Here is a 57671-nt window from a genome sequence, read left to right on the forward strand (position 1 = left end):
TGCGATGCCCTCCCAGCGCCCGTTCAATGGCGCCTTGCCAAGGTCGATGCGCCTCCAGGACATCGATCAGCTCGCCAACGAAAACAACCTCCGCAGGATCTAGCGACAAGCTCTCTACCAGTTGGTCGCGGAGCTTCTGATAGGAAGGTTCAATGTTGGAGTCCGGTCGCGACTCCATGTCTTCGATTTCACCTACCAGCTCCTTGAGCTGTGTTTGCTCACGGGAGAGGTTCGCTGCCGACGAAGCGAACTGATCCTGGCGCGCTTGACGTAACGCCGGCATATCCGCCAGTTCCGTTTGCGCTCTCACCTGGTTTTCCTTGAATACGTCGAGCGACAGCGTGTCGGGCAGACTAAGGTCTCGTACATCCATCTGATACAGGCGCGCATCGCGCACACTGTCGTGATGCACCTGCGTTGCCGCTTTCAAGTCCTTCCGCAGCCCCTCCAGTCGCTCACCACCTTGCGACTGGTAGGCATGGAACAATGCCTGTACCCGTTCCGTTGCTTGCTCCTCCAAAGCTCCAAGGCGGGTCATTTCCTCTGCCAACTGAAGCAGTTCCGCCTCGTATTGCTTCAGGCGCATTTGCCTCAGTCGAGAGCACTGTTCGCCAAAGTAGACCGGCAGGCCGGCTAGCTCAGCTGAGATCCGCCGCATCTCCTCCCTGGCCTGATTCAGTGCTTGGCTGGTCTCTGGCAACTCAAGCAGGGCATCCCGCTGTCGCCGAGCATCATCGAGTTCGCTATGGACGCTGACCAAGTCATCGAATTCACTGACCGCAAGCCGGGCATGCTCCTTGACCTGACTGGGCTCCAGGACCAGATCTCGAATCAAGCTGGTGAGGTCATCAATCTTCTTCAAACCCAGCGCCCGGGAGAGCAGGGCAGGAGCGTTACGGTTCTCCATGCGTAGGAGCCGCACATACGTCTCTTGATACTCAGTAAACGAATCGAATGCCTCGACCAGCGGGTCCTCTTTGAGGTGCTGTTTCAGCACACGGGCATTGCCCTCACCGAAGAGATGCAACAACTCATCCAAGCCCACATCGCGCTTACCCACCACAAAAAGGCGTTTGAGGTCGTTGAGCGAGTTGCTGGCCTGGGTAATCCAGAACAGGGCCGCCAAGGTGATCTTCGAACCATCGTCCGCTTGGTACAGCGCCCGAAGCCCCGTTGCGGTCGCCCCTGAGCGTTTCAGCAGGGTAGCCGTCTCGCTGCCATCATGGGCCTTGCCATAGTTTCCTCGCACATAGGACATCAAGGTGCGATCCGTACGGTCCCCTTGAGCAGCCGCGATGTTGAACGACGCCTTGCTGGAGGGCAGCAACAGCGCCATCAACCCATCAATGAGTGTCGACTTACCGGCACCGTTGTCACCGGTAATGAGGGTGCCCTCGGGGTCAATCTTCGCGGAATGCAGGCCATGGAAGGAGCCCCAGTTGTATACCGACAGCTCGGCTAGACGGATCTGACCGGTGCTGAACAACTCACTCAGACTTACCTCGCTTGCCTCAAGCATCCTGCACCTCTTCGCCCGTTTTGACGTCCGCATCACCCGCTAGGCGTTCGTACTCTTTCAACAGACGTTCAAGAAAATCGGCATTGACGACATAGCGGATCACCGAGGTGATCTCAAACCGCTCGTCATCCCCACGGAGCGCACTGATGAGACGCTTATCTTTCAACAAGGCAAGCGATCCGTTGAGCGTCCTCCGCTCGGAGCGGGAGCTGTAGGTCAGCGGCAAAAAGGGTGTCATCAATGCCTCGATCCGCTCGATATCAATGATGATCTTCTGTTCGCCCGCTGTTTCTCGCTCCTGGTAGTACTTGCGCAGCACCAGCAACAGCAGCGTGTCATAGAGGCTGAGCGTGCGCTTGTTGATCAGGCGTGACGCTTCGTCGGCCTCCTCGTCCTGCTCTGCCACCTCCTGCTGGAGCAGGATGGCGATACCGGCCTTCATGTCCAGCAACATGCGCATGAACATGTTGCCCAAGTGCTCTGCGATCAGGCCCTCGTGCCGGCACAGCGCTTCGAACGCCAGACGTTTGCTATCGGCCATCACCACCCCTTGGCGGAGTAACAGCACCAAGGCGCGCCTGGCTTCCAGTGGCATGCCGACCTCAGGATCCCCAACGACGGGCGGCTCAACGGGAGCATCCCCAAACGTCTCCACCTCACCGCTGACTGACGGCGTGTCAGGCCGATTCGTTCGATACTGGTCGAACAGGGCAGGGGCCTGTTGGGAATGCTGCTCTTCCTCGTTCATAAGGCGAGTTCCTCCAAATCCGTTGGAAACTGCTCGGCGGACATCAGCAAAGAGGGAATGTTGGCCCGAATCCAATTGCCGGTCCGATCCACTACAACCAGACTTTCAGGGTGTTCCAACACCACAGCGCTGACTGCTTTGGCGATCCGCACGTGCGCCACCAGCTCTTCCAATCCTCCGGTGATGGGGCGGTGACTAACGATGCCCGCCACCGTCATCGGGCCGTGCTCAGTGAGCAACTGCTTCACATCCTGAGCCACTTCTAACACCTTGACCGTGTTGAGGTGTTCCAGCATGCCGAGACTGGCGACGTGACTATTGGTATTTGCGGCCACCTGTCGGGTATCCAGGCGTTCTTCAGGTAGTCGTAGGTGAATACTGGATGGAGAACGCACGCGCAGACTGCCCGTGGGGAGGTTCACAACCACCGGCTCGCGTAGGCTCACCTCCTGGTCTTTGAAATTCACCGCCAGCCGCTCCAGTTGGCGAAGCAGACGTTCGACCGCACGATGCTCTTGCTGAGCGCCGCTTTCCACAAAAGCCCGCAGGCTCTCCTCGGTTCGGCGCCGAACTTGGAATACCCGCTCACTTTCCTTGCCCAGCTCGCGGACCAGATGGGATAGGTAACGCAGCTCGTCTGACTTCAGATACTGGGATGCCGGACGTGCCAAGATCGAGCGGATTTGTTCACGGAACTCAGTGATTCGATTCTGATCACAGAGCAACTGATAGAAGCCATCGAAGGCCTGTCCGGCATCGGTCTGGATCAGTTCCCCTTCATGCTCCATTAGCGCCTTCACCACCTCACCGCGCCCAGACTCCGACTCGATCATGCGGATCCGCATGAGCTGATCGAGTTGACGAATTTCGTCCTCCAACCGACGAAAGTCGCCCGTGAGCACTGACGTCAATTGATACAGCCCCCGGATACGCTCACGTTGCTCCGGCGCGCTCAGTTCCGGCATATCGCCCATCCGCAAGCGCTCAATTTCCCAATCGAGTTCCTGCCGGCGGGCAGTTAGTAGAGTGATTCGCTCTTCCGGGTTTGGGCTCAGGGCGACAGCCAAATTCCGTACAGCATCTTGCACAATACGTAGGTGCGAGGCCGTGGCATTACTGTCTCGCTGATCCAGGCTTTGGGCAAAGCGCAGTGCCAACTCAAAAGCATCGGTTCGGGTGAGCTTGTCATCAAGCTCACGTAACCAGCCCGCCTGGATCCATTGGCGCAGATAGGTGCCTGCGTTGTCGTGAAGGCCATAGGCCTCCTGCCAAATCGGCAGCTCCGCCTCGAGCGCGACACGTGCTTTCCCGAACGGCGCTTCGCTGTCTTGAGTGAAGAGGTTATTAATGAAGGCAAGAATAATGGACGCATTCTCAGCGCGTAGCAGACGCCACGCCGCATGCTCGGAGAGCAATCGCCTAAAACGCGCCTGCTGCTCGTGCAAGCTCATCGACACCTCCTTGTGTATCGAATTACGTCAGGTGCTGGTCTCAGAGGTGCTCCAGCACTCCACGCACACCATATCTGGAAAACATGCTGAGTTTCAGTAGGTCAGATAGCCACACCATGGCTTATCCTGCTGATTAGTTCCAGCACCATCCGTGCATCTGCTTCCGTCAGCAGCCACTCGACGAGGCGGTGAGAAGCATACCGCGACAATTCGGGAGCCTGCGCCGTCATCATGACGAGGCAAGATGCTGCGCAGTGATTGTCAGACTAAGTGGCCGCTGGGGTACAAGAAGAGTCTAGAGGCAGCGGTGAAGGCCCGCGAGTAAGCTTATTTGGGAACGGCTGGTATTGACGGGAAAATAAAAAGCCCCATCGATTGGGGCTATTTTTATTCGGATTCGGTTTCGACTAGCTCCACCCCGAATGATTTGGTGAAGGACTTTCCGTTTATTGTTATGGAGAGATTGTAGTCTCCATCTTTCTCAATCTTAATGTTCTGGAATTTTCCGGCAATGGTCATGGTGCCTTTGTGTTCGTCTGAATTTGGTATTTCTGCGTGAGCAAGCACTTCGCTATCCGGAATGCTTACCTGTATGTTAATACTATAAGGGCCATCGGCTTCATAGAACTCTGCGTAACAGGCAAGGGTTAATAGTCCGTAGCTTTCGCCTGGATTCTTGTGTATAACTATAGTTCCCGGAAATATTCCGGTCATAGTGAACTTTTGATCGACTTCTAATCGAACGTCGCTCGCAAGGATTATTGCAAAGGAAGATGGTAGCTTTTTCATGCTAATAAAGGTCGCCAAAAATTAATGCGCGATTTTTTTCAGAGCGCTGTGGCAGTTGTGCAACCTGAGATATGCCGCAGAACGAAAGTGCAGCCTCCGAAACCTCTGCTACTTTTTCGAAAAATGCAGAGAATGGTGCTCTGGGACGGTGTTCGCCGGTTGCAGAGCATGGTGCTGTATGAGGCGTCACCTGCAGGAATATCTCTGTTGTGATCTTAGTGGCCAGTTCTCGTGTTGACTTGTATTCTTTAAGCGTTGCAAGGAGTTCTGGCTTGTCATCTAGAAGCCTAAGTAGGCTATCTACCGCAACACTCTGGTTGATTCTGCCTGACTCATACTTGGCAAATGCAATTCCACCGCCCCCGATTATTTTGGAAGCGTCTTTTTGATTAAGCTTAAGTTTTTTTCTTATTTTGAGAACTTCGTTGGTAGTTAAGAGCCCATCAACAGTGCGCCTGAAGTCAATTACAAGAGTTTTATTTCGCTTTGATTGCTCGCTGTCTGCAAGGCTGGTATTGCAGGTTGAACAAATCGAGTGTTCAAAGCTATCAATGGTGAACGTCACATTTTTATAGCTGCTGGTAGAGCTATAAAAATTTGGGATAAGGTGCCCGCTCATGCAGACTGGGCAAACTTTGTATTCACTCATTATTTTGACTCATGAAAAGAAACAAACATCACAACATCGCCCGTTCCTGAAAGAAAGAATTTCAGATATAGGCGAATTCCGCCGCTGTAGGAGCGCTTGTTATCGACATGCCTATAGTTGATGACATAGCTGTCGCATGCGATCCAAGGGCTGTGCGGGCTAGTCTGGCACCACTCTGAATCATGGTAGTGAGCAGAGGAGAGCGCGTTGAGCGCGAGACTGACGTCTTCGGTATCCATCGATAGATGTGCAACATCCTGTTGGCAATCCTTCGTAACGAGCATGATTCTTTGCGCTGCTTTGCCCACCTTCTTAATCTCCGAAAGATCATAGCAAGCACCGCCGGCGATCTTGCGCTCAGCATCAGTTGGCTTTGAGCTCGTTGGATGCGGAGGCAGGGTTCTAGTTTTAACCATTATGGTAAAAAAATCCAGTGAAGCTAGCCGGTAAGTGGTCAAAAAATGAGCAAGACGGGCGGGAGGGCTCCTGGTCTCCTGACCCTAGCTCGTAAGGACGCGGCAATCTGCACCGTGACCTCCATGTCGCTTAGGCATTTTGCCATCGTAGGGTGCCATTTTTCAAAGGTCCTTGCTAAGACGCCAATTTCCCCACTCCGCATGAGCAATGGAAGCTCTCAACAGTGCCACTAGTTCGGCTCGATCAGCTGCGCGCCCTGGTTCCGAATGTTCCCGATGCCTGGGGAGGATATGCGGTAGGCCATGAAGTCCTGCTGACTGAGCGCTATGGCCTCGCAGGCCGATTTCAGTGGCGTCTCCAGCGACAACTAGGTCACCCACTGCCCTGGCGCCAGGATGACCGGCATTCAGCGGCGGATCGCCTCCACCGGCCTTGGCCTTCACGGGCTCCCTCTTGTTCCACTCGAACCGCCCTTGCTGGCGACAGGTCGCGCCGGTCCCGGACCACATCCGCCACATGGGCTTCGTCGGCGCCTCTCGCTCCGGCCGTTGACGCTCTTCTGCGGCGGCTTCGCCTGCTTCCACCGGAAAGAATCAACCCCAACTGGCGACACGACTTCCAGTTCTCCTGCCTCATTCAGGACCACCATGGGCACAAGATCGGTCGGCGCGACGTTGCAGGCGCGATTGATCCGGGGGCCGGAGTTCCGCGCCCCGATATGCCGGTACCGCTCCATCGCTGCTTCTAGTGGAGTGCATATCGACCGCACATATAGCGGTTTTCCTCGTGTAGGTTGAGGGGGTTCTGGTTGCCCAGAACGGGCGAGAAGGGGAGGTAGATCGGGTCGCTCCCCAGAGATGAAATAGGCCCCTAAAAAATCAGGGCCTTGAATAGTGGTAAAAAGCGAAGAGATCGAAGTCTGCGGCAGTTACCGTTCGACGGTTTCAAGGCCTTCACCAATTATCGCAAGGGCAACGGCAAAGCCATCCGGGATGCCTGGCAGCCGTTCTTGGTGTTATACCAGCGTCGCCGAAGCACTGGTGGCCAGGACGTTAGCAACGTCCAAGGCGCTCAACAATCACGACTGCAACTTCATAAGCCCCAAGCTGCAACGTCAGACGGAATCGATCGATTCCAGCAACGGCGCTAGCAGCAGGGGAGTGGTGGGCAGTCGATCATTGGGTCCAGTGGAGGAACGTCGTCACGATACCTGAGGCCCGAATAGTGCCATCCACTCCCGTCCAGTTAAGTGGATAAAATGCAATGGAAAGCTAAGCTGGCTTGGGCTACCGCTGTTATCAAAATACAGCGCATGAGGGCACCGCGATGCACCTGATCACGGATAGGTCTGGCCCAATCAGTTACATTCATCCGAACGGGGCGAGGGCCCTGATTGACTTCTCTTGGGGAGATCCAGGTGATCTAGTGCCATACGAGGTGCTAGTGAAGGTTGCTAACAAAATTGTCTGCTCGGCCTCGGGACCGTGGAAATGCTTTGCCGACGCACGTCGATATGGCATCGAAATGGCGACTGCTTGGTGTGGGCGCCACCATTGATGAGGAACCTGAGATGTCATTGGATTACTCGACCCAACGGCTTCGTGTGACATTTGCTGAGTTGGCATTCCGCAGTGAGTCGATTGCGCTGGTGCTCGACCAAGCGCGACAAGAACTACCAACTGGGTACGCTGCGAATATTGCTGACGTCATCGCGCTGTTGAAGGACGATGCTGAGAAGCTCAGAACGCTTGCTGAGCGAACTCAAGATGGTCACATACAGGTGCTGGATTGAATGCAGCAGAGTTGCAGATGCTCCAGGCTCTGCGGACAACGTCGTTCAACAACGCCTCTGTGGCTGATCGACTTAAGTCATTTGCCACCATGGTGCCGGAGCTGGATAAAGAGCTCCGGACCATGGCTTCCCAACTGGAGCAGGATGCCGATACGCTGGAAATCTTCGTGACGGAAATTCACGAAGGCCGGGTGGTTCGCTCGCTCTAATCGGAACCGCTAAATCGGATTCATTCCTCCCGTTTCGCCGAGCGTTTTGACCACGTTGCTGAATCCACAATCCAACGCGGACATTTGCACGCCCTATGCTTCCATCGGAAGCGTTGCGTTGATCAGCTCAGCGATTTGTGGTGTTAGACCGACACCCATTTTTGCTCCAGCTTTTCTCTGAGATGGATCGCCAGCTCTTTCCTTCTTCCACGCCCATCAAGCAGTTCGAGGTATTGGATGTATGGACTAGCGAAGTAGGCGGGATACAAGGCCTGAAACTCTCGAAACTGCAGACTGGTCCCTTCACGCTCGACAATCGTGACGTTGCTGCCTTTTGACGCGGGCCTCATATTCAGGGCTGCTGCCAGAATGGCCGCATACCCAGGTGGAACGATGATTTCAGCTGAATCTATGCTGGTGAGCAAAGGAGCATAGAGGTTCGCTGCCGCAGCTCCGGAAAATGCCCAAGGACAGTCTAATCCAGACTCTCTGATCAAGTAGGCAAGGCGCTCGATCAGCATGCGAGGGTTTTCGACAAAGACGTACCCGCGGCTTCTGCATACACTTTTCTGTTGCCAATGTGCAGCCCAGTCATCCAAGAGCAGTCCAGGCTGAACAAGCCTGCGCCGCTTATTTCTACCTGCGCCTTGCGTCTCACACCACTCGCGACGTTCTAGCTCTTGGAGAACAACAGAGCAGGTGTAGGTGGAGGCCTGTGAGTAACCTGCGAGGTCAGTACCTGCTACCCACTGAAAGGCGTTTTTGAGCAGTCCATGTACTGCGCCTTCACGGGCTTCTGTGAATAAGTCAATTGGGTGTGAGTGGGCTGGCGACTTCGAAGGGCGCTCAATGTTGATGAGTATTTTCTCCGTACGCAGAAAAAGGCTCCCGCTGCGTTCGAAGAAGGCGTAACCCTTACCTTTGAGTGCTGACTTTGCTCCAGGACTGAGATGATCTGCGGCGACCAATTTTACGAGGTTTCCTGCCTTTGCCGTTTCCGGGCACAGGTCTAGCTGATCCAGGTGCCAGCTCATCCGATGGATATCCCGAGGATACGCTGCTCGGATGACCGCAACCGCAACAATTACAGGTTCTCCAACCCCGTCGATTTCGAACAGGTCATCAAGGCGCTCCGAGGTGATTAGCATGGAGCGCGCTTCTAGTTTTACGCCGCTGTCAAAGGCCTCTATCAGCGCCTGCCTCACTAGGCCAAGCATCTCTCGCACGAAGCGCGATTGCTGCTGATTATTCGAGGAGTTCGCCATCACAGATGTGGTCACCCAGATTGATTGGCTAGCCAAACGACAGGGCCAGATTAGCTAAAATCCTATGATTAGCTGTACAGCTAATCAAGGTGAAATAGCTAATTAAGGTGCGGCAGATATCTGTGCTCCAACGGTCCTTCAGGCGCTTAGGCAGCGATCTCTAGGCACCAAGCTCAGGTGGCGGAGGTCGCCGCGAAACCGCAGCGCCAACATGATGCTGCATGGGATCGGTACTACCAAGCTCCACGTGGGGGCGACAACTGGAAGACCGATCAGCAAATGGTCGAGTGCCAGAATCACAGGCTCACGGCCAGGCGTGAGCTTGAAGATAAGTGGGCCGCTGGAGAGATTGCTTTAGGAAACTGAGGGAACGATCGAATCCGAATCTGCTTTTGGTAAGTTTCTCCTGTTAGGTGGCCCGAGACGTGCAAAAGGCCGGATCGATTGGGGCGGTCTTTTTTATTTTCGCCTGTTAGAGCAGGGTGGTTGGTCCGGCGGTACTTGGCCCCTGAGTTTTGAAACCTCGCCCTCTGAATGAGGGGAAAAAAGGGCGGCCCGAAGGCCGCCAAGGCACAGGGTTGCTCTAACGAGCACCGGACTTTCGCCCAGTATCCTGCACTGGCTGCTCACACGGCACAGCGCGGATTCTTTTGAAAACGGCCTCCCAAGTCATCACACCCTAAATATCGATGCTCAGCAGATTGAGCAATCTCTGTAGAGGGGGATGAGGCTACGCCACGTGCACAGCGCATCTGGTATTCATTCGGTCGCGCGATGCCCATCAATTGCATTCCATCGGTTCTATGCCGATAGCCTGATTGTGAGTGTGACTTTGCGAAATCAGCCCCCCATTGAGTGGGGGGCTGGAGAAGCGCTGGTGATCGAAGATGGGCAGCACTTGCTGGTGTTTGGCAAGTGCTCTGGAAAGTTTGCCTGAGGCGAGTCGCTTGAAGGTGACTATGAAGTCGACATTTCAGTTGTGGGGTTTGCTGAGTTCAATCTCTGGGCTCTCCGTAGGAGCCATGCACATGGCGTTTCACATGGTGACCAACGGCATGCACGTTGCTGAGGTCCTCCTGTTCCATCCAAGTGTTTCGTCTCTCTGGCTTTCGGCTGTTTGGTGGTGACCGATCCGTGTGGTTTGGACGGCCTGCAGTTTGATGGCTGCGGCGTCACCACCCACGCCCCAATCAAGTCGCTATGAGCATTGCCGAGTATTCGGATTGCAGTGCGGAAGACCATGCCAGTATGGTCGAGACAGAGTGTTGTCGCTCGATTGTTGTCGAAGTGATCAGTCAATTTTTCCCGGAAGAATGGCATGGAATCTGAAAACGGCCTGGAGCCTGTATTCGAAGCAACTGCGGAGCTCGCAGAACGATACCTGCTGGGATACTTGATGCTCGCCAACGACGCTTGGTGGGATGTCGCCAAGGAGCTTAACCCCGGAGACTTCGCGGGGTACGTCAATTGCAGGATCTATCTTGCCATGGAAGAGCTGATGAGCAACGGCTCCCCAATCGACGTCGTTACATTGACCGAATGCTTGGAAGGTGATGAGAGCTATCAGGAGGCGGGTGGTTTGCAGCTCATCGCAGAAATGGCGAAAAGTACTCCGGTTCGTCGTGGGCAGGTGCTTGGACTAACGCGCGTGCTTCGTGGGCTTGGGATGCTCCGATCAAACGTTGGGCCGAGACAGCAGCGCCGAGCTGTGTGCAGCCTGCTCTCGGCTAAGGCAAATGGCTGGCCCCACGGCAGGGCTTGGGTTGCGACTATTGATGACCTCGTCCGACACAATCAGGCCCTACCTGATGAGCTTCTTGGTCTGCGGGTCTGCTATGTGTACGGGGATGAGGCCGTCTCCTCGTTATCAGAATGACTCCGATTGCATAATCAAGAGACATGGCCCTGTGCAAATGCGGCCGGAGCCTGTGACTGTTTGGTCTTTCGTGTGGGATGTAGTGAGCGGCTGATCGCCAAGTCTGCAGAAGTCCGCCGCCCCAAGATTCATCCCCCGCGTTCCGGCCTCTCCGCCTCTAGCCGAAAGAGATCCTGGGGCGCGCAGGTCAGTGAAATGAGGCCTGTCGTGGCAAAATCAAGAAGCCCTGCCGGGAGGCAGGTCTTCAAGACATCCGTTGCTGGGGATTTCGGCAGTCGAGCCGATCCTTCATCCGCTGGAGTCAGCTCTGCGGTACTACGCGCGCATCACCGCCAGTGTCCTCGATGTAGACCGCCATGCCTTGGCCCAGACTTTGATTGACCGGCTGGGTGACGGACACCAGGACACCGTTCTTCATGCGAACGATGATCTGCTGCGCTTCCTGGGGCTGGTCATACTTCTTCTTCTCCGCATAGTTGCCGGCTAGGGCGCCGCCCAGGACACCGGCCACCATGGCCACGTCGCGGCCGGTACCCTGGCCGATCAGGCTGCCCAGTGCCGCGCCGCCTACGCCGCCGAGCACGGCGCCGATCCCGCTGTCGTGGTTGGTCTGCATCTGCGTCAGGGTGATCTGTTCGATGCGTCCGGTGCGAATTTCCATTTCACCCGGTCCGCCGTTGCCCGGTCCGACGTTTGCGCAAGCGGCCAGGGAAGCGGCGACGACAAGAGCGGCGATCCACGAAGTCATGGGTTTCATCAATAAGTTCCTCACAAAGGGCTGTTGCACTGCCGATCATTTTTTGTGTGATGTTCGAGTGCGGTTTCCATGCCATCCGGAGACTCGGGCAGCGCCGATCCCGGATACCTGTTCCGTGCAAAACGGAGCCGGCGCCTGGAGCGCAGCGATGCCGCGTTGGCGTGGCCAGTCCCCGGAATGACGCAGCGCTGAATTTGCCGCTGCTTTGCGGCGGGGCTCCGGGGCAAGTCCGGCGAATCAGCGTGATGAAGTTGCCGGGGCTCTAGTACGTGAGGCGGGAAGCAGGGTGCGCTAGGGGCTCATATCGGAGTCCACCACCCAGCTAGCCACAACCTCCTCGCCAAACTCAGCAACCCATGCTCGATAGGCTAGTTTTCTGTCCGAGCGCACTCGGATACAGGCTCCGGTAATCGGGTGGCGGAACGTGCGCAGTGGGCGAGGAACCGGCCCGCAGAAGACTGGGCGGGATGACTCATGACCTATCAACTTGAGCAGTTGCAACCGGGTAATACCATATTCCCGCATGAGGCTATGAATGGCGGACAACAAGGCGCGATCTGTTTCCGAGAGTCTAGACATCTGCGGCTCTATCTAACATTCGCCAGCCACTGCAACGCCCGTGCGTTGGGCGTACTGCTGCTTGCGAGATTACTTGTTTGCAGGGCAATCGAACCGGCAGTCTCTCCAGGTGCGATTCGCGTGTCAGCATGGCTAAGCCAGAATCAGAAAGCGCCTCCCCAATCTTAGGAGTTTGCCTACTCCGCCTCGCAATACGCGCTTTGTACCTTTGCCCCTTCATTGGTTCTTGACGCCGACTAGGCTCTGGAGAGGTTTACGTTATGACCCTGGTTGCCAAGGCCGACTCGGCCAGCGGCCGGCATAGACTGGCAACATCAAAGACAACTGGCCCTGCCACTATGTTGCTGGGCTCCAGTCCCGCAACTGAGTCGCAGCGCTCTGAACCAGCTAGCCCACGGATTGACCGTCTCTTGTTCCAGCAGGGCTACTGCGACACCCAAGACTTATTGCGCGTTGGATTCGAAAGCCTGAAGAGCACTAGCCGGCAAGAGATATTCGCAGTACTGCGAAAGAGTGCGCAGGAGAGACCCTTGAGCTACGCCGCCGGTGTTGAAGCATTGCTGGTGAAGGTGGAAACACTCCTTACGCAAAGCCAGGAGGTGGCGCCTTGATCACCCTTCTGCCAGATGCCAATCCACTACCTGCACCTATTACTTCTGCCTAGTGAGCGCAATATCGATGCGCACGAATGGGGACTGCGTTGTTCTGGATTTTGGACAAGAAAATGAAGTGGTAATCCGGATTATACAGGTGGCTGTCGGTAGAAATTCACCCACCCGGTATCTGGTATGAAACCTCCATCAGGTGCCGTGCCATGACCAACCTCTATTTTCGACACCGACGATACGTGTGAATCCATAAAAGCTGGGAAAAAGCATCCTAACGAGGAGGCTTTTTCCCAGCTTTAAGGTGTGGTGCAAGCTGCTTGGCAGATAAGGGCATGACGCGGTTCTTGTTGGGCGATATCAACGCGAGTTTCTGTGAGCCTTTATAATTTGTCGAACCCAGTCTTGATGAGTATCAGGAAAGTAAATCTGGCCCGAGCAGCGAGTCATCGCGGTGTAGAGCAAGGCCAGCTTCTTTGACATCGGCTGTTTTCCTCGCAGATCTGAGAAATAATAGAGATCCTCAGAGATCGCGACCCGTGGGAGTTCAAAGTTTTTAGCGGAGGCGACAGTGACAAGTAGATGTCGACTGGGAATGCCGCGACCTAGCTCATGCGGTTCTGCGCTGTTGTATAGCCCGGAAACCCCGAACTTCGTGCCGACCTTCTCCAGCCATTCCTCAACTCGTAGAAATGCGGGGTTCCATGTCATTCGTGCACGAAGATCGGCCCAACTGCGATAGGCCGCCAGCTCTTGATGTTGTGGTACTCCAAAGCCGGTGTAGAGGCTTAGGCAATCGTTCATGAACGTGACTAGATTGGGTTCGTAGGCGATTGCAGCCCCCTTGTCTTGGTAGCGGTTGCGGATCAGCCAGTCGAATGCCCCCCATTCATCCGCAACGAGGATAGCGCAGGGATCAGGAGGAAACTGAGTCGCTGGATACTCTTTAATGCTGGTCTCTTTATCGGTGTTTCCAACAAAGGGTTCGAACCGAGCGTCAGGGAAGGCATCAATCAGTTCGTTGAGGTAATTGCAGAGTTGTGGGCCGGCACGGAGGGAAAGGTTCATCTCCCGATGACGGATGCTGGCGGCATGGGAAACATGTCGGCCGTGAAGGTTCTGGAGCTGATCGCCCAGGGTGATGACCACTTGCGGTGAGCGGTCGAGGATTTCGATCAAAGGCCGAATCAGATCATGTCCTTCGTCGATGATCACGATCTGATACATCGGAGGAATATTCAGCCCCAGTAACGCTATTTGTTTCAGCCGGTGCCAAGTCATGACCGGAATGGCCAGGTCGACACGGTGCAAATCGATCATCGCTGTCCAAAGGTTCTGTGCAACAGCGGCCAGCAGCGTTTGCTGTGCTAACGGAACAACGGCTCGAACTTTTGCTGGCAGCTGCTCGACACCGATTTCTACATCGCTAGACAGGCAGAAGCGATTGATAGCCTGGCGCGCAACGTGGACTACCCACGGCGCGCTTAAATTACCAATAGCCGAAATATTTAGCCGCTCTGCGATGCTCTCTGCGTTGAATTTCCTGTTGCTAGCCTGGCTGAGCTTGTCCGCTAGTTTGGGATTGCCTCGCGCGAGCATCTGGGTGATGAGATTCGCGAAAGTGCGTGGGTGGATTTTCTCTTCAGAAAACCGGTCCTTGACTGGCCAGAGCTTGCTTTCAACATCTGCCAAAAAAAGGCATTTATGCTCACGTAAGTGCTCTTGCTGAATCGCGAGGATTTCATTGAGCAGGAAAGTTTTGCCAGACCCTGCGTATGCTTGGGTTTCGACTGAGTCGCCAGGGTTGGCCCGCAGAGTATCGATTAGACGTTGCTGCGGCGAACTCAGTCTTAGAATTTTCCCGCTCGGCTGATGGTGCGAGTGCTGCAAGGCGCGTGGGCGCTGGTTGTAGGTCCTAGCGAAATCAAAATTCCAACTGCCGTCAGCACGCAGGTACTGCCGCTGGGCAATGGCCTTCTGATCCATCAGGCCTATCCCTGAGGCGGGAGCAAACAACATGCCTTGAACAATGGCTGCTGCACTATACGAATCAGCCAGTACCGAGCGAAGTAGGGGCGTCGGCTGGGTCAGTAGCCGGGCAAACATCCGTTCAAGCGCTAAGGGTGATTGTGGGCGCTTTGCCAGTTTCGGTAACTGGAGTAGGAACAGGAGCGACCCTAGCTCATAGTGGCAAGGCTGTGCTGAGTTGAAAGATGCGCCGTTGGAGAGGGCTCTCACAAGCCCTTCGCTTACGGGGAGATACCATGCAGATTGCGTCATCATCGACCAAGTCCCATCCTTGAGATGCAGTTCTTCTTACAAGAATAGGCGTGCCCGGGCCAATACAGTCCAGGACAAGCCTTTGCTCAGGAAAAAAGCCTATCGATCACTCCTTGAAGTCTGGCTCGGGTTGGTGCAGATACTTTACTCAATCCGAGCTCTCGGGCCATGGAGTACAGCAAGTCATCGCCAACCAGGCTTTGGTCAGCAAGCGAGCGAGCGAGTGCAAGCAGTTCCAAGCTGCAGATTTCATCGACGGGTCGGATATTGTCGGTGTCTGCAGGTTGTCGATACGTAATAGCTTCGTGATTCGGCAAACGACGGGGCCAGTAGAACTGTCCAGGCTCGTCTGCAACCTTGCTGTGCTCGCGATCCGCAACGATCGCTACTCGATCACGAATTCTCGCCCCGGTTTTTTTCCATCCGTGAACACGTGCGATTCGGCGAGCAAGCGTTGTGTCGAGAATAGGACCTTCTTCTTCGATCACGTGCTTGATCATCATGTCTAGGACAATGTCGTAGCTAGTCTCGAAGAAGGCGTCTGGGTCTACGCCCTCCACGGCACTCAACGGATCGCTCTCTCGGTAGTGGGCAAAGCCAATCGCGGGACGTCCTGTATCGGTCTGGGGGCGCGCATAGCGAACTATCGGCATTTCAGCTTCCACTGCCTTGGTGTCAGTCTCTAAGGAGTCATCAACCACGTTGAAATGAGATCGGTCGACTGGCAGCTCAATGACGTTGTTCTCAGCCGGAGCTTCACTTTCAGCCGCAATGGCCGCCAACTGCTCCTGGATTTCCTGTGCCGCGCGTTGCTGGCGGCTATCAACCAATAAAGCTTCAAGGCGCTCGTGGATCTTCTGAGCGGTACCCTGGGCGTCGATCCACCAGTCTGTCGACCAGATGCGCAGAATTTCCCATCCCAGTCCTCTAAGAACCTGCTCGCGGAGCTTGTCGCGATCACGAGCTGTCGCACTGCGGTGATAGGTCGCCCCATCGCATTCCACGCCAGCGAGATACCGCCCTGGAGCATCAGGATCTACAACTGCCAGGTCGATACGGAATGAAGACACACCGACCTGGGTAACAACTTGCCATCCTTTCAGGCGCAGTGAGTTCGCAACGGCCTCTTCGAAGGGGCTGTCGTACCCGCCCAAGCTACCGGCATCTGCTCCTACTAGAGCGCGAGCGCCTTTATCCGCAAATTCGAGGAAGTGTTTCAGGTCGCGTACGCCGAGTGCTTGGGTGCGTGCCAGATCGATTTTCTCTGGTCGGAGTGTGCTGAAGACACGCAGCTCGTGGCGGGCGCGGGTAACGGCGACGTTGAGCCTGCGTTCACCGCCAGTACGATTGAGCGGGCCGAAGTTCATCGCGACGTTGCCAGCTGCATCCGGGCCGTAGGTGATCGAGAAATACATGATGTCTCGTTCGTCACCTTGCACACTTTCCAAGTTCTTTACGAAGACGGGCTCAAGCTCATTCTCCGAGAAGTAGCTTTCCAGAGCCGGATCTTTCCTGCGTTCAGTGTCGAGCAGATCCTCGATCAGCTTTTGTTGCTCACCGTTGAACGTCACAACACCAATAGTCAGCTTGCTCTCTTTGAACCCGGGGCTGCGCAACCGACCAATCAAGTCGTTGACCAAGGCTTTGGCCTCAGCGGGGTTGGTGCGAGCAGAGCCTTTCTCGTAAACGCCGTTCACGATGTGCAGACTGACCGCGCGATCATTGGTAACGGGAGAAGGGAAGGTCACCAGCTTGGACTCGTAGTACCTCTGGTTCGAGAACGCGATCAGGCTTTCGTGCCGGCTGCGGTAGTGCCAGTTCAAGTTCCGGATTGGCAGATTGGCGCTGATGCACTCATCCAAGATGCTTTCGAGGTCAGCTTCGACATCAACGTCATCCTGAGTGGACTCTGCGCGGTCGAAGAAAGAGGTCGGTGGAAGCTGTTTGGGGTCGCCGACCATCACCACTTGCTTGCCGCGAGCAATCGCACCGATCGCATCCCACACAGGAATCTGCGAAGCCTCGTCGAAGATCACTACGTCGAAGACGCTCGAGTTCGCCGCCAAGTATTGGGCGATGGAGAGGGGGCTCATCAACAAGCACGGTGTCAGTTTGGTAAGCGCGTCGGGGATCTTCGACATCAGCTCGCGCAATGGTAGGTGGCGTGACTTCTTCGTTATCTCGTGTCGAAGCACACCCCATTCCGAGTTCTTGCTCACGGAGTCTTGCGTGGGTAGCTCAGCGCAAAGGCGCGCGCGCAATAGGTCGCGCGTCAGCGCGGTGAAGCGGTCATCCAACGCCCGGAAATCGCGAATGCGCTGCTCGTGCTCGACGCTTACGAATGTGCGTATAACCGGTTCGTGATCAACGGCCGTATTCAGCCACCAGCGTGCGTAGTTCGTTTCGAAGGTCTTGCGTACGCTTCCTTGTGGAACATGGCCAGCCTTCAGGGCATCGACTAATGGAAGCAGGCCAAGCGCTGATGCTTCATCGCATGCTTTCTTCCAAGCACACCAAGCGTGCAGGCCGTTGCCGGCGAGAATCATGTGTTCACATTGGAGGCGCTGCTGGCTGAGTTCTTGCTCGCTAAATCCGGCAGCATCCTCAGCCAGGAAGCGCCCAGCGTCGACGAGTTTGTGCGCATGGACGATGTAGCGATCGAGCGATTCCAGCAGCTCACCACCCGCTTGAGCGAGCTGACCTTCGGGTTCCAGCAGGGCATTCGCGTCACCGAGGAGACGCGCCAGGGCGGCTTTGATGCGTTCCACCTGCTCGGGCGTCTGGGCGAGTGTTGAGATTGCGCCGGTCAAGTGGGAATAGAACTTGAGCACACGGGAGACTGCATCCGCTTTCGTGTTTAATCCCAACCACAGACCTGAGGTCAGTTCACGAAGGTCAGCCAGGTCGCCGAGCTCTCGTTCGATTGCTTCACGCTGCCGGAGAATCTTCAGTTCGCCTTGAAGCCATTCACCGCAAGCGCCGCTACGGACCAGTTCATGCTCGTCCTCTAGACGACCTTCCTGTTGAATGGATCGCCTAGCTCGTTGGAATGCTACAGCAGCATTGAGAGTCTTGGCGTCCGTCTGCAGGCCAGCCCAAAGCGCCCCGGTGGCTTTAGCTAATAGCCCAAGCGCTGATATTTCCCTCTCGACAGTCCGAATTTCTCGCATGCGCTCTAGTACATCCTTGGACGCGATGCCAGCCTCGCCTTGACTGATCGGATCAAATCCCTCGTCCGACCATTGGCGCCCTTCAGCAGATGCAGCGAGAGCAGCCTGCAGGCGCATAGTTACAGCAAGGATCGCAGAGTTCGTTTGGGAGCCTTTCCAGACAGGGCTACCCGATTGCCCCGGATCTATTGCGTCCAAACGAGCGCGGAGTTCGCGAATAGCAATCCAGCGTTGAAGATCTTCCGCTATGGCCGTGAGGGAAGGGGACGTCTGCGTGCTCGCCAGCTGAGCACGAACTCTACGTTGGACGAACCAGGATTTCGGCCAGAATGACCTGCCGGCTAACTCCCACTCTTTTAATAACGCGTGGACATCCAAGACTTCGATTGTGTCGTTGTAAGCCGCGGATAGTGACTGCTTGATCCGATCGACTTCAGAGAGTGCTTCCAGTCCCTGGTTAAGCAGAATCATGCTTGCTACTGGCCAGGGTTGGGGAAGACCGGATCGGAGTTCAGCATGTCGGGCCAGCAGAGCTAACCCGCGTTGGCAGTCCTCCAATGTGCTAGATGTCCAGAATGTAGGAAGCGTTTGATTGAGCGCGCTATGTTGCTCGAGAAGCTTCACACCTGCTTCTAGGCGTTGTCCCATGATTCGTGCATCAGGGCGTAGCACGAAGCTCCAGTTCTGCCCTGCGGCAGCGGGAAGGATCTTCGCTAAAGCCCCTAGCCCTTTGAGTGTCCTACTGTTAACGGGCAGCGCAGGTAGGCCAGACATCTGAGTGTAGCGCTCGCTAGCTTTGTGCACCGCATGTATAGCCGGGATGAGCTCACGTGCTGCTTCGATGACCTGGTGTTGCCAGGTTGGAGACCAGTCATTATTCCCAATGAGATGCAGTGGGTGCTGGTTCAGGGTATTGAAACCAACGGCATGCGCATTGACCTCTAGGCGGTCAGCAATTTCGCGCATTGCGAGCATATCGGAGGACTGGTGCTGTGAATGAGACCCCCACGCCAGGTTTACGGGGGCTAGATCGACGTTAGAACTGACAATTCCGATAGCGTTGTAGATGGTGTACCCGTTGGGGTAGCACTCATGCAGGCGCTCGACATACAGGTTCAGCACATCACGATGCCCCTGGAGGCGCTGGGCTTCCATTTGCCACGTCGTAGCATCAGCGGTACCACGAGCCTCCCAAGCCGAGTGCAGTTGAGAGAGGACTTCAGTCTTCTTCGACTTGTTCGAATGAACCTCGAGGCAAAACTCACCAAGCCCAACTTCGCGGAGCCGGCGATACACCACATCCAGGGCGGCGATCTTTTCCGATACAAAGAGCACTCGTTTCTGCTGTGCAATGAACTGGGCGATCATGTTCACGATCGTCTGGCTCTTGCCGGTACCAGGCGGCCCAATGAGCACGAAATCACGCCCCTGAGCGGCCGACAGTACTGCCGAGAGTTGTGAAGAGTCCGAAGGGAGAGGGCAGAAGACCTGCTGTGGGCTGTACTGTGAATCTAGCTTCCGCTCCTCAGGTAATGCTCCGCCACAGCCCCCGTTGAATGCTTCGCGGGGCGTATCAAGCAGATGCCTGACCACTGGGCTCTGGCGGAGAGCTTCAGAGCGCTCAGAGAGGTCTTTCCACATCAAGTACTTTGCGAACGAGAACATCGACAGTACGACGTCCTCACTGACTTCCCAGCCTTTGATGTCCTTGACAGCCTGAGCGACCGTTCTCCAGATCAGTGCGACATCCAACCCTGAGTCATCTTTCGGAAGCTCGCCTTCCCCGATCCCCAGATTCAGCTCAAAATCTTGGCGAAGCATTTCTTGCAGGGTTGGGTTGAAGCGGGGCTCGTCGTCGTGAATGACCAGGGTGAAGCCTGTCCTGGCGCTCTTTCGCTCCAACGTGACCGGCACAAGGATCAGAGGGGCACGGTAGCGCTGGTTTTCCCTGTCTTCACGCGTCCAGGTCAGGAAGCCCAGTGCCAGGAACAGCGTGTTAGAACCACCCTCTTGTAGATTCGTCCGGGCGCCGCGATAAAGCTCGGTCAGTCTGATGTCGAGTTCTGCATCCGGTAGCCCAACGAACACCTCATTGCGCTTCAGTGCATCCAGGGCGTGCTGACGTCGGAGGTTTTCGCGCTCGCGTTCTTCATGCAAAATCTGATCGCGTGGATCAGCACCATCCATGAGATCTGGGCGTGTCTGCAATTTCAGGTGTTGACCGCTAGCAAGGATGTCTTCAAGTGCGGCAGCATCAGGAGCCTCCAGCCGGAGGGCCTTTTTTCCTGCTTTGAAGTTCAGCAGGTTGTTACGCAGAGACAGGTCGAGCAGTTTTCTTTGCCAGCGAGCCAGGCGGTCTTTCGGATCCAGCGAAGCAATATCGACCTCTACCGGGGCTTCATCAGGAAGCTCCGGCGGCAGGTCGATAAGGAGATCCTGACTATCTTGGCTTAGTTCCTGGCCCGCGCCGCTCGGGGCTGGAGCAGCTTCCGCACTTGCCAGGGGCTTGACCCTCTGCAGACGGGCGCGACGGATGTCCAGCGCAAGCTCGAAATCGTGCTCCTGCCCCTCAGCAAGATGCTGAGCACCGCGCTCAATGGCGTAGGAGAGCGAGGGAATGTTTGGCTGAGTGATCAGCGTGGTCTCGAACAGCTTCAGCTCGTTAAGCTTTATCCGTTTGCGCAGAGCGGTTATGTCGTCGATAGCGCTGTTAGAGAACTCTTCTGCTTTGAGCCAGAAACCCGAGAACGCATGGCCCCGAGTGAAAATCAACAAGGGGTTCAAACCGGCCTGCTCCAAGGCCGCACAGAACAGCAGCGACAGATCAAAACAGGTTGCTAGGCCACTCTCCAGAATATGGCTTGGGCTACGGACTTTCTGGCCGAACTGCTCGAAACTGGCTGGGGGGAGGGCATAGTCCAGCTTGAACGATGCAACTGCTGCCCAGATCGCCGATGCAATCTCCCATGAATGCGCGGAGCCAGCGGAGTATCCGTTTAGTGCAGGGTCTTTTCCCTGTTCTCGAAGTAGCTCGGCTGCCTTCTTCAGCAGACGCTCAACAGCGATGTCGTTGGGCTGGACAAATGCTGCTGTCATTTCGGGCAGGTGAGATAGTCCACCCCAATGATTACGGGGTAGCAGCTCTAAGCTGAGCTCTAAACGAGCGACCTCTAGACGCTCTTCGCCGTCCGAGCCTTGGGCTGTCAGAATGAAGGTAGCAGTGGCCTGCTCGGCTTCTGTCAACTTGGATAGCAGTGCACCGTCGATTTGCAAGTCGAGACCAGGAATCGGGAGGAACGTTCCCGGACCCACAGCGTCGATGTGCCAAGTCTTCGGCTTGAAGACTAGAGGGTCAGACAGGAGCTTGAGCTCCAGATTGCTGAGCTTCTGATCGGAGTCGTTGACCAGGCGTAGCTCTCGAATTACCGGTATCGAGTTCTGGAAATCGGCCAGGTTAAGCTTTGCAATCAGTGTGGCCTGAATGCGGACTGTCTTTATCGGAGCAGGCTCAATAGCCTGAACGATTGCTTGCGTGTCCTGGGGCAGCTCGCTGTCAGGCTGCTCAATAACGTCGTCACTCATGCCGCTCTCCTTATCCAGACCTGGCAACGAGGCCAGACGGCGGAAGACTCCAGGCCGGGGCATACCCCGACACACGCTTCCATGCATCGGCTCATCCTATCGATTAGGTCGCATGATGGCGAGTAGCCAACCATTTGGGTAGACGAACTGTATCGCGGCAGAAAGAGAGCAGTTCATAGATTTTCCCCGAACTAGAGCGGATTCGGAGACGCACTACATCCAATATGGAAGTTATAGATTCTTAATCTTCATCTTTTTCACTGAGTGCGCTCGCTGCTCATCCAGTGAGTTGTAATACGTGTTTTGCGTAGTGCTTAGGCTGTTATGACGTAAGTCCGCCTGCAGATCCTTCATGTCTCGATGTGGTGCATCGAAGGTAGCGGATGTGTGGCGAAGCCAGTGCAATGATGCCGAACGAAGTTGATCAACCTCGTCATCGCTCCAACCTTCGTCTCGCATCCTCTGGAGAGCTTGATCAAAAACCTCCTGGAGCAAAAGTCTGATGTGACGATCAGACAAGCCGCCTCGACCTTTTAGCGTACTGAGCAATGGCCGCTTCTCATGTGCGGAGGGCAGGGGAGGTAACTGTAAGTGTCTACGATACCGAGCCAAATAGGACTCAATGAACTCATCCCGCACGCTAATTTTTGCGGCCTTGTTCCCTTTGCCCACAACGTGAAACCACCAGTTCCCAGCGGTATCTCGGCGGAAATCTCCCATCACGGGGCTCCAGTTATCGCGCCCTACGAGGTCAGAGACGCGCAGGTACATGGAGAAGAGTGTGGCGACAATAAAAAGGGTGCGTTCATGAACTGGATCAGCTGCCGCCATCAGTTCGGCGGTCTCAATGACAAAGCTCCACTGCAGTTGAGTCAATGAGCGAGACGCCACGTCCAGGGTGTTGCGCTGCTTGTATATCGACTTCTGTTTAACTGCCCGGAAAGGATTCACCTCGGTGAATCCTTCGTCGATTGCGTGCTGGAAGAAACTGCCGCATACGGCAAATACCTGGGCCACAGAGCCCTGGGACATTTTGTAGGCGCTCGAGGGGAGGGCGGTCAGCGTCTCCGAAGCGATTTTCCTATCTCGTTTCGGAGCACTGGTAGCGAATGGACGCCAATCCTCGTTTACGGCATATGTGTCACTGTCAGATCGCTTCCTTGCGCCAATGCGCACAAAGCGAGACTTAACGATCGGGCCAATCCATTCAGCAGGCGGATTGAGGCAAAACTCCATGAATGCCTCGGCATCCCGGCGGCGTAGCTCGATGAGAGGCTTCTCGACGATCAGCACAGACCATAGAAGCAGGCGTTCAACGTGAGTCCGGTAGGAGTTGTAGGTTGCCTGGTTACCAGCATAGGACTTGAGGAATCCGCGTACGGCCAGGTATCCATCGATGGCCATGCAGTGCTCAGGCATTGCGCGCAGATAGCCGAGCACGGCTGGAAGCTCGCCGCTTAGGCCCAAGAAATTAATTTCGTGAAAGCGTTCGAAGGTGTCGAACAAGGGCTGGGGTATTTGAGGCATGGCGGCGTCGCGTACTAGTGATGCCTCTAGGATGGAGGTTTTAAGGCCACCCAGCAATATCCGGGTCTGATGATTATCGGATATTACATATGAATTTCCCTCGCCCGATCGAGGTGTGCCCCTCACCAGACAACCAATCTCAATGCCCACATTGCAGGAGGCTCCAGCCTCACATCAGGACCGCCCTTAAAAGGTGGAAGGCACAAGGTAATTTTTAAAATACTCAATAAAAGCAATAACTTAAAATTCAGAATCCGCCTCTAAAAAGTGGAAAAGCGCCTAAAAAGGAGGATTTAGCACTGTTGGCACCAGGCTGGGCGGCTAAAAAGCCTCGCAGCTCTTGGAAAGTCCCATAAAAGGTGCACTTTCACATGGGAAGATAAAAATCTTCTTGTACATCAGTAGGTTGAAATCAATCAGCGGCGCGTAAATAGTGGAAAATCTACCGCCAACGGGGCAAAAAGGCTCCTGCACGTACGTTCTGTGCGCGTCTAACTGTGAAAGAAGGTCAGCTCCAACGAGAAAAACAGCGTAGAGGGGCTTCGGTAGCTGCGCAGCGGATATTTTCTGAAGCGAATCTGACCCATTCGATGTAGCAGAACCCGGCGATTGAGACTGACTGTTGTGAGCGATTACACGTTTTAAAGACGTTTTGTGGACGCCTGGTGCCCCAAAAACGAACAAGGAGCGCCTTGAAGCCTAGTGCCACAGGGCTTCCACATTTAAGGAATGAAATTCCACTTTTTAGGGGCTCCTTACATCAGGGAGCTGATGCGGAGGATCGGATAGGAGCGCGTCCTTCGTAATATTCAATTTAACATAATATACATTATGCGAATCTACGAATGAGACGAACCCGGGCATCCTCCTACAGTTTTCACGCCAGGCATCCACCGATTTCAGTCTGTTCGTCATCCGTGCCTCGACTTTACGTTTGCGACCTTGCAGCTGATCACGGTCTGCGTCTTCGCGCAGTCGCTTCAGGTAATTGCGAACTGACCCGGCAACGACCCCGCCGGATCGACATAACGCAACGCCGACTTGGGATCTCGCCATCCCACATAACTCATCAGCGTCTTCTGATCCCAGCCGCTTCGAGTCGCCCAGGTCGCGAAGCCGCGCCGCAGTGAGTGGCTGCTGTAACGTTCGGCGGGTATGCCGCATTGGCTCAACGCTGCGCGCAGGATTGGAATGACGCTGTTCGGATGAAGCGGCTCGCCCTGGATGTAGCCCCATCGATCGATACGTCGAAAAACCGGCCCTTGCTGTTCGCCAAGCTCGGCGATCCAGTCCTGGTAAGCCTGTACCGGGCACAGACGGGCCAATGCGGGTGCATGAAAGGTCTGGCCGAGGTTTTCCCGATCCGTCTTGCTCCACGGTAGATAGATCGTCATGCCTCGACCGGGGGCAACCTCTATATGGTCGACCTGCAGGCGGCACAGCTCGTCGCTCCGGAAGGCGCGCCAGAAGCCCATGAGGATCAACGCCCGGTCACGCAGCGCGCGCCGGCGACTTGGTACATCACCGGCCTGGTGAGCCGTCAGTGCGACGTGCTCCAGGCGCTGAACGCACAGCTCCAGCTCCTGTAGTTGCAATGGATGGGCCTGTTTCTCCGGTCTTGGGTGCAGGACGCGAATACCTTTCAGCACCTTGCGCACGATCGGCGCCTTGGTGGGATCGGGAAAGCCCTGGCTGAGATGCCATTGCGCGATCGCTGCCAATCGCGTCTTCAGCGTATTGGCGCTGAGCTTGCCCGCATGCTCAGCCAGGTAGCGGGCAACGGTGTCGCTGGTGGTGGGTAGAAATCCGCCCCAGACGACCTCGAAGTGCTCGATGGCCGCCTGGTAGCTGCGCCGGGTATTGCTGCGCGTGGCGGCTTCTATATAGCGCTCCAGTTCCTGGGGCATGGTCGCCCTCCTCCTCTTCTTCCTGTATCGGCCCGCTGCGGGCTCACGCCGAGTTCTGGCTTTCACACGTGATAATTCGTGATTATCCAAGCTCAATATAGAGAGCACAATTCTTGAATTTTGCTGATAAGATACTATGTAATTACATAATACATACCACAGTACGAAATCGTCGGAGACCCCATGGCACGTGGCGGAATCACCAAAGCTCTGGTACAGAAAGCCCGCACCGCCATACTGGCGCGCGGTGAGAACCCGAGCATCGATGCCTTGCGTGTCGAGATGGGCAATACGGGTTCCAAATCCACGATTCATCGCTACCTGAAAGAGATCGAGGCGGAGATTGCGCCGCGCGCCGGACAGCCACGCTCGCTCAGCGACAACCTGACCGAGCTGGTGGCGCAACTGGCCGGCCAACTGCAGCAGGAAGCACGACAAGCCGTCGCGGAAGACAAAGCCGCCCTCTCCCGCGAACGGCTGGATTACCAGCAGCAGGTGCGCAACGCGCAGGCGCAGATCGATCTGTTGAATGGAAGTGTTCAGGCCCTGGAGCGCCAGCTGCAGGAAGCCCGCGCTCAGCTCCAGACGGTCCAGGAGCAAAAGCACCAGTCCGACCTGGCGAATGCCCGGCTTCGTCAGCTGGGAAGTGACCTGGAAACCCGCCTGCGGGAACGGGACGCGCAGATTCTCTCGCTGGAGGAGAAGCACAACCACGCCCGCCTCGCCCTGGACCACTTCCGCCAGGCCGCCAAGGAGCAGCGGGAGCAGGAGCAGCGACAGCACGAAGGTCAGGTGCAGCAACTCGGCGTTGAGCTCCGGCAGTTGCAGCAGTCGATGATCGTGCGCCAGGACCAGCTGACCCAGCTCAACCGCGACAACGAGCGCCTGCTCACCGAAGCGCGCCTGCTGCGTAATGAACAGGACGCGAAGCAACAGCAGCTCATGCGGGAAACGCTCGCGTCCGAAGTGCTCCGGCAGGACAAGGCGCGGCTCGATGGGCAGCGCATCGAGCTGGAAGAGCGGACCCAGGAGCTGACCGACGAGCTTCGCCTCTCGCACCAGCTGACGCGCGATCAGGCCATCAGGATTGCCGCACTTGAAGAACAGGCTCAGCTAGCCGCCCAGCAACCCGAGCCTGAAGCTGATACCGAGTAGCCTCAGAACAGGCTGATCGGATAATCGACGATCACGCGGTATTCATCGGCACTGGAATTGCCCCGCGTATTGCCAGGCGCGGTGTATCCGTCCCCCTCGCGGTGGGCAGCCCAACGCATGGTCAGCGACAAATCCTTCGCCGGCCCGGCGGGCACCACGTATTTGACGGCGAGGTCGCGCTCCCAGTGCTTGGCGTCCTTTCCATCCGGGTTGTAGATGTAGCCGTAGCCCGGGCTGTTGGGGTCCACGCGGGTTAGGTCCGCCTCGCCCTTCGTATAGGCCGCAGTGAACTGCAAAGTGGGCAGGCTCAGGAAGGCCAGCGGTGTTTCGTACTGCACCCGCCAGGACTTTTCCCCCGGACCGTTGAAGTCGGCGAACTGCTGGGAGTTGCTCAGGTAAAGGAAGATCCGGTCATTCTGGGCGAGATAGTCGAATGGCGTCCTGCTATCGACCTTCTGCAGCCCGAGGGTCACCGTTTGTCCGTAGGCGGTCGCGGCGAGCCCGGCGCTGTAGGTGTCGTTATCGATGCTGCCCAGCTGGCTGTTACCCGAATCCCGCGTCTTGAAGTAGTGCAGGTAGGGCTTCAGGGTCAGGGTTTCATTCACCGGGATGGCGTCCGAGATACCCAGGTAGTACTGATTCCAGATGTCCTGGAGTTGGCCGCCATAGCCCATTATCTGCAAGCCCCAGGGGCCGCTGTAGATGGCGCCCGCCCAGCCCTCATGAGGGCTTTCGCGATCCGCCGCGACGCCTGCCTTGTTACGCGCGCCGTAGGCGGTGGTCAGGTCGCTGTATCCGCTCTGGTTGCGCAAGCGCGTCGAGTCCACGAAGCCCGCATCCACCCACAGGTCCTGCAGACCATGATTCTTCAGGGTCACGCCACGATAGGCCTGCGGAAACAGGCGGCTCGTCCCGCTGGCTACCAGCGGGTTCTCCACCAGCTGGTCACCCGCCCTCACCAGGGTTTCGCGGTACCTGAACTTGAGCGCGGCCCCCGCACTGGAGAAATCGTCATCGGGCTTGCGGGATGAGTCCAGCGGCAGCAATCCGGCGCCGCCACTGCCGCCGCCGCCATCCAGTTTCAGCCCCAGAAAGCCGTGGGCGTCGATGCCGACCCCGATCGGCGTATCGGTGAAGCCGGATCGGTACGAGAGCAGGAAACCCTGCGCCCACTCGTTGGGATCATTAGTGGCCGGTCCAGAGTGATTGTCGCGCTGGAAGTAGTAGTTCCTGACCAGGGCATATAGCCGCGAGCCTTCGACGAAGCCGGGCGGAATGGTCAGGTCAGCGGCTTGCCGCTGATTGACCCCGGTGAAGACGGCGTCCTTCTGCCCCTCGGAGTTGTCGGCCCGTACGGGGAAGGCCTGGAGCAGGCCAGCAGCCAAAGCACAGAGCGGAAGATGGCGCATAGCGGCCCGGGTATTCATCGTCGCAGCCCTCAGGCTTGCCAGGGAAGTGGAGGCGCAATCAGGCGTGGCCCGTCGAACTGGGCCACATCGCCGAAACGGGCACCACCCTCCTCCCATTCCCGCTGCGCCTGGGCGATCTCCGCCTTGCTGTGCCCGACGAAGTTCCACCATATGAGGATCTCCTCGGCAAAGGGCACACCGCCGAGCAGGACGGCACGGGCGCCTGTCGAGGCCTCCAGTTCCAGCGACGCCAGCCCGCGGCCCAGGTAGGCGAACTCGTTGGCGGCAAAGAGCTCGCCATTGATGCTCCATTCGCCGGTCAGGGGCAGCACGCCGTACTCATGACTCTGCTCCAGAGCGAGCCGTGTGCCTGTGGAGTGCGTCGCGGCCAGGTCGATCCCTACCAGCGGCGAGAAGGTACGCGCGGGCGCGGTGCAGGGCCCGAAGGTGCCGGCAAGCAATGTGAGCTCGAATCCGTCCGACTGCCATCGAGGCAGCTCGGCGTAGTGATCGAACATCGCTGGGCGACCGCTCTCGGCGGCCGGCAAAGCGATCCATAGCTGAACCGCGTGAAGCTGGTCCTCACCCGGCAGCGACTCTTCGGTATGGGTGATCCCGTGACCGGCAGTCATCAGGTTCACCTGGCCCGGCCGGATCACCTGCACGTTGCCCAGGCTGTCACGGTGCAGGACTTCACCTGCGATCATCCAGGTAAAGGTCTGCAGCCCGATATGCGGATGCGGGCCGACACGCAGCCCATTCCCCGAGGTGGAGACCGCCGGCCCCGCATGGTCCAGGAAGCACCAGGCCCCGACCATTCGTCGCTGCCGCGACGGCAGAACCCGATTGACCGGAATGCCGCCGCCAACCTGGGCGCTGCGCGCAGCGACCCGCTGTATGGCCCGGACTCCGTTCTGCGTCGGGCAATCCGACGAGGATGACAACTCGCATTGGGTTTCGTGTGTACTCATCATCAGCTCTCCCCGGCCACCGGGAAACTCACGACCTCGCCCACCGGTCCTTGCACCTCACTCGACCAGTTGGCTGGTGATGAGGATCTCGCCGCTCAGCAGCTTGTGAATGGGGCAGGCATTGGCAATCTCCAGCAGGCGCGCCCGCTGCTCGTCGGTCAACACCCCGGACAGCTGGATATCGCGCCCTATCTCGGTATGCCCCGGGCGCTCCTGCAGAACGCTCAATTCCACATCGATGGCGTCCAGCGGCAGGCCCTTGCGCTGCGCATACATGGCCACCGTGATCGAGGTGCAGGCGCCCAGCGCGGACAGCAGGAGCTGGTGCGGCGTGGGGCCGCTGTCGCCGCCGCCGAGCGCTGCGGGAACATCGCCGAGCCACGCGTGCTCGCCATCGGTCAATTTCACCTGGAATGCCACGCCGGCATAGGACGCGTGGAGAGTGGGTTCAGCCATGGGTGCTCCCGAAAAATAAGTGCGAAGCCGTCAAACCCGGCGAGGAGCCATGCGCGCTGGCATGGCCCCTCGCCTCTGGCTTATTTGGCCGCGGTCAGCAGGCTGTAGCTGGTGATCAGGTTGCGGTAATCCGGGATGTGCGCGGAGAACAGCGCGGCCAGGCCTTCGATGTCGTTACGCCAGTCGCGGTGCAGTTCGCAGGCCACCCCGAACCAGGTCATCAGCTGGGCGCCGGCGGCTTCCATGCGGCGCCAGGCGGCATCGCGGGTGACTTCGTTGAAGGTGCCGGACGCATCCGCCACCACGAACACATCAAAGCCTTCGGCCAGCGCCGAGAGCGCCGGGAAAGCCACGCAGACCTCGGTCACCACGCCGGCGATGATCAGCTGCTTCTTGCCGGTGGCCTTCACAGCCTTGACGAAGTCCTCGTTGTCCCAGGCGTTGATGTTGCCCGGGCGAGCGATGTAGGGCGCCTCCGGGAACATCTCTTTCAGTTCCGGAACCAGCGGGCCGTTGGGGCCGTTTTCGAAGCTGGTGGTGAGGACGGTCGGCAGCTTGAAGTACTTGGCCAGGTCGGCCAGGGCCAGGACGTTGTTCTTGAACTTGTCCGGTTCGATATCCCGAACCAGGGATAGCAGACCCGTCTGGTGATCGACCAGCAGTACGGCGGCCTGGGTCTTGTCGAGACGGACGTAAGGCTTGCTCATGGCGTGTTCCTCGTTTTCAGGTTGAATGCCCGGCGTGGTTCACCGGACAAGGAGTGGATTCCAGCGTTGCGAGTCCAGTACGTCGAGCCCGATCACGACCCGCTGCGCTGGCATCGCAGCCTTGTTGAGATCGATCGCGGGGATCTGGCCTTTGAAGTTGGCGACCTCTGCAAGATTTCTCACAGCCCTCTCCTCTTGGGACCTGGGCCATCCAGGTCCCGGCGGCCGAGCCGCAGGCCCTTCATTCTTCTGCAGGGATTTATCAGGTTAGTACGCACCTGACTTACGCCGTGACCGTCAGTCGTCCAGCCGGCCGAACCGCCCGCCCTCGAAGTCCTGAACCGCCTGGCGTATCTCGTTTTCGCTGTTCATCACGAAGGGGCCGTAGCCGACAATCGGCTCGTCGATGGGCTCACCCGCCAGCAGCAGCACATGCGCCTCGCCGTTGGCCTCCAGCAGCACCGCCTCCCCGGCCCGGTCGAACAGCACCGTCTGGGCCTCCCGCACCACCTCGCTGCCATTCACCAGCACGGTGCCGTGCAGCACCACCAGGGCTGCGGTACGTCCCGCGACCAGCGGCAGGCTGACCGGCCTGCCCTGCTCGATCCACAGATCCCAGACATCGATCGGCGTGAAGGTCTGCGCGGCGCCCTGCCGGCCGCCGAATTGCCCGGCGATCAGGCGCAAGGTACCGGCGCCATCGGCCAGATCGATGCGCGGAATGGCGCTGTCCAGAAGGGTCTGATAGCGCGGTGCAGCCATCTTGTCGCGGGCCGGCAGGTTGACCCACAACTGCACCATTTCCAGGGTTCCGCCGCTGCGGCTGAAGGCCTCGGAGTGGAACTCCTCATGCAGGATTCCCGAGGCCGCCGTCATCCACTGCACGTCGCCGGGGCCGATGCGGCCGCCCGCTCCCGTGGAGTCGCGGTGCTCCAGCTCCCCCTTGTAGACGATGGTCACCGTCTCGAAACCGCGATGGGGATGCTGCCCCACGCCCCGGCGGGCGCTGGTCGGCGGGAAATCCTGTGGCCCGGCGAAGTCGAGCAGCAGGAAGGGGCTGATGTGCTTGCCCAGGCTGTCGTAGGAGAACAGCGTGCGGACTGGAAATCCGTCACCCACCCAATGGGGCCTGGGGCTGGAATAGACACCGAGAATCTTCTTCATTGCGCACCTCCCGCAATCAATGGAAGTAACGGTAATTCCGCAGCGATTAGCCCGGTAGAGCCTTGAAATGGCTCTCAGCGTTCTATTCCGTGAACACTGGAACCCTCCTGATTAGTGGTAAAAGCGCCCCCGGAAACAAAGGAGCCGCACGTTCTTCACGTGCGGCTCCCAGCCTCAATCGGCTATGGCGATCACGCCACGATGGGAATCAGCGGGTCAGCGGCGTCCAACGCCACGGCGCGGTCGGCCGCCGGCGGGTAGATCCACTGGGTGTTGATCTGGGTCTTGAGCTGCTTGCCCTCCTCCCCCGTCAGCCTCACCTGGCGGTCCCAGCCCTCGGTGTACACCGCGCCCCAGCCGCCCAGGTCCAGGCAGGTGACGTACTTGGGCTGGCTGTAGGGAATCGGCGCCACGCCCAGTAGGTCGGCGGCGGCATTGTTGCCTGCCGAGCGCCCCAGGGAGATGGCGTGCTGGCAGGTCATCAGCGCGTAGTTGCCCAGATCGTCCGTCGCCGCGTAGGCGGTATCGCCGGTAGCGTAGATCAGCTCCTGGCCGTGCACCTTGAGGTTGCGGTCCACGTGCAGGCGGCCACGGAGATCACGCGGCGCGTCGATCTGCGCGGTGAGCGGCGAGGCTTTGACCCCGGCGGCCCAGATCACGGTCTGGGTCGCGATTCGCTCGCCATTGGCCAGGGTCACGCCGCCCTCGTCCACTGCGCTAACCGCTGCGCCCAGGCGCCAGGACACGCCAAGGGCTTCGCTGGCATGGGCGATGATCTCGGCGATCGAATCGCCCATGGCGGCGCCGACGCGCCGGCCCGGGTCGACGATGATCACGTTCAATGCAGCATTCTCGCCGAGAATGGCGCGCAGCCGACCGGGCATCTCGGTGGCCGTCTCGATGCCGGTGAAGCCGCCGCCGACCACCACCACGGTATTGCGCGCCGGGCTGTCCGGAAGTCTGGCCAGTGCGTGCAGGTGCTCCTCCAGCTTCACGGCCGATTCCAGGCTGTCTACGTCGAAGGTGTGGCGGTCGATACCGGCCGCTGCCGGGCGGGCCACCTCGCTGCCGGTCGCCAGCACCAGGCGGTCGTACGACAGTTCGCCCGTCTGGCCGTTGGCGCTGTTGTAGCGGACACGCCGGGTCTGGCTGTCGATATCGGTGGCACTGCCCTGGATGAAGCTCACGCCGACCGCGTCGAACAGCTCGCCCAGCGGCGCAATGGTGCCGGCCACGTTGTGTTCGTAGAAGCGCGGGCGGATACGCAGCTCCGCCTGCGGTGCGAGCAGCGTGACCGCCACATCCGCACGACGCTGCTGGTCGAGCAGGCGAACCGCGCTGAGGGCGCTCCAGAGGCCGCCGAACCCGGCGCCGATGATCAGAATCTGTTGTTGCATGACGTGCTCCAGAAAGAAATCGCTGAGAAAGCTCGCCGGCCTGATGCCGGACTACGGGGCGGATTGTGCGGGCGCAAGAGGCCGGCGTATTGACCCAATTCCAGGTAAAACGCCGGGGCCATTTTCACCGCTCGGCCATTCCGCGCCTGCCGCCCCAGAATCCCGGACCCGGCGCCATCCGTGAGCTGCCGGCATTTCGGCATCGACGGCCAAGGCGCGGAAAACCGACTAGAGTGGAATCGACTGGGGATTTTCTTCCTCATCGGGAGTGTGTCGTCTCTCGGGCCGAAGGTTCAGTCCTGGTACCGCACAGAACCGCCCGGAGGGCCAGCCCAATGACACACCCCATTCTTGCGCGCTTCATCGAGCACGCCGTCGAACTCAGCCACGCCGAATCCGAGCCCTGCCAGTGTGTCCTGGCGCTGGCTCCCTCGATGATGGAACTGATCGACCACGCCGAGGACTTCCTCGAACCCGAACATTACCGGGCCGACCCCGCGCACTACTCACGCAACCTGATCTACTGCGCCGAGGATGCGGACCTGTCGCTCTTTGCACTGGTCTGGTCGCCAGGGCAATGGACGCCGGTGCACGACCACGGCAGCTGGGGCGTGGTCGGTATCGTCGAAGGCGTGCTGGAAGAGCGCAGCTACGTGTGCCTGTCGCCTGACCGCAACCGTGACGACGGCATCGAGCTGGTGCGCGGCGGTGTCATCCTGTTACCGCCGGGCTCGGTCACCACCTTCGTGCCCAACCCCGACCACATCCACGTCACCGGCGTCCCCGCCGAACGCCCGCGCGCCGTCAGCCTGCACCTCTACGGGCGGATGATGAACAACTACCACATCTACGACGTGGCGGCCGGGACGCGGGAAATGGTGCAGGTGGAGTACAACCCGCGCTGATTGCCACCTGCAATTTCGGACGTTTCCCAAGCGCCTCTGCCTTGCCGTCTTCAAGGCTGCCTCCTAACTTGCCGGCCGTCATGGTCAATCCTGTGACCGGGTTTGGTGACCTGTGAATCGGCGCGAAAGCGCCCAAGGTGCATGCGGAAACGGCGAAAGGTTTCTGTAGGCTCCCATGCGAATGCAGAAAATTCTGCAACGCTACTATGGCGGATCGCGTGGGGAGGCTTTCGGGCCTGCCGGCTCCGGTTCCGGTTCACCAACCCCGCGCGGTCCGCCTCCCTTTGTGTGGTGACAGAGATGGCGGCTCCTAACTCGAACCGGAGACCACTCATGGATGTCTGTACCGCAACAACTTTCCTGCGCCAAAACCGCCCGCTGCGTGCCCTGCTCCTGGACAACCGCCCCTGGTTCGTCGCCAGCGACCTCGCCCGCCTGCTCGGCCTGAACCACCCCAACGTCCTCGCCCGCCGTATGGAGACCTACGAAGTCCGGCAGGTCAGCCTGCTGAATAACAGCGGCAGTGAAGAAGACGCCGAAGTCATCAACGAATCCGCCCTGTACAAGGCCGTACTTCGCCACAGCCACCCGGAGAACCGCGTCCTGCTGCGCTGGCTCAATGAAAAGGTCATCCCCCTGCTGCGCGACCAATCCCCCACCCACCCCGAATACCCGCGCCGACTGTTCATGAACTGGAACCCGCAACGGGTGACGGTGCTGGAGTGGCAGGACGAGCTCTGGGTACCGATCAGCCAGTTGCCGACCTTCACCGAGGCGCCGCGGGGGAAGAAAGGCTGGCGTGGGTTGTGGCGGCGGTGAGAAATGAAAAGACCCGCTGATGCGGGCCTATTTATCGTGCAGGCACAGGTCGCTTACTGCTTAAAGCACACGGACGTAGTCCCCCTGCTCTTTGGTCAACCAAGGTAGTTCATCGTCATTCTGCATGCGATATAGCTCCTTCAGAACCGCTGGGTACGGATGTCCCCAGCGATTCTTACCGCAAGAGATCGGCGTACGGATACGGTCAAATATCCGTAACCAGCCATCCGCGTACATCTGCCCTGCATGGCCGCCGTGATGAGGGGCCACCAACACACATGTGCGAGGCCGGTGCGACCAGTAATGAGTATCCCAAACTGCCTCAAGCAATTGCGAATAGTCATGATCGCCACTGAGTATCCCTATTTTCCTGCTGCCCGCCACGAACATCGCTATTCCTGACTGATTCCGTTTCGTCCCTGATGTAGCACGCAACATCACCCAGCTTTCGAATGTAAAGACTGGAAGAAGGGACACCTCACCGGAGCGGATATAAGCGCTCTCAGTCGAGGCGAAGGGAAGAAAATAGACGCTAACAAAGCACTCTCGCAGACGCTGCTCCACTCGGGAAAATGTTGCTGTTGGAGGGGTGTTCGAGGGGGCCATCAGCCATTTCACTTTGCTAATTTCGTCGGGTTCGAAGGCCAGGATGGCGTGATAATGATCAACATCCCAATGGCTGATCACAATTTGCAAGTCCCGAATTTCGTCGCTCAAACAGCGCTTAGCTACTACCTCTCTGACCTGTTCCGATGTGAACCACCTGCCTGCTCCAACATCGTAAAGAAGTCGTGACGCACTAGTCTCCAGTTCATTCCAGTTTCCATGGCCGCAATCAATGACCCTGAGAACTGTGCGTATCCTCTTGGGACTACAGCGGTGGAAGTGTGGAGCACGGATGTTCGGAGCGATGATATCTCTCTCAGCTATCTCCGGTGCTTTAGCTGTAGAAAAGTACCGAGAAATATCCATGAAGGGTCGTAGCGTTAAGATAGCTCGCAGATACAGCCCTCCAGGCCCGGCGGCAGGCACTACAGTTACAATCGCCTCGCTCAGCAGGCTGTGATCGAGCCAGAACCAGCCACCTTCGAGGTCGTCGTATTGACCCGGTTTTCCCGAAATATCGATCTCAATGATTGATGCCTCAGCATTGGAGGCGTCTGCTTCGCCCCCCAGAAACCGGGCAAGGAACCGAACTGTCTCATCCAGGGTGTGAGGATCGAGTAATAGACTGCACCTGCCCGTTTCGTCCGAATCCACCTGCTGAACAAAGAACAACGTGCTGTTCTCGCATACTTCTTCAAACCGCTCCATGCATCCTCACTGCGCGCTCATCCACTGGCGAAACGACGGGGCCGTCCCGAACGAAGCCGCCGATGATAGCAATGAGGCATTACGCATATCCATGCCCGGAAAACAAAACGCCCCGCGAACCCTATCCGGCTCGCGGGGCGTTGTTTTTACCGAGGATCAGCGCAGATCGAAGCGATCCAGGTTCATCACCTTGGTCCAGGCCTTGACGAAGTCATCGACGAACTTCTGCTTGGAATCACTGCAGGCATAGACCTCCGCCAGTGCGCGCAGCTGTGCGTTGGAGCCGAACACCAGGTCGATCCGCGAGCCGGTCCACTTCACGGCGCCGCTCTTGCGGTCGCGGCCTTCGTAGAGGTCGTTGGCGGACGAGGTCGGTTTCCACACCGTGCCCATGTCCAGCAGGTTGACAAAGAAGTCGTTGCTCAGGGTGCCCGGCTTGCTGGTGAACACACCGTGCTGCGACTGCCCGACGTTGGCGCCCAGCACACGCAAGCCGCCGACCAGGGCGGTCATTTCCGGCGCGGTCAGGGTCAGCAACTGGGCCTTGTCCACCAGCAGGTGTTCCGGCAGGACCGGGTACTTGGCCTTGAGGAAGTTGCGGAAGCCATCGGCACGCGGCTCGAGCATGCCCACCGATTCCACGTCGGTCTGGTCCTGGCTGGCGTCCATGCGGCCCGGCGTGAAGGGTACGGTGGCGCTGTGGCCGCCATCCTTCGCCGCCTTCTCGACGGCAGCGCCGCCGGCCAGCACGATCAGGTCGGCCAGGGAGACCTTCTTGCCGCCGGAAGCGGACTTGTTGAAGTCAGCCTGGATGCCTTCGAGCACCTTGAGCACCTTGGCCAGCAGTTCCGGCTGGTTGACCGGCCAGTCCTTCTGCGGTGCCAGGCGAATGCGCGCGCCGTTGGCGCCGCCGCGCTTGTCAGAGCCTCGGAAGGTCGAGGCCGAGGCCCAGGCGGTGCTGACCAGTTCGGAAACGCTGAGCCCTGAGGCCAGTACCTTGGCCTTCAAGGCAGCCACGTCGTTGGCGTCCACCACCGGGTGATTGACGGCGGGGATCGGGTCCTGCCAGATCAGCTGTTCGGCAGGGACTTCCGCGCCCAGGTAGCGGGCGCGCGGGCCCATGTCGCGGTGGGTCAGCTTGAACCAGGCGCGGGCGAAGGCATCGGCCAGTTGGTCGGGGTTCTCGTAGAAGCGCCGGGAGATCTTTTCGTAGATCGGGTCGGTGCGCAGGGAGATGTCGGTGGTGAGCATGGTCGGATCGCGGCGCTTGTTCGGGTCGAACGGGTCCGGGATGCTGCCTGCCCCGGCGCCATTCTTGGGCTTCCACTGGTGGGCGCCGGCCGGGCTCTTGGTCAGTTCCCATTCGTAGGCGAACAGGATCGTCAGGAAGTTGTTGCTCCACTGGGTCGGGGTGTTGGTCCAGACCACTTCCAGGCCGCTAGTGATGGCATCTTTGCCCACGCCAGTCTGGTAGGTGCTGCGCCAGCCCAGGCCCTGCTCTTCCAGCGGGGCGGCTTCGGGGTTGGCGCCGACATTGTCGGCCGGGCCCGCACCGTGGGTCTTGCCAAAGGTGTGGCCGCCGACGATCAGCGCCACGGTTTCCTCGTCGTTCATCGCCATGCGCGCGAAGGTTTCGCGAATGTCGACGGCGGCGGCCAGCGGGTCGGGGTTGCCGTTGGGGCCTTCCGGGTTCACGTAGATCAGGCCCATCTGCACGGCGGCCAGCGGGTTTTCCAGGTCGCGGTCGCCGGTGTAGCGCTGGTCGCCCAGCCAGGTCTTCTCGTCGCCCCAGTACACGTCCATGTCCGGTTCCCACACGTCTGCACGGCCGCCGGCGAAGCCGAAGGTCTTGAAGCCCATGGATTCCAGTGCGACGTTGCCGGTCAGGATGATCAGGTCGGCCCAGGACAGCTTGTTGCCGTACTTCTGCTTGATCGGCCAGAGCAGGCGGCGGGCCTTGTCCAGGCTGACGTTGTCCGGCCAGCTGTTGAGCGGGGCGAAACGCTGTTGCCCGCGCCCCGCGCCTCCCCGGCCGTCGCCGATGCGGTAGGTGCCGGCGGCGTGCCAGGCCATGCGGATGAACAGCGGACCATAGTGGCCGAAGTCGGCAGGCCACCAGTCCTGGGAGTCGGTCATCAGGGCCGTCAGGTCCTGCTTCACCGCGTTCAGGTCGAGGCTCTTGAAGGCCTCGGTGTAGTTGAAAGTCTCCTCCATCGGGTTAGACCTGGAGGAGTGCTGGTGGAGCAGGTCCAGCCTCAGCTGGTTGGGCCACCAGTCACGGTTCGTCGTGCCGCCGCCAGCGGTGTGGTTGAACGGGCAGCTCGCTTTCTTTTCGTCACTCATCACAGGCTCCTCGTTTGCGCCGTCGATGCAGCGGCGCTGTGGATTCGCTTAACCCATCAGAAGATAGATCAAATGAGCGACGACGCTATGACCGATCCATTGGACTTATCGATCGGCCGGTGCGGTAAAAGGCTATGACCGCCCGATGGCGCGGGCTGCTGCGGAGCCTTCGGCCCGTGATGTTCTTCCAGGTGGCGTTGGACACCACGGGAAAGCCTCGTGCCGCCAGGTCCAGGCGTTGAAATGAAAACCGGGGCACTCAGGCCCCGGTTTGCGTCGGCATGGCTCAGAGCGCCATGTAGTTGGCGGCCTTCTCGGCCGGAGCTGCGGCGGCGGGCTGCGCTGCGGGAGCCGGGTCGATGGCCGGCGGCGGGTCCAGTTGCAGGACTTCGCTGGTGTAGGCCCACTCCTGTTGCGTCTTCTCCGGGCTGTCATTCAGCTTGGTGCCATAGCTGGGGACGATCTGGTGGACCTTGGTCTGCCACTCGGGGGTGGCGAGTTTGTCCTTGAACACCTTCTCCAGCACGCTGAGCATGATCGGCGCGGCGGTGGAGGCGCCCGGCGATGCGCCGAGCAGGCCGGCGATGCTGCCGTCGGCGGAAGACACGATCTCGGTGCCGAGCTTCAGTGCGCCGCCCTTGTCGGCGTCACGCTTGATGATCTGCACGCGCTGGCCGGCCTGCCACAGGCGCCAGTCTTCGGCCTGGGCCTCTGGGAAGTACTCGCGCAGGGCTTTGAGACGATCCGCGTCGGAGAGCATCAGCTGACCGGCGAGGTACTCCACCAGCGGGTACTCGTCGATGCCCACGCGGGTCATCGGCCAGACGTTGTGCACGTTGGTGCTGGCCAGCAGGTCCAGGTAGGAACCTTCCTTGAGGAACTTGGTGGAGAAGGTGGCAAACGGCCCGAACAGGATCACGCGCTTGCCATCGAGTACGCGGGTGTCCAGGTGCGGCACCGACATCGGCGGTGCGCCGACCGACGCCTTGCCGTAGGCCTTGGCCAGGTGCTGCTGGGCGATGCTCGGGTTTTCGGTAACCAGGAACGAGCCGCCCACCGGGAAGCCGGCGTAGTCCTTGGCTTCTTCGATGCCGGACTTCTGCAGCAGGCGCAGTGCGCCGCCGCCGGCGCCGATGAAGACGAACTTGGCGTCGGTCTTGGTGACGCTGCCGTCCTTCAGGTTCTTGTACTCGACGCGCCAGGACCCGTCGTCATTGCGGGTGATGTTCTCCACCTCGCTGGACAGCTTCATCGCGAAATTCGGCTTGCTCTGCAGGTAGCCGGCGAACTGGCGGGTGATCTCGCCGAAGTTGACGTCGGTGCCCAGCGGCGACCAGGTAGCGGCAACCTTCTGCGCGGGGTCGCGGCCCTGCATCATCAGCGGCACCCACTTGGCGATCTGCGCCGGGTCCTCGGAGTACTGCATGCCACGGAACAGCGGGCTGGCCTGCAGCGCCTCATGGCGCTTTTTCAGGAAGGCGACGTTGTCGTCACCCCAGACGAAGCTCATGTGCGGGGTGGAGTTGATGAAGGAACGCGGGTTCTTCAGCACGCCGTTCTTCACCTGCCAGGCCCAGAACTGGCGCGAAATCTGGAAGGATTCGTTGATCTCGATGGCCTTGGCGATACTGACTTTGCCGTCCTTGTCTTCCGGCGTGTAGTTCAACTCGGCCAGCGCGGAGTGACCGGTACCGGCGTTGTTCCAGCCGTTGGAGCTTTCCAGGGCGACGCCGTCGAGGCGCTCGACCATCTCCATCGACCAGCCCGGTTCCAGTTCGTTGAGCCAGACGCCCAGGGTGGTGCTCATGATGCCGCCGCCAATCAGCAGCACATCGACTTTCTTCGATTCGGCCGCGAAGGCCGACGCGCAATTCACTGCCAAAGCAAGGCCCAGCAGCGCCCCGCTCACTTTCTTGATCATTGGAGAGTTTCTCGTCGTTAGGGCTTGGCCTGCCCCACCGGCGTCATGCAGCGTGAAGGCCCGGAGCTCGTGGTAAGCCCAGGCGACAGTACGACGGGATGGAATCAGGGCTCAGTTCCCTGCTCCGCTGGCTCTGGGGCCGGTTCGATGGGGCGGGAGACACGTCCTGCGCAGAGAGACACGCAAAGCCTTCGGCTTTGGCTTTTGTTGTGAGAGGAATGCATGGTCTGCTGAAACGTTTGCGCATTCTATAGAAACAGCGCGCCTTCACCAACCGTTGCAGTCAACTACCGACGAGCGTCCACGGCGGGCCGTGTCCGCGCTGGTGCACACCCCGGCGCGCCAGTCCGGGGCATCTACCCGTGGGAGTACCTGCGCAGTCTGGCTGGAAGATCATCTCGCGGCGGAGACCGGCATATCCGCGTAGGGCGCACAGCCGTTCGCGGTTGTACGCCGCGCATGACCAGTGCCGGGTCAAGCTCGGAGCGCCCTTCCGGCGCGGTTATCAAGGTCAAACGGCGTGCAATGCAAAACGTTTACGCGCTACGTCTGGTTTGCCATCAGGCATGCCAGCAGCGATACCAACCGTCCTGCTCGGTGACTTTCAATGGCACGTGATACAGCGCCGACAGATGCTCGCTGGTCAGGATGTCCGCCTTGGCGCCGTCGGCGACCACCTTGCCCTGGGCGATCAGTACCACGCGCTCGATCTCCGGAATGATCTCGTCGATGTGGTGGGTGGTGATGATCATGGCGTGCTCTTCCCCACAGAAGCGCCGCAGCAGCTTGAGCATCTGCAGGCTGGCGCCCATGTCCAGGCCGTTGGCCGGCTCGTCGAGAATCAGGGCGCGGGGCTCATGGATCAGGGCGCGGGCCAGCAACAGGCGGCGCTTCTGCCCGGTGGACAGGCGCTGGAACATGCGATCCGCGTAATCGTCCATCTCCACGGTAGCCAGCAGCTCACGCGCTTTCTCGACCTGCTCCGGCGTCGGCTGCAGGTGTCCATGGCTACCAATGGAACCGAAGAAGCCGGAAATCACCACATCCAGCGCCTGGGTGAAGGGTGTGTAGTCCTCCTGCAGGTCCTGGGAAACGAAACCGATACGGCTGCGCAGGTCCCAGAGGGTAACGTTCTGCAGACCGAACAGACTCAGCGAGCTGCCTTCGCGATCCACCGGATAGAGCTCGCGGCTGATCAGCTTGAGCAGCGTGCTCTTGCCAGCGCCGTTGGGGCCGAGGATGGCGACTTTCTCGCCTTCGCCGATGTGCAGGGAAAAACCATCCAGCACGCGGGTCTGCTGCTGGTAGGCGGTGACGTTGTTGAATTCGATCATGCGGGCATCGGTCATCGGCAGACAAAGAGGACAACTTCTACCATGCCCTGCCCTCGAGGAGCAGCCAATTCACGCGCACTGCGGCGAACAAGCGGGAGTCAAATCTCGCATCGACCCATCGCTGGATCATAAAAAAGGGCCACACAAGGTGGCCCGAAAGGGAGGTGTCGCCACTTAACCCGCCACCTCCATCAATCCGCTGAAGCTTTCCAGATGATGATCGTCGTCGCCGAACTGGCGGGCGACCATCAGCAAGTGCTTGGCGTGGTGCGACAGCAGGTATTCCCAGGTCAGGCCGATGCCGCCATGCAACTGGATGCCCTGGTCGGCAATGAAGCGCCCTGCCCGGCTCACCACGTATTTGGCGGCGGCCAGGACGCGGCTGCGCTCGGCGCTGTCCGCCTGGTCAACCACGCAGGCGGCCCATTGGGTGATAGCGGACGCCTGTTCCAGTTCGATACGCATATCCACCATGAGGTGCTGCAACGCCTGGAAGCTGCCGATGGCCACGCCGAACTGCTTGCGGGTCTTCAGGTAATCCAGGGTCAGCGCGCAGGCCGCCTCCATGCTGCCCACCGCTTCGGCACACTGTGCAGCAATGGCACGCCCCTGCTGGTAGCGCAACGCCGAAAGCGCCCCACCTTCCGCACCGAGCAGCGCCGAGCCGGAGACGACGGCACCGTCGAGGTACAGCTCGCAGGCCTTGCGGCCGTCCATGGTCGGATAGTCGCGGCGACGGACGCCGGGGCCCTGCGGGTCGACCAGGAACAGGCTGATGCCTGACTCGTCACGCTGTTGGCCGGCGGTACGCGCTGATACCAGGATCAAGCCTGCGCTCTGCCCACCGAACACGCAGGCCTTGCGGCCCGTCAGGCGCCATCCACCGGACACCGGCTCGGCGCGGCAGGTTACGTCGTTCAGCTGGTAATGGCTTTGCGGCTCTTCCAGCGCCACCGCAAGTTGCAGCTCCGCGCTGGCGACACGCGGCAGCAGGTCGGCCTGCTGCGCCGCGCTACCCAGTTGCGCAATCAGGCCGCCGGCAAGAATCACCGAGTGCAGGTAAGGCTCCAGGCACAGCCCGCGTCCCAGTTCGGAAGCAATCAGCCAGGTTTCGACGCCAGTACCGCCGAACCCACCATGCGCTTCGGCAAACGGCACCGCCGACAGCCCCAGGTCACCCAGCTGGCGCCAGAATGCCTGGCTGTAGCCGGTGGCGCTCTCGCGGTACTGCTCGCGGCGCTCGAAATCGTAGTGGTCACGCACCAGGCGCGCGGCCGTATCCCGCAGCATCTGCTGCTCTTCGCTCAGTTTGAAGTCCATGTTCGGGGCTCCTTACAGCTCGAGGATCATCTTGGCGATGATGTTTTTCTGGATTTCATTGGAGCCACCGTAGATGGAGGCCTTGCGGCTATCGAGATACTGGTAGGTGGCGGTGCCGCTGTCCGCGCTGTGCAACGGTTCCGGGCTCACTCCATGGACCTCCAGTTCATCCTCCAGGAACGGCAAGGCATAGCTGCCAACCGCCTTGCCCAGGAGGTAGGCGATCTGCTGACGCAGCTCGGTACCCTTGATCTTCAGGATCGAGCTTTCCGCCCCGGGCACGCCGCCATCCCGTGCGGCGACGAGCATGCGCAGGTTGCTCATGTCGGCGGCCATCAGTTGCATTTCGGCATCGGCGATCTGCGCACGGAATAGTGGGTCTTCGATCAGCGGACGGCCATTGCGCAACTCCTCGCTGGCAACCCGTTTCAGGCTGCGCAGCAGGGTCTTGGTCTGGTTGATGCCGCCGATGCTGGTGCGCTCATGGGTGAGCAGGTACTTGGCGCAGGTCCAGCCTTCATTCTCGCGGCCGACCAGGTTCTCCACCGGCACGCGTACATTGTCGAAAAACACCTCGTTGACTTCGTGCTCGCCGTCCAGGGTGATGATCGGGCGCACGGTGATGCCGGGAGTCTTCATGTCGATCAGCAGGAAGCTGATACCGCGCTGCTGTTGTGCCTGAGGATCGGTGCGGACGAGGCAGAACATCCAGTCGGCGTAATGCGCGAGCGTGGTCCAGATCTTCTGGCCGTTCACCACATAGTGATCGCCATCGCGCACGGCTCGCGTTTTCAGCGAGGCCAGGTCGGAGCCGGCGCCCGGCTCGGAATAGCCCTGGCACCACCAGTCGCTGCTGTCGAGGATGCGCGGCAGGAAGCGTGCCTTTTGCTCCGGGGTGCCGAACTTGATGATCACCGGTGCGACCATCTTGGTGCCAAAGGCCACGACGCGCGGCGCCCCCGCGGAGAAGCACTCTTCTTCGAAGATGTGCTTCTGGATCGCGGTCCAGCCGGGGCCGCCGCACTCCTCGGGCCAGCCGGGAGCGAGCCAGCCTCGTTCGTTCAGCTTGCGCATCCAGAACACCAGGTCGTCCTTGCTCAGGCGCTTGCCCTGCAGGATGCGGCTGGACAGGCGCTCGGGCAGCTCGTCGCGCAGGAAGGCGCGCACCTCTTCACGGAATGCCTGCTCTTGCACTGTGAAATGGATATCCATCGGGAAACTCCTGGAGCGTCGCCGCAGGGGAACCGGCGGCGGGTAATGGATGAGACGGATTTCAGTGATCGAAGACGATGACCGAACGCGCCAGCTCGCCACGGCGCAGCTCGTCGAACGCTTCGTTGATCTGCTCCAGGCGGATGCGCTGGGAGATCATCTCGTCAAGCTTGAGCCTGCCGGCCATGTAGAAGTCCACCAGCGCCGGCATGTCCACCGGGAAGCGGTTGGAGCCCATCAGCGAGCCCTGGATGCGGCGCTCGTGGAGCAACTGGTAGGGGTCGACCTCGATCTTGGTACCCGGCTTGAGCATGCCGATCACCGTGGCGGTGCCGCCGCGCGCCAGCATGGCGAAGGCTTGTTCGGCGGTCTGCTTCAGGCCGATGCACTCGAAGGCGTGGTGCACGCCGCCACGGGTGAGCTCGAGTACCTGCTTCACCGCATCGCCGCCTTTGGCGTTGATCACCTCGGTGGCGCCGAAACGGCGGGCCAGTTCCAGCTTGTTGTCGAGCATGTCGATGGCAATGATCCGCCCTGCCCCGGCCAGCGCCGCGCCGTTGATCGCGGCCAGGCCGATACCGCCGCAGCCGATCACCGCAACGGTCTCGCCCGGGCGCACCTTTGCGGTGTTGAACACCGCGCCGGTGCCGGTGGTGACGGCGCAACCCAGCAGCGCCGCGCGGTCCAGCGGCATGTCGGGGCGGATTGCCACGCAGGCGTTCTCGTGCACCAGCATCTGCTCGGCGAAGCCCGACAGGTTGACGAACTGCGCCATCGGCTTGTGCGCGTAGGTCAGGCGCGGCTCTTCATCCTTGCCGCGCTTGGTCTCCGGCGACACGCAGCGCGACAGGTGGCCGGTGACGCAGTGTTCGCAATGGCCGCAGAACACGGTAAGGCAGGTCACCACATGGTCGCCCGGCTTGACCGTGCGCACTTCCGAACCCACCTGTTCGACGATACCGGCCGCTTCGTGGCCGAGCACGATAGGCCCCGGATAGGGGTAAGAGCCGTCGATCACATGCAGGTCGGAATGACAGACGCCGACCGCCGCGGTGCGGATCAGCACCTCCCGCGGGCCCGGATTGCTGATGACGATCTCTTCGATGCTCAGCGGCGCGCCGACCTGGTGGAATACAGCTGCTTTCATGGAATGCTCTCTCGTTCGGTGAATGAGGCTCAGCCGGCGCGGTACACGGCCTTGGCATGGCTGAAGGTGCGGAAGCCATCGATGCCGTGATAGGCGCCCATGCCGCTATGACCGACGCCGCCGAAGGGCAGGTTCTCCAGGCCGGCGTGCTGCATCACGTCATTCAGCGTCACCCCGCCAGAGCAGGTGCGATCGAGCACCCGGCGCTCCTCGACGGCATCGTTGCCGAACCAGTACAGGCCCAGCGGACACGGACGCGCATTGATGTAGGCGATGACCTCGTCGAAGTCGCGGTACGGCTTGATCGGCAGCAGCGGACCGAAGATCTCGTCCTGCATCACCTGCAGCCCGTCGGCGGGATCACGCAGCAGGGTCGGCGCGATCTTGCGCGATGCGGCGTCGAAGGTTTCGCCAGCGGGGTTCAGCTCCACCAGCGTGACACCGGCCTGGCGAGCCTCCGCGAGATAGCCTTGCAGGCGCTGGTAGTGGCGCTCGTTGATGATCGCGGTGTAGTCGGGGTTGTCGGCCAGGGTCGGCAGGAAACCGGCCAATACCGCGCGGGCGATGGCGATGAAGGCATCCATGGACTCTTCCGGCACGAACACGTAGTCAGGCGCCACGCAGAGCTGACCGGCATTCAGGGTCTTGCCGACCACGATCTTGGCCGCCGCAGTCTTCAGGTCGGCCGAGCGGGAAACGATCGCCGGCGACTTGCCGCCCAGTTCCAGGGTCACTGGCACCAGGTTCTCGGCCGCCGCTCGCAGCACGTGACGGCCGATACTGGCGGCGCCGGTGAAGATCAGGTGATCGAAAGGCTGGCTGCAGAATGCCTGTCCTACCTCGGCCGGTCCGGTCACTACCGCCACCTCTTCCTCGGTATAGGCCGAGCGGATCATCCGGGCCATCAGGGCCGAGGTGTTCGGATTGAACTCCGACGGTTTGATCATCACCCGGTTTCCAGCGGCCAGCGCGCCGGCCAGGCCCTTGAACACCATGTTGCCCGGTACGTTCCAGGCCGTGACGATACCCACCACGCCCAACGGCTGGTATTCCACCCAAGCCTCGCCACGAGGCGTCTGGCGGCGTTCCGGTTGCATCCAGTCGGCGAGTTCGGCTCGAGTCTGCTTGAGCGTCGCCAGGGGCGAGAGCACATCACTGTGGCGGGAGAATGTCGGGCTGCGCTGGCCGAAATCGGCACTGAGGGCTGCGATAAGCGCCTGCTCGTTGCTCGCCAGCAGGTCGATGGCGCGGTCGATCAGTTCACCGCGCCGCTCGGCGCTGGACGGCCCATCCGCCAGGGCAGCGGCACGCTGCCGTTGCAAAATGGCGCGGATTTCCGCCTCGCCCATATAGTCGTTGGCGCTCATCACTCGGCTCCTGTTGTTGTTCGATGGCGTTGGCGATAGCGGCACGCTAACGTTCCGCGTCGCCGTGGGAGTGATGGCAATGGTTGGTGGATCGCCACCCGGCACGCGCCACCCGGATCAGGTGGCGGCTAGGCCAGCAGCCCTCGGGCCTTGGCGCAGGCGATGGCCTGGGTGCGCCGGGTGGTGCCGAGCTTGGCGTTGATGTTCTTGGCGTGGTACTTGACCGTGTTCACCGACAGGTACAGCGCATCGGCGATCTCCTGGTTCGACAGTCCTTCGGCCAGCAGCCCCAGTACCGCCGATTCACGCCCGGTGAGCTCTTCCTGGAAGCCGCCACCCTCCTCCTCCGGTGCTTGTTCCTCCAAGCGCTCCAGAAGCTGGCGCGCCTCTTCGCGAAGGCACGTGGAGCCGAAGCGGGCACAATGCGCAAGACCTTGTCGCAATCGGTCCCGAGCCTGCTCGCAGCGACCGAGCCGGAACTCCGCGCGGGCAGCGAGCAACTGAGCCTCCTGGGGCAAGGATGGTGGTAGCGAGACCGGCAGCGCAGCGCCAAGGGGATAGTCAGTGGCAAGTCGCCGCGCGCCGTCGAGCAGTGCCGGCCACTCGCCCTGGCGTGCCAGCACGCGCAGCCGTTGCAGTGACAGAACCGGCTGGTAGCACACGGCATCTGCTCTGCCGTAGTGCATCACCTGCTCTGCGCGGTGCAGTTGCAGTTGCGCGGTCAGCGGATCGTCACGCCGGCAAGCCACCTCCGCCAGCCCCAGGTAGCCGTGCAGGACAAAGGGTGCGGTGCAGTCACGTGCATGTTGCAAGCCTTCGAGCAGCGCCCGTTCGGCTTCATCCGTGGCGCCCCGATGCAGCGCCAGCTCCGCCTGGATGAACAGGAGACGCCCCAGCAGAGGGTCGTTCTCGATCTGCGCGGCCATCCGTCCGGCCAGGGCGTCCTGCAACAACAACTCCGCCAGTTCTGATTCGCCGCGGAGCAGCAGGAGACGCAGGCGGTCTCCCTGCAGTACGGTCTCGCCGTCCTGGCACCCTTGCCGGCGCGCCTGTTCCAGCGCTTCCTGCAGCACCTGCCGGGCATCGTCGAGACGCCCGCAGGACATCAGTGTGCGCCCGAGAGTGAGATAGCACAGCAGACGCGAGAGCCAGTCCTGGGGATCATCTCGCAAATGGCGCAGCGCTTCCCGGCAGTGCTGCTCCGCCGCTGCCCCCTGCCCCAGGCTGGAATGCAAACCGCCGCGTAGCGCCTGCCAATGGGCCAGCAGTTGCTGATTCTCCGCTGCGTTGGCCGCAGGCAGGAAGCGCCCGAGACGCTCCAGGCTAGCGCTCGCTTCATCGATACGCCCGCTGAAGAGCAAAGCCAGCGTACTGAGGTAGACCAGCCCCGGCGTGCTCTCCAGCAGCTCGACGGGCAATTGCCGGCGCCACTCAAGAACCCGCTGCAGGTGGCGATCGGTGAGCTGCCAGGTCGGTCGCAGGCGCTCCATGTAGGTAGCCGCCACCTCGGGTTGTTGCGCATTCAGCGCCTGGTCGATGGCCTCGTGAAGTTGCCCGGCAACACTCAGCAGGCGACATGATTGTAGGCGCAGGCGCGCCAGATCAGCGGGATCAAGAGCGTGGTGCAGGGCTCCGGCCACCAGTGGGTGAATGCGATACCAGTGCTCCTGGCCCGCCACCGGCATTACGAACACCTGTTGATGGCGCAGGCGTTGCAGCAGGTGTGCACTGGCTCGCCCCTCCCAGAGCTGCCCACAGAGATCAGTGGAAAACCGTGGCAGGTGGCACAGCCCGTACAGCAGTTCACGCTCCTCGGTGCTCAGTCGATTGAGTACCTCATGCTCCAGGTAGTCGAGCAGCAATCGTTTACCTTGTGCGCCGCCGGCCAGAAGCAGGCAGGCGCCACCCCACCACCCGCCGCTCTGAGCCCAGACGCGTTCGCGCTCAGCGGCATCGGCGGTGGCCACAAGGCGACGGCACAGTATGTCGAAGTGTTGCCTCGACATTCCCAGCCGCGATGCATCCAGCTCCAGCAGCTCACCCTTGAGAAGCAGCCGCGGTAGATTCCAGGCGGGCCGTTGGCGGCTGCTGATCGATAGGCGCAGATGGCTTTCGGGCAGATTGAGCAGATGTTCGAACCAATTGTTCAGCTCGATCGACAGGTCGGCCGGCAAGTCATCCAGTACCAGTCGGACAGCACGCCCAGGGCTGGCGAAATGACGCAGCAACGCAGCGCTCCCCAGGCTGCCGGGCAGTGACAGAGCGGCCACGAGCCAATCGCTCAGTTCGCTCAGTGACAGGCTTCGCCCGCCCAGGCGCAACCAGAGGATGTTCTCTCCCGAGTCGGCTGCCGTGAAGCTTTCTTCGAGCAGGACGGTCTTGCCGTAACCGGCTGGCGCGCAAAGCAAGCTCAGGCGCTGAGGACTGCCGCGCAATACTTCGACCAGATCGGGGCGCGGAACATGATGCTCCGGTAACTCCGGAGTCGCGACGGGCGTTTCCACCCAGGACAGATTGATACCCAGACCTTGCATGATGGGCCTCGATCCACGCGGAGAGGGACGACGGAACACGCGGAACGCATGGCCTTCCGCTGAGTATGGAGACATGCTGCAAGGCGGTGAGAAAAAAAGCGCCACCCTTGTCAGGTGGTGGAGAACGGCGGGCCGAAGTGAGATGTGTATCGCGGGAAGGAGGCCGGGACGGGAGCAGATCGTCCCGGCCAGTGGCCAGGTGCCCGCAATGCGAGCACCGGCCGGAAGGTACGGTCAGCGGATACCGGCGTTGCGCAGCGCGGCCGGGGTGAAATCGTTCATGCTGAACTTCTGATCGTACTGGGTAGCCTTCTTCGACTCGTTGGTCATTCCAAAGACCAGATAGCGGCCTGCGATCAGGTCGTAGAGCGCCTGACCGGCATACAGGCTGATGCCGTGCTGGTAGTCGTTGACCTGGTAGCCTTCGCCGACCCGCCAGAGCTGGCCACGACCGTCATAGTGATCGACTTCCACCAGCGCCCAGGTGTCCTCGTCGAAGTACATGTGGCGCTTGGCGTAGATATGACGCTGGCCGGGCTTGAGCGTACCCTCCACTTCCCACACACGGTGCAATTCGTAGCGCGCCAGGTCCTGGTTGATATGACCCGGCTTGAGGATGTCCGAGTACTTGAGCTTTGGCGACCAGAGCCGGTAGTTGTTGTAGGGCACGTACATTTCGCGCTTGCCGATCAGCTTCCAGTTGTAGCGATCCGGCGCGCCGTTGTACATGTCGGCATTGTCCGCCGTACGCAGGCCGTCGGCGGCAGTTCCCGGGCCGTCGTAGGCCACCTGCGGGGCACGCCTTACGCGGCGCTGGCCGGCGTTGTACGACCAGGCATTGCGCGGCTCCTTGACCTGGTCGAGGGTCTCGTAGGCCAGCAGTACGTTACCGGCCATGCGTGCCGGTCCTGTCACCTCCTGTTTCACTAGGAACAGGTAGTCGCTCACCTTCTTCGGATCGAAGTCCTGCAACAGCGTCGGGAAGCCAACATCCTGCCGCAGTTCGACGATGGTGTAGTCACCGTTGACCTGGGGCGTGGCCTGGGCGATCTGCTGGGTGTAGTTGCTGCCGCGGTAGCGGGTTTCGTGGTTCCACACCACCTCCACGCCACTCTTGGGAATGGGGAACGCGTAGTAGTGCCCGGCGAGGTTGGTGATACCGTCACCGCCGTTGACCAGCTGGGTGCTGGCCGCACTCGTCTTCGCCGCCTGATAGATGGTGTCCGGCGCGGAGGCGCTGCGGCGGGTCGGATAGACCGGAATCTTGTAGGTGTCCGGATAGCGCTGGAACATCGCTTGCTGGCCGGGAGTGAGCTTGTCCTTGTACTGGGGCAGATTGGCCTTGGTGATGACGAACAACGGCTTGTCGCTGGCGTAGGGGTCACCGAGGAAGCCATTTCCGTCCACCGAGGCCGCGCCAGGCTTCAGGCCACCATCCCAGGCGGGAATGCTGCCATCCGTATTGCCGGCCTTCTCGCCCCCCAGCGGGGTCAGGCTGGTGCCGAGCTTGGCTATTTCCTCAGGCGAGCTGGCCGCCATCACGCCGGAGGCCAGCAGGGACAGCGCCAGGGCGCCGCATTGCAGAAGTGCGATCTTTTTCATGAGGTTCTGCCTTTTGACGATCAGAAGTTCACGCCAAGGCTGAGCGAGACGAAGTCGCGGTCAGTCATGGTGTTGTATTCGCCATCGAAGTAGTTGGTGTAACTGAGGCTGGCGGTGTAGGTGTTCAGGTAGTCGGCATCCAGGCCAAGGCTGATGGCTTTGGCGCCTTCCTCGAAGTTCGGGCCGCGCCCGTCCACGTCGTGGGACCAGGCCAGGTTCGGCTTCAGGTTCACTCCGGCGAACACGTTCGGGTAATCCAGCACGCCGCGCAGGCGGTAGCCCCAGGAGTCGGTCGAGTAGAAGCCGTGGCTGTTGCACTTCTGGGCCGGGTTGCTGGCGGTGGGCAGGCCCACGTTGGTGCCCGCACAGTTCGCCGCACCCGCGGCGCCCGGGAGGATGCCGGAGCCGAACGCCGGGCTGCGGCCGAAGCGGATATCGGTGCCGTCGGCATCACCCAGGCCATTGATGCGGTTGTAGCCCACCTCGCCAACCAGGGTCAGGCGTTCGGAGCCCATTACCTGGTCGATGAACTGGGTGGCGGTCATCTGGGCCTGCAGTACCGGCATGCGCTTGTAGCCATTGATCACGCCGCCTTCCGGTACGTCGCTGATATAGCCGGTAGTAACCAATGGGTTAAGGCTCGGAGTTCCAGGGATGTTGGTCGTGGCGCTGAGGAGGTCCGGAGTGCTGATCTGCAACGGCATGTTCGGTCGGTAGCTGACCTCGCCACCGAGCGAGGTGCCGCCGACGCTGGTCTGGAAGCTCACGCCATAGAGATGGATGTCTTCCGGATAGTCGATGAAGTAACCGGCATTGCGCGGCACGTTGAGAGCGCTGGGCGGCTTGCCGGGGCCGGTAGTACGTAGAGTGCTGAGGAAGGGGTTGCGGCTGTGGTAGTTCATCGCGTAGGCCCCCAGCTCGGTGTCGTTCCAGTCCGGAATGAACCAGCGCAGCGCCAGGCCATACTGCCCGCCGTCACGGGCTTCGTTGTCGTCGTAGCGCGGGATGTAGACATCATCCCGGCCCTGGAGGACCGCCGCCGCGCCGCCCTTGTTGGTTGCGACGCCCGGCGCCAGATCAAGCCCGGAAACCACCAGGCGGTCGTTGCAGCCTTTGGGGATGCCATCGTTGCCGAAGAAGGTGCCGCAGTTGTCGGTCACCGTCTTTTCCCATTCGATCTGGTAAAAGCCCTCGGCAGTGACGTTCTCCATCAGTCCCTGGGAGAGGTAGAACATGTTGACCGGAACCAGGCCTTCCTTGATCTCCGAACCCGGACGGCGCAAGGCGGCGACGTCCACCGGGTTGATCGAGTTGATGCCGTTCTGGATGAAGGTACTCTCGCCCCAGCTGACCACCTGCTTGCCGAGGCGGACGTTCCCCGGCAGGTCGCCGAGGTTGTAGTTGTGGTAGATGAAGCTGTCGAGGAACATCGCGCCGGACGATTTGGCGGCGCGGTCGCGGCCGCTGTCGTCGATGTCATAGAAGTGCTGATGGCCGTCCTTGAGCTCGGAGTCATACCAGTACTTGCCGCGGACGAATGCGCCGCTGTCACCGTACTTCAGCTCCAGGTCGTGCAGGCCCTTGAAGATGGTCGAGAAGTTCTCTCCGCTCTTGAAGTTCAGGCGACCGTCATCGACGGTGCGGGAGGACGACTTGCCGCCCTGCACTCCCACGGAGTTGAAGTTGGAGATGAACTGCTTGTCGGGTGCTTGCGTGGACCAGCTGCCCCCGATGGACAGCGAAGAGTCGAACTTGCCTTCGATCTCGCCGATGTTGAAATCGATGGCGTTGGCCTGCGGGCCCGCGCCGAGGGCGACGGCAGCGGCCAGCAACTGCGGCTGAAAGACTCCGCGTTTTGTTGTTCTTGTCATGCGGTGCTCCGAAAACGGATCAGTGTTTGGAGCCTCGATGCTAGCGAGCGGATTTCGGGGCTTTATCACCCGATCGGGTAATTCGTTCGACGGAATTCAGGGGCGCCCGGCGAGGCTCGCGGTATCGCTTGCGGAACTGCGTTACCAAGAGTGACAGCCGACCTTGAAATCTCTGCGCAGCCGCTCAAGGGCGCGTGTTTCGCCCATGAAAAAGCCCCTGCGGTGACCGAAGGGGCTTCAGGAACATTGCGCGGGCGTCAGCCAGCCATTGGGCGCCTACCCTTCCACACGGTGAAAATACCGCTGGAGCGCAGGACCACCCGGTCACCGACTTTCAGCTGACAGTCGGCATTGGCGAAACTGCTTCCAAACTTGAGTACCTGAACATGGGCCTCCAGCCAGTCGTCCTCTCGCACGGCGCTCAGGTAGTCAAGGTTCAGGTTGACCGTGACGGGTGGCACATCGAGCCCGAACTGGCGCTTGAAGACCAGCCCGAACGCAGTATCCGCCAGGGTGGCAAGGAAACCACCGTGGACGATGCCCACTGAGTTGAGCAAGTGTCCGCCGATACGTACACCGATGATGGGCAGCTCATCATGGAAGTGGAATCCACCGCAGAAGCGTACGAAGCCCGGAGGCGCCGCTATGGGCGAAAATCCGGCGGGGATCGGAGTGGCAGAGAGGACTGTGTCCATCAGTTCACCGCCTTGCTCTTGCCGGCCCAGAAAGGCTCTCGCAAGTCACGCTTGAGGATCTTGCCGGCGCCGGTGAGCGGCAGCGCATCGCGGAATTCCACGGTCTTCGGACACTTGTAGCCGGCGATGTAGTCCCGGCAATGGGCACGCAGATCGTCTTCGCCCACCCCGGCGCCCGGCTTGCGCACGACGATGGCGTGCACTGCCTCGCCCCACTGCTCGTGCGGGATGCCGATCACCGCGCACATGAGAACCGCGGGGTGGCGGGCGATGACGTTCTCCACTTCCGCCGAATACACGTTCTCGCCGCCGCTGACGATCATGTCCTTGAGGCGGTCGACGATGAACAGATAGCCTTGCTCGTCCATGTAGGCGCCATCACCGGTGTACAGCCAGCCGCCGCGCAGGGCCTTGGCGGTTTCCTCCGGCTTGTTCCAGTAGCCGACCATGATGTTCGGGCCACGCACGATGATCTCGCCCACGGTGCCGCGCGGCACTTCCAGGCCGTGCTCATCGACCACCTTCACGTTCACCCCCAGGCCGCCCCGTCCCACGGAGCGGATCAGGCCACTGCGCCGCGCCTCCGGCCCGTGGTTCTCCGGCGGGTTGGTGGAGACGATCGGACAGGCCTCTGTCAGCCCGTAGGAGTGCGACAACTGCAGGTGCGGCAGCTTGGCGAGCACCTGCTCGATCATTTCGCCCGCCGTCGGCGAAGCGCCATAGGTCAGGCGTTGCAGGTGGCTCAGGTCGTACTGGTCGAAGTCCGGATGATTCAGCAGGCCGAGAATCATGGTCGGCACCAGGATGGAGTCGGTGACGCGCTCCTCGCCGAGCGCCTTGAGCACGGCGGCTGCATCGAAGGTCGGCAGGATCACGTGGGAGCCGCCGGCAATGAAACCGGACACCACGCGCGCCAGCCCCGCGATATGGAACAGCGGCATCACGTGCAGGTCGCGCTGGTCGCTGCCCTGGTGGATTTCCGCCATGCGCTGGATGCACGCCGACCAGAGGTTCAGGTGGGTCTGCATCACGCCCTTGGGGAAGCCGGTGGTGCCGCCGGTGTACATGATGCAGGCCAGGTCGTCGCCGCCACGCCCGGCGTCAGGCACCGGTTCCGCGCCGGCGAGCAATGTCTCGTAGTCGAGCATGCCGTCCGGCGCCTGCTTGTCTCCGGCATAGATGAACACTGGGGTGTTGCGCGCCTGCGCGCGAATCTCCACCACCATCGGCAGGAAGTAGTCATCCACCAACAGGAAGCGGGTGTTGCAGTCGTCCAGGGAGTAGACGATTTCCGGCACCGCCCAGCGGATGTTCACCGGATTGAGCACGCCGCCGCCCCACCAGGTGCCCTGCATGTATTCCAGGTAGCGGTCGGAGTTGAGCGCCAGCATGCTGACCCGGTCGCCCGGGACCATGCCCAGTGCCTGCAGGGCGGCGGCCAGGCGGGCCACCCGGTCGCCGAACTCGGCGAAGGTGCGGCGCCGCGCGCCGAAGAGGGTGACGATCTTGGCAGGCGTCTGTTGCAGCGAACGCTGCAAACCTTGAGTCAGGTACATGATGGACATCCTTGGAATTGTTGTTGTCGGTCGGAGCCGCCACCGATCCGCCGGCAGCGGCAGAGAATTCGATCAGGAAAGGTGCAGCGCCCTCTCCTGCTCCTGCAGTTCGCGCCAGGCGATCTTGCCGGTGGCGTTCTTCGGCAGGCTGTCGACGATCTGCGCCAGTCGCGGCGCCTTGTAGGTCGCCATGTTCCGCCGGCACCAGGCGAGCAATTCATCACCGCTCAACGAGGCACCAGGCTTCAGGGTGACCACAGCCTTCACCGTTTCGCCGCGATGCTGATCTGGCGCTGCGATCACGCAGGCTTCGGAAATGGCCGGATGGCCGTGCAACATCGCCTCGATTTCCGCCGGCCAGACCTTGAAGCCGGCGGCGTTGATCATTCGCTTGAGGCGGTCGCGCATGAACAGGTAGCCATCCTCGTCCATGCAGGCCAGATCACCTGTACGCAGGAAGCGCTTGCCGTCGATGACCACGAAGGTCTCAGAGTTGGCCTTGGGGTTGTTCCAGTAGCCGAGCATCGCCTGCGCCGCGTGGGCGACTATCTCGCCCACTTCGCCCTGGGCCACTGGCTCCAGGGTTTCCGGGTCCAGCAGGCGCAGGTCCACACCATAGGTGGGGATGCCCAGGCAGCCGCGCTTGGGCGCGAAATAGGGATTGGTGCAGAGGAACGATGCCGTCTCGGTCAGGCCGTAGCCTTCGATGTAATCCAGCCCGTAGCGGTTCTTCAGCAGGTCGTTGATGTGCTGCGGAGTCGCCGCACCGCCCCCGGTGATGATGGCCAGGCTGGACAGGTCACGCTGCTCGATGCCGGGCTGGGCGAAGAAGTCCACCAGCATGGTCGGCAGCGCGGCCCAGAAGGTGACGCCATGCCGTTCGATCAGTTCGGCGGCGGTCTCCCGGTCCCAGCGCGGCATCAGCACGATGGTGCCGCCATTGAAGATCGCGGCATTGACGTTGGTCTGCAGGCCGAGCAAGTGGAACAACGGCGCCACCGCGAGGAACACCGACGAGGCGTTGGTCGGCCGCCACAGGCTGCCGCCGACGAAGGAAGTGCTCACCGTGCGGTGGGTGTGGACGCAGGCCTTGGGCTTGCCGGTGGTGCCCGAGGTGTAGGGCAGCATGCAGAGGTCATCGGGGCCGGCGCGATGGGGGGCAGGCTGGTGATCCTGAGCCAGGGCGGCGTCCCAGCGTTCGCCACCGGCGAACAACGAACCGTTGGAGGACCGCACGCGCACCCAATCGGGGATGTTCAGGCCGGCGTCATCGTCACCCAGGGCATCACCATAGGCGTGCACGACCACATGGCGCAGCGGCGTGCGCCCGATCAGCGGTACGATCTGTTCCACCAGCTCCTCGGCTACGAAGGCCGCCACCGCGCCGCTGTCGCTGACGATGTGTTCCATCTCGTCGAGCAGCAGCATGGCGTTGGCCGGCACCAGCACCGCATCGGCGCGCAGGATGGCGAAGTAGGCGGCGATGAACTGCGGGCAGTTCTGGCTGAACACCACCACCCGGTCGCCACGCTCGACGCCGCAGACGTTCTGCAGGTAGCCGGCCATGCGCTCGACGTCATGCAACAGTTCGGCATAACGGTAGGCGCGGCCGTAGAACTGTACCGCGGTCTTCCGCGGGTAGCGCCGGGCAGCGATATCCAGATGGCTGAAAATGCTGGTTTGCGGGACGTGCACCTGGCGCGTCGGCACCTTGGTCGCATGGCGCGGGTCCACGACCAGGGGGCCGGTGGGGCGCTCGATCACATCCGGCGCCGTCGGGTGGGGATGACTGTAGGCCATGTAGGCTCCTCTGCGCGGGTTCTGGCCCGCTTGTTGGAATGATCGGTCAGAACGCCACATCGCCCTCGAGCAGCCGGCGCGCGATAGTGCGCCGCTGGATTTCCGAGGTGCCGTCCGGAATGCGCATGGTGCGGGCGAAACGGAAGCCCTCCTCCAGCCGCAGCTCGTTGGTCAGGCCCATGCCGCCATGCACCTGCATGCAGCGGTCCATGACCCGGCACAGCGCCTCGGTGGAGGATGCCTTGACGATGGAGACTTCCTTGGTCGCCGATTGCCCCTGGTCGATAAGCCAGGCGCAGTGGCGAACCATGCTTTTCACCGCGTAGATGTCCATGGCGCACTCGGCGAGCATCGCCTGGACCATCTGGTGCTCGGCGATCGGCTTGCCGAAGGTCTTGCGCACCTTGGCGTAGTCCAGCGCCTGGTCCAGCGCCCAGCGCGCCAGCCCCAGGCAGGAGGCGGCCATGCTCAGGCGGCCGGCGTTCACGCCTTCCAGCGCTGCCTGCAATCCGCGATCGACCGGGCCGATGCGGTGACTGTCGGGTACTCTCACGTCGTCCAGCGCGATGATGCCGATGTCCGCACCCAGGTGGCCCATGGTCGGAATCACGCTGGGCACCGAGAAACCGGGGGTTTCGGTGGGCAGGAAGAAGCCGCTGATGCCGCCCTTGCCCGCCCTCGCCTTCTCGTCATCGGTCACGGCGAAGATCATTGCGTAATCGGCGTAGGGGGCGTTGGTGATCCACTGTTTGGTGCCATTGATCACCCAATGATCGCCATCACGTACCGCACGGGTACGCATGGCGAACACGTCGGAGCCGGCATCCGGCTCGCTGAGACCGAAGCACAGGGTCTTTTCGCCGCTGGCGATGCCCGGCAGGTAGTCCTCCAGCACTGCCGGAACCATGTGCTTGAGCACCGGCGTCAGGCCATTGGTGAACGGAGACGGCAGGATCACTGTCTGGATCAGGTGGCGCGACGGCCCGACATGGGCGTTCAGCCGCTCCTGGATGTAGACCGCGGCCTGGGCGCCCAGGCCCACGCCGCCCAGGGACTCGTCGCCCAGCACGGTGTAGAAGCCGGCCTCGGCGGACAGCCGGCGTACCTGGGCACGCAGTTCCATGACCTGCGGTGCGTAGCGGCCGTTCTCCATGTAGAGCTTGCGTTCGTTGTGCAACAGGTCGGCGTGCTGCTTCTCCAGCGGCTCCACTTCCTGCTGGATGAAGCGAATCAGCGCATCGCCAATGGCGACCCACTCGTCGGGTAGGGTGAAGTCCATGGTGCGCTCCTCAGACCGGGTCCCAGCCGAATACGTCGGCTGAGACTTCCAGTGGCAGGAACGACGGCTTGAACGCCGGCAACAGATGCTCGGCCAGCGATTCCGGGGTCCAGCCCTCGGCACGGTGCAGCGAGCGGGTCGGCCGAGGCTGGCTCATCAGGAACACTTCGTTCCTGCGCACGGTGAAGATCTGCCCGTTCACATCAGCCGCAGCGTCGCTGGCAAGGAACACCGCCATGGCGGCGATCGGCGCCGGGGTCATCGACTTGAT

The 57671-nt window shown here is 60.4% G+C and carries 41 protein-coding genes (2 of these 41 running past the window's edge); 6 read left to right on the plus strand and 35 right to left on the minus strand.

Annotated features, from left to right (window positions below; genetic code table 11):
- The 6 genes from GA645_RS14380 to GA645_RS14405 form a co-directional block, all read right to left on the minus strand.
- A protein-coding gene (locus tag GA645_RS14380; RefSeq protein ID WP_152223693.1) for an ATP-binding protein crosses the window boundary here: on the minus strand, window positions 1-1519 show its 5' end (the start). The gene continues 1868 nt to the left of window position 1, outside the view; only the first 1519 of its 3387 coding nucleotides appear in the window; the start codon lies at window positions 1517-1519; its stop codon lies beyond the left edge, outside the window.
- Window positions 1512-2267: a DUF4194 domain-containing protein gene (locus GA645_RS14385; RefSeq protein ID WP_152223694.1), complete on the minus strand. Its 756-nt coding sequence runs from the start codon at window positions 2265-2267 to the stop codon at window positions 1512-1514. The genes GA645_RS14380 and GA645_RS14385 overlap by 8 nt, the downstream gene beginning before the upstream one ends.
- Window positions 2264-3718, minus strand: coding sequence for a DUF3375 domain-containing protein (locus GA645_RS14390; RefSeq protein ID WP_152223695.1), 1455 nt, complete (start codon window positions 3716-3718; stop codon window positions 2264-2266). The genes GA645_RS14385 and GA645_RS14390 overlap by 4 nt, the downstream gene beginning before the upstream one ends.
- A gap of 387 nt (window positions 3719-4105) precedes the next feature.
- A complete protein-coding gene (locus GA645_RS14395; RefSeq protein WP_152223696.1) occupies window positions 4106-4507 on the minus strand; it encodes a hypothetical protein in 402 nt (133 codons plus the stop codon).
- A gap of 1 nt (window position 4508) precedes the next feature.
- Complete coding sequence (locus GA645_RS14400; protein WP_152223697.1) at window positions 4509-5156, minus strand: type II toxin-antitoxin system MqsA family antitoxin; 648 nt, start codon at window positions 5154-5156, stop codon at window positions 4509-4511.
- Window positions 5156-5572 (minus strand): type II toxin-antitoxin system MqsR family toxin, encoded by a 417-nt coding sequence (locus GA645_RS14405; RefSeq protein ID WP_152223698.1) that lies wholly within the window; start codon window positions 5570-5572, stop codon window positions 5156-5158. The genes GA645_RS14400 and GA645_RS14405 overlap by 1 nt, the downstream gene beginning before the upstream one ends.
- 1571 nt (window positions 5573-7143) lie before the next feature.
- Between GA645_RS14405 and GA645_RS14415 the strand changes: the two genes are divergently transcribed.
- Complete coding sequence (locus GA645_RS14415; protein ID WP_178119547.1) at window positions 7144-7365, plus strand: hypothetical protein; 222 nt, start codon at window positions 7144-7146, stop codon at window positions 7363-7365.
- Between the two features lie 17 nt (window positions 7366-7382).
- Window positions 7383-7574: a hypothetical protein gene (locus GA645_RS14420; protein ID WP_152223700.1), complete on the plus strand. Its 192-nt coding sequence runs from the start codon at window positions 7383-7385 to the stop codon at window positions 7572-7574.
- 143 nt (window positions 7575-7717) lie between these two features.
- Here GA645_RS14420 and GA645_RS14425 read toward each other — a convergent pair whose 3' ends face one another.
- The gene (locus GA645_RS14425; RefSeq protein WP_256676157.1) at window positions 7718-8839 is read right to left on the minus strand and encodes a hypothetical protein; all 1122 of its coding nucleotides are present in this window, start codon (window positions 8837-8839) and stop codon (window positions 7718-7720) included.
- Window positions 8840-10157: 1318 nt separating this feature from the next.
- Here GA645_RS14425 and GA645_RS14430 point away from each other — a divergent pair.
- Complete coding sequence (locus GA645_RS14430; RefSeq protein ID WP_152223701.1) at window positions 10158-10715, plus strand: DnaB-like helicase N-terminal domain-containing protein; 558 nt, start codon at window positions 10158-10160, stop codon at window positions 10713-10715.
- A gap of 301 nt (window positions 10716-11016) precedes the next feature.
- Here the strand turns inward: GA645_RS14430 and GA645_RS14435 are convergent, their stop codons facing one another.
- The 5 genes from GA645_RS14435 to GA645_RS14455 form a co-directional block, all read right to left on the minus strand.
- Window positions 11017-11472, minus strand: coding sequence for a glycine zipper 2TM domain-containing protein (locus GA645_RS14435; RefSeq protein WP_152223702.1), 456 nt, complete (start codon window positions 11470-11472; stop codon window positions 11017-11019).
- A 1544-nt stretch (window positions 11473-13016) separates the two neighbouring features.
- The gene (locus GA645_RS14440) at window positions 13017-14642 is read right to left on the minus strand and encodes a hypothetical protein (RefSeq protein WP_152223703.1); all 1626 of its coding nucleotides are present in this window, start codon (window positions 14640-14642) and stop codon (window positions 13017-13019) included.
- A 380-nt stretch (window positions 14643-15022) separates the two neighbouring features.
- Entirely contained in the window at window positions 15023-21688 is a 6666-nt protein-coding gene (locus tag GA645_RS14445; protein ID WP_152223704.1) for a DUF3320 domain-containing protein, read from the minus strand.
- Between the two features lie 231 nt (window positions 21689-21919).
- Window positions 21920-23215: a site-specific integrase gene (locus GA645_RS14450; RefSeq protein WP_178119627.1), complete on the minus strand. Its 1296-nt coding sequence runs from the start codon at window positions 23213-23215 to the stop codon at window positions 21920-21922.
- A 980-nt stretch (window positions 23216-24195) separates the two neighbouring features.
- The gene (locus GA645_RS14455; RefSeq protein ID WP_152223705.1) at window positions 24196-25122 is read right to left on the minus strand and encodes a site-specific integrase; all 927 of its coding nucleotides are present in this window, start codon (window positions 25120-25122) and stop codon (window positions 24196-24198) included.
- A 183-nt stretch (window positions 25123-25305) separates the two neighbouring features.
- Here GA645_RS14455 and GA645_RS14460 point away from each other — a divergent pair, with 183 nt between their 5' ends.
- Complete coding sequence (locus GA645_RS14460) at window positions 25306-26277, plus strand: DNA-binding protein (RefSeq protein WP_152223706.1); 972 nt, start codon at window positions 25306-25308, stop codon at window positions 26275-26277.
- A 2-nt stretch (window positions 26278-26279) separates the two neighbouring features.
- On the opposite strand, the gene GA645_RS14465 is transcribed toward GA645_RS14460, so the two are convergent.
- The 7 genes from GA645_RS14465 to GA645_RS14490 form a co-directional block, all read right to left on the minus strand.
- Entirely contained in the window at window positions 26280-27686 is a 1407-nt protein-coding gene (locus tag GA645_RS14465) for an OprD family outer membrane porin (RefSeq protein WP_152223707.1), read from the minus strand.
- A 29-nt stretch (window positions 27687-27715) separates the two neighbouring features.
- Window positions 27716-28657, minus strand: coding sequence for a pirin family protein (locus tag GA645_RS14470; protein WP_152228113.1), 942 nt, complete (start codon window positions 28655-28657; stop codon window positions 27716-27718).
- 57 nt (window positions 28658-28714) lie between these two features.
- Complete coding sequence (locus GA645_RS14475) at window positions 28715-29113, minus strand: OsmC family protein (protein ID WP_152223708.1); 399 nt, start codon at window positions 29111-29113, stop codon at window positions 28715-28717.
- 80 nt (window positions 29114-29193) lie between these two features.
- A complete protein-coding gene (gene ycaC, locus GA645_RS14480; RefSeq protein WP_152223709.1) occupies window positions 29194-29820 on the minus strand; it encodes an isochorismate family cysteine hydrolase YcaC in 627 nt (208 codons plus the stop codon).
- Window positions 29821-29859: 39 nt separating this feature from the next.
- Window positions 29860-30003: a hypothetical protein gene (locus GA645_RS28825; protein WP_178119548.1), complete on the minus strand. Its 144-nt coding sequence runs from the start codon at window positions 30001-30003 to the stop codon at window positions 29860-29862.
- A 114-nt stretch (window positions 30004-30117) separates the two neighbouring features.
- Window positions 30118-30984, minus strand: coding sequence for a pirin family protein (locus GA645_RS14485; RefSeq protein WP_152223710.1), 867 nt, complete (start codon window positions 30982-30984; stop codon window positions 30118-30120).
- A 191-nt stretch (window positions 30985-31175) separates the two neighbouring features.
- Window positions 31176-32381: an NAD(P)/FAD-dependent oxidoreductase gene (locus tag GA645_RS14490; protein WP_152223711.1), complete on the minus strand. Its 1206-nt coding sequence runs from the start codon at window positions 32379-32381 to the stop codon at window positions 31176-31178.
- Window positions 32382-32716: 335 nt separating this feature from the next.
- On the opposite strand from GA645_RS14490, the gene GA645_RS14495 reads away from it, so the two are divergent.
- Window positions 32717-33286 (plus strand): cysteine dioxygenase family protein, encoded by a 570-nt coding sequence (locus GA645_RS14495; RefSeq protein WP_152223712.1) that lies wholly within the window; start codon window positions 32717-32719, stop codon window positions 33284-33286.
- Between the two features lie 333 nt (window positions 33287-33619).
- Window positions 33620-34105: a BRO family protein gene (locus tag GA645_RS14500; protein WP_152223713.1), complete on the plus strand. Its 486-nt coding sequence runs from the start codon at window positions 33620-33622 to the stop codon at window positions 34103-34105.
- Window positions 34106-34165: 60 nt separating this feature from the next.
- Here the strand turns inward: GA645_RS14500 and GA645_RS14505 are convergent, their stop codons facing one another.
- The 16 genes from GA645_RS14505 to GA645_RS14580 form a co-directional block, all read right to left on the minus strand.
- Entirely contained in the window at window positions 34166-35419 is a 1254-nt protein-coding gene (locus GA645_RS14505; RefSeq protein ID WP_152223714.1) for a hypothetical protein, read from the minus strand.
- 156 nt (window positions 35420-35575) lie between these two features.
- Window positions 35576-37762, minus strand: a complete 2187-nt coding sequence (gene katG / locus GA645_RS14510) for a catalase/peroxidase HPI (protein ID WP_152223715.1) — start codon at window positions 37760-37762, stop codon at window positions 35576-35578.
- Window positions 37763-38048: 286 nt separating this feature from the next.
- On the minus strand, window positions 38049-39683 hold the full coding sequence (gene mqo / locus GA645_RS14515; protein ID WP_152223716.1) for a malate dehydrogenase (quinone): 1635 nt from the start codon (window positions 39681-39683) through the stop codon (window positions 38049-38051).
- A 560-nt stretch (window positions 39684-40243) separates the two neighbouring features.
- Window positions 40244-41017 (minus strand): ABC transporter ATP-binding protein, encoded by a 774-nt coding sequence (locus GA645_RS14520; RefSeq protein ID WP_152223717.1) that lies wholly within the window; start codon window positions 41015-41017, stop codon window positions 40244-40246.
- A 174-nt stretch (window positions 41018-41191) separates the two neighbouring features.
- On the minus strand, window positions 41192-42337 hold the full coding sequence (locus tag GA645_RS14525; RefSeq protein WP_152223718.1) for an acyl-CoA dehydrogenase family protein: 1146 nt from the start codon (window positions 42335-42337) through the stop codon (window positions 41192-41194).
- A gap of 12 nt (window positions 42338-42349) precedes the next feature.
- Window positions 42350-43549: an acyl-CoA dehydrogenase family protein gene (locus tag GA645_RS14530; protein ID WP_152223719.1), complete on the minus strand. Its 1200-nt coding sequence runs from the start codon at window positions 43547-43549 to the stop codon at window positions 42350-42352.
- 61 nt (window positions 43550-43610) lie between these two features.
- A complete protein-coding gene (locus tag GA645_RS14535; protein WP_152223720.1) occupies window positions 43611-44696 on the minus strand; it encodes a Zn-dependent alcohol dehydrogenase in 1086 nt (361 codons plus the stop codon).
- Between the two features lie 29 nt (window positions 44697-44725).
- Window positions 44726-46063, minus strand: coding sequence for a coniferyl aldehyde dehydrogenase (locus tag GA645_RS14540; RefSeq protein WP_152223721.1), 1338 nt, complete (start codon window positions 46061-46063; stop codon window positions 44726-44728).
- A 128-nt stretch (window positions 46064-46191) separates the two neighbouring features.
- A complete protein-coding gene (locus GA645_RS14545) occupies window positions 46192-48597 on the minus strand; it encodes a LuxR C-terminal-related transcriptional regulator (RefSeq protein WP_178119549.1) in 2406 nt (801 codons plus the stop codon).
- 234 nt (window positions 48598-48831) lie between these two features.
- Entirely contained in the window at window positions 48832-50199 is a 1368-nt protein-coding gene (locus GA645_RS14550; protein ID WP_152223723.1) for a DUF1329 domain-containing protein, read from the minus strand.
- Between the two features lie 20 nt (window positions 50200-50219).
- Window positions 50220-52070, minus strand: a complete 1851-nt coding sequence (locus tag GA645_RS14555) for a DUF1302 domain-containing protein (RefSeq protein ID WP_152223724.1) — start codon at window positions 52068-52070, stop codon at window positions 50220-50222.
- Between the two features lie 257 nt (window positions 52071-52327).
- Complete coding sequence (locus tag GA645_RS14560; RefSeq protein WP_152223725.1) at window positions 52328-52765, minus strand: PaaI family thioesterase; 438 nt, start codon at window positions 52763-52765, stop codon at window positions 52328-52330.
- A complete protein-coding gene (locus GA645_RS14565) occupies window positions 52765-54321 on the minus strand; it encodes a long-chain-fatty-acid--CoA ligase (protein WP_152223726.1) in 1557 nt (518 codons plus the stop codon). Before GA645_RS14565 ends, GA645_RS14560 begins: the two co-directional genes overlap by 1 nt.
- A gap of 72 nt (window positions 54322-54393) precedes the next feature.
- Entirely contained in the window at window positions 54394-56121 is a 1728-nt protein-coding gene (locus tag GA645_RS14570; protein ID WP_152223727.1) for a long-chain-fatty-acid--CoA ligase, read from the minus strand.
- A gap of 46 nt (window positions 56122-56167) precedes the next feature.
- On the minus strand, window positions 56168-57400 hold the full coding sequence (locus GA645_RS14575) for an acyl-CoA dehydrogenase family protein (RefSeq protein ID WP_152223728.1): 1233 nt from the start codon (window positions 57398-57400) through the stop codon (window positions 56168-56170).
- Window positions 57401-57410: 10 nt separating this feature from the next.
- Window positions 57411-57671, minus strand: the final stretch of a protein-coding gene (locus GA645_RS14580) for an SDR family oxidoreductase (RefSeq protein ID WP_152223729.1). 657 nt of this gene lie beyond the right edge of the window; 261 of the gene's 918 nt are visible here — the last part of the coding sequence; its start codon lies off the right edge, out of view — the gene reads right to left on this strand; the stop codon is at window positions 57411-57413.

The organism is Pseudomonas sp. SCB32 (genome assembly GCF_009189165.1).
GTDB lineage: Bacteria > Pseudomonadota > Gammaproteobacteria > Pseudomonadales > Pseudomonadaceae > Pseudomonas.

Excerpts from the sequence above, each read along its gene's own strand:
- GA645_RS14385 (WP_152223694.1), bottom strand. The coding sequence starts at position 2,267 with ATGAACGAGGAAGAGCAGCATTCCCAACAGGCCCCTGCCCTGTTCGAC.
- GA645_RS14390 (WP_152223695.1), bottom strand. The coding sequence starts at position 3,718 with ATGAGCTTGCACGAGCAGCAGGCGCGTTTTAGGCGATTGCTCTCCGAG.
- GA645_RS14395 (WP_152223696.1), bottom strand. The coding sequence starts at position 4,507 with ATGAAAAAGCTACCATCTTCCTTTGCAATAATCCTTGCGAGCGACGTT.
- GA645_RS14400 (WP_152223697.1), bottom strand. The coding sequence starts at position 5,156 with ATGAGTGAATACAAAGTTTGCCCAGTCTGCATGAGCGGGCACCTTATC.
- GA645_RS14405 (WP_152223698.1), bottom strand. The coding sequence starts at position 5,572 with ATGGTTAAAACTAGAACCCTGCCTCCGCATCCAACGAGCTCAAAGCCA.
- GA645_RS14415 (WP_178119547.1), top strand. The coding sequence starts at position 7,144 with ATGTCATTGGATTACTCGACCCAACGGCTTCGTGTGACATTTGCTGAG.
- GA645_RS14420 (WP_152223700.1), top strand. The coding sequence starts at position 7,383 with ATGCTCCAGGCTCTGCGGACAACGTCGTTCAACAACGCCTCTGTGGCT.
- GA645_RS14425 (WP_256676157.1), bottom strand. The coding sequence starts at position 8,839 with ATGGCGAACTCCTCGAATAATCAGCAGCAATCGCGCTTCGTGCGAGAG.
- GA645_RS14430 (WP_152223701.1), top strand. The coding sequence starts at position 10,158 with ATGGAATCTGAAAACGGCCTGGAGCCTGTATTCGAAGCAACTGCGGAG.
- GA645_RS14435 (WP_152223702.1), bottom strand. The coding sequence starts at position 11,472 with ATGAAACCCATGACTTCGTGGATCGCCGCTCTTGTCGTCGCCGCTTCC.
- GA645_RS14440 (WP_152223703.1), bottom strand. The coding sequence starts at position 14,642 with ATGGATCAGAAGGCCATTGCCCAGCGGCAGTACCTGCGTGCTGACGGC.
- GA645_RS14445 (WP_152223704.1), bottom strand. The coding sequence starts at position 21,688 with ATGAGTGACGACGTTATTGAGCAGCCTGACAGCGAGCTGCCCCAGGAC.
- GA645_RS14450 (WP_178119627.1), bottom strand. The coding sequence starts at position 23,215 with ATGCCTCAAATACCCCAGCCCTTGTTCGACACCTTCGAACGCTTTCAC.
- GA645_RS14455 (WP_152223705.1), bottom strand. The coding sequence starts at position 25,122 with ATGCCCCAGGAACTGGAGCGCTATATAGAAGCCGCCACGCGCAGCAAT.
- GA645_RS14460 (WP_152223706.1), top strand. The coding sequence starts at position 25,306 with ATGGCACGTGGCGGAATCACCAAAGCTCTGGTACAGAAAGCCCGCACC.
- GA645_RS14465 (WP_152223707.1), bottom strand. The coding sequence starts at position 27,686 with ATGCGCCATCTTCCGCTCTGTGCTTTGGCTGCTGGCCTGCTCCAGGCC.
- GA645_RS14470 (WP_152228113.1), bottom strand. The coding sequence starts at position 28,657 with ATGAGTACACACGAAACCCAATGCGAGTTGTCATCCTCGTCGGATTGC.
- GA645_RS14475 (WP_152223708.1), bottom strand. The coding sequence starts at position 29,113 with ATGGCTGAACCCACTCTCCACGCGTCCTATGCCGGCGTGGCATTCCAG.
- ycaC (WP_152223709.1), bottom strand. The coding sequence starts at position 29,820 with ATGAGCAAGCCTTACGTCCGTCTCGACAAGACCCAGGCCGCCGTACTG.
- GA645_RS14485 (WP_152223710.1), bottom strand. The coding sequence starts at position 30,984 with ATGAAGAAGATTCTCGGTGTCTATTCCAGCCCCAGGCCCCATTGGGTG.
- GA645_RS14490 (WP_152223711.1), bottom strand. The coding sequence starts at position 32,381 with ATGCAACAACAGATTCTGATCATCGGCGCCGGGTTCGGCGGCCTCTGG.
- GA645_RS14495 (WP_152223712.1), top strand. The coding sequence starts at position 32,717 with ATGACACACCCCATTCTTGCGCGCTTCATCGAGCACGCCGTCGAACTC.
- GA645_RS14500 (WP_152223713.1), top strand. The coding sequence starts at position 33,620 with ATGGATGTCTGTACCGCAACAACTTTCCTGCGCCAAAACCGCCCGCTG.
- GA645_RS14505 (WP_152223714.1), bottom strand. The coding sequence starts at position 35,419 with ATGGAGCGGTTTGAAGAAGTATGCGAGAACAGCACGTTGTTCTTTGTT.
- katG (WP_152223715.1), bottom strand. The coding sequence starts at position 37,762 with ATGAGTGACGAAAAGAAAGCGAGCTGCCCGTTCAACCACACCGCTGGC.
- mqo (WP_152223716.1), bottom strand. The coding sequence starts at position 39,683 with ATGATCAAGAAAGTGAGCGGGGCGCTGCTGGGCCTTGCTTTGGCAGTG.
- GA645_RS14520 (WP_152223717.1), bottom strand. The coding sequence starts at position 41,017 with ATGATCGAATTCAACAACGTCACCGCCTACCAGCAGCAGACCCGCGTG.
- GA645_RS14525 (WP_152223718.1), bottom strand. The coding sequence starts at position 42,337 with ATGGACTTCAAACTGAGCGAAGAGCAGCAGATGCTGCGGGATACGGCC.
- GA645_RS14530 (WP_152223719.1), bottom strand. The coding sequence starts at position 43,549 with ATGGATATCCATTTCACAGTGCAAGAGCAGGCATTCCGTGAAGAGGTG.
- GA645_RS14535 (WP_152223720.1), bottom strand. The coding sequence starts at position 44,696 with ATGAAAGCAGCTGTATTCCACCAGGTCGGCGCGCCGCTGAGCATCGAA.
- GA645_RS14540 (WP_152223721.1), bottom strand. The coding sequence starts at position 46,063 with ATGAGCGCCAACGACTATATGGGCGAGGCGGAAATCCGCGCCATTTTG.
- GA645_RS14545 (WP_178119549.1), bottom strand. The coding sequence starts at position 48,597 with ATGCAAGGTCTGGGTATCAATCTGTCCTGGGTGGAAACGCCCGTCGCG.
- GA645_RS14550 (WP_152223723.1), bottom strand. The coding sequence starts at position 50,199 with ATGAAAAAGATCGCACTTCTGCAATGCGGCGCCCTGGCGCTGTCCCTG.
- GA645_RS14555 (WP_152223724.1), bottom strand. The coding sequence starts at position 52,070 with ATGACAAGAACAACAAAACGCGGAGTCTTTCAGCCGCAGTTGCTGGCC.
- GA645_RS14560 (WP_152223725.1), bottom strand. The coding sequence starts at position 52,765 with ATGGACACAGTCCTCTCTGCCACTCCGATCCCCGCCGGATTTTCGCCC.
- GA645_RS14565 (WP_152223726.1), bottom strand. The coding sequence starts at position 54,321 with ATGTACCTGACTCAAGGTTTGCAGCGTTCGCTGCAACAGACGCCTGCC.
- GA645_RS14570 (WP_152223727.1), bottom strand. The coding sequence starts at position 56,121 with ATGGCCTACAGTCATCCCCACCCGACGGCGCCGGATGTGATCGAGCGC.
- GA645_RS14575 (WP_152223728.1), bottom strand. The coding sequence starts at position 57,400 with ATGGACTTCACCCTACCCGACGAGTGGGTCGCCATTGGCGATGCGCTG.